Below are 56248 nucleotides of genomic sequence, written 5' to 3'. Positions count from 1 at the left end.
CGAGGCGGGCAAGCTGACCGTGACGCTGTTGTTCGTGATCGCCAATGCGCTGATCCTGAAGCATGTTCTGACCGACGAGCAGGTGCCGCAGCATATCGCCAATGCCATGCTGTCGGCGGGTTTCGGCCCGGTCATGTTCCTGATCGTCGTGAACGTGATCCTGCTGATCGGCGGCCAGTTCATGGAGCCGTCGGGCCTGTTGGTGATCGTGGCGCCGCTGGTGTTCCCGATTGCCATCGAGCTGGGCATCGATCCGATCCACCTGGGCATCATCATGGTGGTGAACATGGAGATCGGCATGATCACTCCGCCGGTCGGTCTGAACCTCTTCGTGACCTCGGGCGTTGCGGGCATGCCGATGATGTCCGTGGTGCGGGCGGCCCTGCCGTTCCTGGCGGTGCTGTTCGTCTTCCTGATCCTGATCACCTACGTGCCCTGGCTGTCGACGGTGCTGCCGAACGCGGTGATGGGGCCGGAGATCATAACCAACTAGGTGCACATGTTCGTGCCAAAAGAAAACGCCCCGGGAAACCGGGGCGTTTTTTCATGCCTGCACAGGTTTGCACTTCTGCGTGTGGGTCAGGCGTTTTCCAGGGTTTCGATGATCGGAGAAAAATCCGCGGCCTTCAGGCTGGCGCCGCCGACCAGCGCGCCGTCGACATTGGCGACGGCAAAGATCTCGCCCGCGTTGCCGGGTTTGACCGAACCGCCGTAGAGCAGGCGGATGCCATCGGCGATCTCGGCACCGAAACGGTGCACCAGCTCGGTGCGCAGGAAGTTGTGGACCTCGCCGATCTGCTCCAGCGTCGGCACCTTGCCGGTGCCGATGGCCCAGACCGGTTCATAGGCAATCACCGTATTGGCGGCAGTGGCGCTGTCCGGCACCGACGCGGCGAGTTGGTCGCCAACGATCTTCAGTGTTTCACCCGCCTCGCGCTGCTCCAGCGTCTCGCCGAGGCAGATCACGGCGATCAGGTCTTCGGCAAAGGCGGCCTCGGCCTTGGCGCGGACCTGGGCATCGCTTTCGCTGTGGTCCGCGCGGCGTTCGGAGTGGCCCAGGATCACGGCGCTGGCGCCCGCATCCTTGAGCATGGCGGCGGACAGGTCGCCGGTATGGGCGCCCGCGGCCTCGGCGTGGCAGTCCTGGGCGCCAATGGCGATGGCACCGCCCTGAACCGCCTCTGCCGCCCGCGACAAGAGCGTGGCCGGGGGGCAGATCAGGATGTCGACCGCCGGATCCGCGTGACGCTCGCCGAGGTCCGCCAGTTCTGCCAGGCTTGCGCCGGTGCCGTTCATCTTCCAGTTGCCTGCTGCCAGTTTGCGCCGCATGGGGAAAGCCTCCGCTGATCTGTTTGGAGGAGACAGGTAACACCGGCGGGCGCGCGGCGCAATTCGCTTGCGCGCCTGCGGCGGCACGCAAAAAGGGCGGGGAAGACCCCGCCCGCCCGTGTCCGGCCCTGGCATGCCGCGTCAGCTGCCGGGCTGTTCCTTGAAGCTGATGGATTCACCGCAGCCGCAGGCCTCGGCCACGTTGGGGTTGTTGAACTTGAAGCCGCTTTCCAGCAGCGTCACCTCGTAGTCGATCTCGGTGCCGAACAGGAACATCTGCGCCATCGGTGCGATCAGGATACGGGCGCCGTCCTGTTCCACCACCTCGTCGTTGGGGGCGGCTTCGTCGACGTATTCCATGGTGTATTCCATACCCGCACAGCCGCCCTTCTTGACGCCGATGCGCAGGCCGGCATGGCCGTCTTTCTCCATCAGCTTGGCAATCTGGGCCGCTGCCTTGGGGGTCATGGTTACCGCCTGTTTGCCGGGGATGCCGAACATGAGAGATCTCCAAATTTCGCGCGTTACGTCTAACTTAGGCGCGGGGTGGTGCTGGCTCAAGAGGGGGGAGGCGGGGCGGGCCCCGCAGCGGACTGCGGAGCTGGCGGCAGCGCGCAAGGCCACGGGCGGAACCGCGGCCCGGGGCGCAGATTACATGAAGCCCAGTTCCAGCCGGGCCTCGTCGGACATCATTTCCATGCCCCAGGGCGGCTCCCAGGTGAGTTGCACATCGACATCCTTGACGCCGGGGATCGGCGAGACGGCATCGACGACCCAGCCCGGCATTTCGCCCGCAACCGGGCAGCCCGGTGCGGTCAGGGTCATGATGATCTTGACCTCGTTCTCTTCGCTGATGTCGATGGTGTAGATCAGGCCCAGCTCGTAGATATTGACCGGAATTTCCGGGTCATAGACAGAGCGGCAGGCATCGGCCACCGCTTCGTAGAGCGGATGGTCGACGGAGGAGGGCGCGATCAGCGGGGTACCTTCGAGAGGTTCGGACGAGTTGGTCATGCGTGTTCCGGTCTGGTTTTCCGACCGTTTATATAGGAAACACCGGCTCCGGCGTCCAGTGGTGGCGGCGGCGCGGCGGGAACTTCCTGTCTGGCGGGTGACGGGAATTTGATTTCAGGGGGTTGCAGCACTAGATTGTGGCCCCCCTGCTGAACCGGCAGGCAATCGGGCCAGGCGGCGCGGGGGATGCGTGCGGGCAAGAGCCAACGGGGTGCCACGGGGCGGCTCCGGCGAGACGATTGCGCCGCCGCACCGGGAGGTGCCATGACCATGCCAGTTGTCCAATCCAGAGCCCGGCGAGCGCAGCGGCCCGCCTTGGCGGCGCTGGTGATCGTGGCTTCGGGACTGGCCGCGGAGCGCGCAGAGGCCGAACGGATCTGGCAGTTTCAGCTGACACCCATGGTGCAGGCCGGGTCGGTGGAGGGGGTCACCGAACTGGGGCTGCTGGGCCGCGACCTGTCGATTGATCCGGGGGATATGCTGGACCCTTTGCGGGCCGGGGGCGTGCTTGAGTTCGAGGCGCGCCATCGCAGCCGCCTCGGCTTTCGGCTGCGCTACACGGTGCAGGATGCCGATGGGCGCGGCGGGGGCGGCGTGGTGGTCGACTATGACCAGAACATCGGCGAGGCGGTGGTGACCTACCGGCTGGGCCGCATCGGCCCGGGGGCGGCCAGCGACCGCGATCGCCTCGAGGTGTTCGGGGGCGTCCGCCATTGGGACGTGGACGTGCAGGAGGCGGCTCCCGGCAGTTTGCGCCGCAGCGCCGACTGGAGCGATGCGATCGTCGGCCTGCGCTGGCAGCGCCGCCTGAGACCGGGATTGAGCCTGCTGCTGGAGGGCGATATCGGCGGGCTTGGCGGTAGCGATCACAGCTGGTCGGCGACCGGCGGGGTCGTTTTCGACCGCTGGCAGCGGGCGTCGGTCTACGTGATGTATCGCGCTCTTGGTGTCGACTACGAGGAGGGCCAGCGCGGTACGGCGGGCTATTTCCGTCACGATACCGTCAGCCACGGGCTGCTGGCCGGGGTGGGGATCCGGTTCTGACGCCCGGGTGTGCGCGGGGTGAGGGCCAGCTGCCGCCCGGGCAGGCTGCCCCCAGCGTGTCGCCGGGCAGGGCAGCCGGAGCGTTTGTCAGTCGTTGATGTCGTGGTCGAAGGTCTTGACCTGCCCCTTGGGCAGGGCGAACAGGCGCCGCAATATCAGCCAGGCCACCAGCGACAGGGCGGCGAAGACCAGCAGCAGCGGCGACAGGCCGATGCCGCCGCCGCCCAGCAGCAAAAGCGCGGTCACGGCCGCGGCGCCGATGGCAAACCCGAGGAACACGAAACCGGGCACCAGGACCTCGAGAATGGCGAGCACGAGCGCCGCGGCGCCCCAGACCCACCACAATGCCCAGAACTGGTCCGCCATCACTTGCCGCCTTTCAGCAGTTTGAAGGCATCGCCGAAGGCTTCCAGCGCGGCCGCGGGCAGCACGATGGTCTGCTTGCCGTCACCGTTGCCGAGCGCGTTCAGCGCTTCCACCTGTTTCAGCGCCACCTGGTACTGCGCGGCTTCGATGCCGTTGTCGGCGATTGCCTTGGCCACCACCCCGGTGGCATAGGCTTCGGCCTCGGCCTGGATGCGACGCGCCTTGGCGGTCTGCTCTGCGGCATAAAGCTCGGCATCGGCGGCCAGCTCGACGGCGCGTTTCTGGCCCTCGGCCTTGGTAACCTCGGCGCGGCGAGCGCGCTCGGCGTTGAGCTGCTGCAGCATCGCATCGCGGGTGGCCTGGTCGAGGTTCACATCGAGGATCTCGGCGCGGGTGACCTCGATGCCCCAGTCATCCACGGCACTTTCGACGCTGCGCTTGATCTCGGCGATCAGCTGGGCGCGGTTGGACTGCACCTCGTCCAGATCCATCTTGCCGATCTCGGCGCGCACGATGCCGGCCACCGTGGTGGAAATCGCGCCATCGACGTCGCGGATCCGGTAGACGGTCTTTTCCGGCTCGAGGATGCGGTAGAACACCGAGGTGTCGATCTCGACCAGCACGTTGTCCTTGGTGATCGCGTCCTGGGTGGCGTTGGGCAGCTGGCGTTCGAGGATCGACACCTTGTGGCGCACCACGTCCAGGAACGGCACGATGAAATTGATGCCGGGGCCGAGCACCGCGTGCAGGCGGCCGAAGCGTTCGATCACGAATTTCTGCGACTGGGGCACGATGCGGATGCCCTTGAGCACCACGATGACGAGCAGCAGCGCGCCCAGCAGGTAGAGGATGTTGTCAGCCAGCAGGGTGAGGAAAATGTCTTCGACTTGAAAATCGTTCATTCAGATGTCCTTTGGTTGCCGGGCGTTCTCTGCCCGGTGGCGGCAGGCGGAGCGGGGGCTGTCAGGCCCGAAAAGGCTGGCATCGGCTGGCCCCGAGGGGGCGTGCCCGGCAGCGGTGTTCTGCCTCTGCCGGGTACAAGTTATGGCGGTGGCGGCGGGGGACTGGCAAGCCCGGAATTGTCCCCCAACCGCAGGATTTGGCGCGATTGTCAGCCCGCAGACCCGGGCTTGCGCCGCCGCAGGGGGGCCGGTCGTACCCGGTCCTCGATCTCGTCGAGGATCAGCCCGGCGATGTTCTTGCCCGAGGTCTTCTCGATGCCTTCGAGACCGGGGGAGGAGTTCACCTCCAGCACCTTGGGGCCGCTTTCGGAGCGCAAGAGGTCGACGCCCGCGACGTTGAGGCCGAAGGCCCGTGCCGCCCGCACCGCGGTGGCGCGTTCCTCCTTGGAGATGCGCACCGCAACCGCGCTGCCGCCCAGATGCAGGTTGGAGCGGAAATCGCCCTCGGCGCCGGAGCGTTTCATCGCCGCGACCACCTTGTGGCCGACCACGAAGCAGCGGATGTCCTCGCCGGCGGCCTCCTTGACGAATTGCTGCACCAGGAAATTGGCGCGCAGCCCGCGGAAGGCGGTAATGACGCTTTCCGCGGCCTTCTTGGTTTCCGCCAGCACCACGCCTTTGCCTTGCGTGCTTTCCAAGAGCTTGACGATCAGCGGCGCGCCGCCGGCGATGCCGATCAGATTGGTGGTGTCCTTGGGCGAGGCGGCGAAGGCGGTGGCAGGCATGCCGATCTTGTGGCGCGCAAGGATCTGATGCGCGTGCAGCTTGTCGCGGCTGGCGGTGATCCCGGCGGAGCCGTTGACGCAGAAGGTGCCCAGCGTTTCGAACTGTCGCAACAGGGCGGTGCCGTATTGGGTGACCGAGGCGCCGATCCGCGGGATCACCGCGTCAAAGCGCGGCAGCCGCTGGCCGTCATAGTGAATTTCGGGGGCCAGCGTGTTGATCGCCATGTAGCAGCGGGTGGTGTCGATGATCTCCACCGTGTGGCCGCGCTTTTCGCCTTCCTCGATCAGGCGGCGGTTGGAGTAGTTGCTCTCGCGGCTGAGGATGGCGACGCGCAGGGCCCGCGGCGGCGCGGCCTTGCGGATGTCGGCGGAGGCATAGACGGAATAGTCCAGCTGCGGCTGGCAGAAGCGGTCGGACGGATCCACCGTCACGTTGTCCAGCGCCTGGCGTCCCAGCAGCATATGCAGGGCCATGCCGCGGCGGTCGGTCAGGGTCAGTTCGACCGGCCAGCTGCGCCCGGCCACCTCGAGGGCGGTCTCGATGACGAAACGCATCTCGCTTTCCCCATTGGAGGAGGTCACCTCGCGGCGGTCCTTGATGACCGCCGAGCAGGGGATCTCCAGGTCGTACTGGCCGGGAATGGGGTGGACGATGAAACGCACCTTTGGTGCGGCAACCGGGCCGAAGGTTTCGATCTCGGTGGCATGCAGGGACGAGGTCCGGGCGCCTGTATCAACCTTGGCCCGCAGCGCGGGCAACCCGAGGTCGGGCAGGCTGATCCATTCTTCCCAGCCCAGTTTGAGTTGCGGCGCCGGGTCTGCTGTGGACATGCGCGGGGCTCCTTGGCATTAGGGGGAATCACCGGTTTGCCGGTGTGATGGTAACGGCAGGAACACGAGATGGCAGAGCTTTTCAACTTTGAACTGAAGGCAACCGACGGCAAGGCGCGTACCGGTGTTATCAACACGCCACGGGGCGAGATCCGCACCCCGGCGTTCATGCCCGTGGGCACCGCCGCCACCGTCAAGGCGATGTTGCCCGAGAGCGTTCGGGCCACCGGTGCCGATATCCTGCTGGGCAACACCTACCATCTGATGCTGCGCCCCACCGCCGAGCGCATCGACCGGTTGGGCGGTCTGCACAAGTTCATGAACTGGGAGCGCCCGATCCTGACCGACTCGGGCGGCTTCCAGGTGATGTCGCTGGCCGGGCTGCGCAAGCTCACCGAGAAGGGCGTGACCTTCAAATCCCATGTCGATGGCTCCAAGCATGAGTTGACGCCGGAACGGTCGATGGAGATCCAGCGCTTGCTGGGCTCCGACATCGTGATGTGTTTCGACGAATGCCCGGCGCTGCCCGCCGACCGCAAGCGCATCGCCGACAGCATGCGCCTGTCGATGCGCTGGGCCGAGCGCAGCCGCGAGGCGTTTGGCGACCGTCCGGGGCATGCGCTTTTTGGCATCATGCAGGGCGGGCTGGAGCAGGATCTGCGCGAGGAAAGCGCCGAGGCGCTGAAGAAGATCGGGTTCGAGGGCTACGCGGTGGGTGGCCTCGCCGTGGGTGAGGGGCAGGAGGCGATGTTCGAGTGCCTCGACTATGCGCCCGGTTTCCTGCCCGAGGACAAGCCGCGCTACCTGATGGGCGTGGGCAAGCCCGACGATATCGTGGGCGCGGTGGCCCGTGGCATTGACATGATGGACTGCGTGCTGCCGTCGCGCTCGGGGCGGACGGGGCAGGCGTTTACCCGCTACGGCGTGGTCAACATCAAGAATGCCCGCCACCAGGACGACCCGCGGCCGCTGGATGAAAACTGTTCCTGCCCTGCCTGCAGCAGCTATTCCCGCGCCTATCTGCACCATGTGTTCCGCAGCAACGAGATGATCTCGGGCATGCTGCTGACCTGGCACAACCTGCATTACTTCCAGGAGATCATGCAGGGAATGCGGGATGCCATCGCGTCGGGCACGTTCGAGGCTTGGCAAAAGGACTTCCACGAGACCCGCGCCCAGGGCGATATTGAGCGGTTGTGATAATTGTTGCAGACTGACCCGAATTGTTGAGGCTCCGGAGCTTTCCCGGAGCCTGATTTCGTCGGGGAATTTGAATGACGCAGGAAATTTTCCGGGCTGAGGTGATCGATTGGTGGTCGGCTGAGCGCGGGCGCATCGCAGCAGAGCTGGAGGAACGCCTGCCGCTGCTGCTGGTCAAGGCGCGCGCAAAGATCGAACAGATGCCGATGTCCGCCTACGTCTGGCGGGAGGAATATTACCGCACGGAAATTGAGCCGGAGGCGGTTCAGTGGATCGAGGCGGAGTACCGCCGCTTTTCTGCCGGGATCGACAGTTCTTTTTCCGCGGTGGTCGAAACCGGGGATGACCGGCACAGCTGGTCGGGCAGCGACTATGCAGCGGTAGGCGCGGCGGCGGCGTTTTCGGTGGCGCCGCTGGCGGCGCTGCCTTTCGTAGGCGGCGTGATCGCCACAGGTGGCTTTCTGTTTCCGGCGGCCTCGATTGCAGCGGTGCCTGCAGCGATTGTGGGCGCGGGCGCGGTGGCGCTGGGCTATGGTCCGAGCATGCGCAGCTGGGCTGCGGGCAAGCTGCAGGAGGGCTTTCTTCAGAACGTCGAAGACGACCTTCGGCTGCGGGTGCTTGGCGATGCAGAGCAGCCGGATCTGCCTTCGCTCAAAGGGACGTTGTTCTCTGAATTGGATGGCTTGCTGGCCAAACGGCTGGAGGAGCTGGGCTGATGCCTGTTGCTATTCCCTTTGCCATACCCGCTGAGCACATGCTGAATTTTGCTACTGGCGGAGTGCAGCGGTATGGCGCGATCCTGAAGGATACGGCCACGGGCAAGATTGTCGGCCATGTGCAGGAGACAGGGCTGCTGGGCGATCTGCTGCAGACCGGGCTGTCGTTTGACCCGACCGGCGCCACCGGACTTATCGGTGTCGTGCAGAACGCGCAGATCAGCAGCAAGCTGACGGCGCTGCAGCAGGCGGTGGGGACACTGCAATCGCTGCAGCTGGTCAATATTGCCTCTTCGGTGGCAGGGATTGGCGTGACCGCTGCCAGCACCGCAATGATCCTGCACCGCCTGGACGGCATCGGCGGCCAGATCAACAGAGTTGAGGCCAAGATGGACGGTTTCCCCGACCGCTTGCGCGAACTGGGGCTGCGCGACGTGCTGACGGGTATTCGCACAACGCTGGAGCGGCTGGACAACGCTGCCAACCGGCTCGACCCGGAGCCGGTGGTGCGCAATGCCGAGGAAAAGCTGCACTACGGTTTTGATAAGCTGCTCGACGGGGTTCAAGCTGTGCTGGCGATGCCTAAGGTCGATACGGGCTTGCTGCGCAGCCTGCTTGCCGGTGTGTCGCTGTGCGGTGCCGCGCAGATCAAGGCTCTGTTTTGGCTGAATGAGTTGGCCGAGGCCGAGCAGCAGGCAAAGCGTCAGTTCCGGAAGATCGAAGCCCTCTCGCTGCGGTTTCCGCAAGATGTGCTGGCGCACAAGCTGATGTCCGCGGATCCTGGGGATGCATTCGCAACCGCGGCGGCGCTGTCTGATGACATGGCAGAGATCCGAGCTCGGGTTGCAGCTCTGCCCGCGCTGTCAAACCGGGTCGCCGGATTGGGCGTGCATGGACGCGATTATCTGGAGCGGCTGTCGCAGGAAGAGGAGCAGCCGCTTTTGATCCTGCCCGCGCATTGACCGGGGGCGGCAGGGAAGGGACTGGCTCCGTTGCTCCTGCATTCACCGGTTGTGAAGGTCTCAGCTGGTAGCATGGCGCCAAAAGCGGGGAGGATTGCGATGTTCCGGTATCAGGCCTTGGTCGTTGCGGCTGTGCTGGGCGGCAGTTCAGCCGGTCTTGCGCAAACCGCAGAGACCGCACAGACCGTGCAGACGGCGCCGGGGTCGCTGGCGGAGGCGTCCAGCTTCTTCAAGGCACCCGCCCTCGATGGGTGCCGCATACCCCTCGAGGATCTGGTCAAAGGCGGTGCGCAGGCGCTGCGGGGGCAGTGGATCCTGCGCAAGGGGCCGGGAGAGATGGCCGTGCCGGCGGCGGGCCGCATCCACATGGAACCCATGCCGCAGCGCAGTGGCGAGCTGGTGAACCTCACATTCCGCAACGGCCGCCTCGTGGTGGATTCCCCGGTGGCCGGGATAATGCCGATCTCGGTCCGGGATCGCGCCCCTCCGGAGCCGGGCAGCGGCTTGCGCGCAGCCAGCGTCGGACGCGGCGATCTGCCGGAAGGGGCGGAGGTGTTTCTCGACGAGGTGGCGATCGGGCGTTTGCCCTGCGGCCCGGATCAGCTGCTGCAATTGCGGTTGCAAGCGGCGCTGGATACGGCCACCCCCGAGCCCCGGCGCGCCGATTATCGCCTGTTCCTGATCGACGCCACGCGCATCAGCGGCACGTACCGTGAAACCGGCCCGGCAGGTCACATCACCCGTGGCCTGGTGACGCTGGAGCGCCCCTGATGCGCAAGTCGCAGGCGACATGCCCGCTTGACGGTCTCGTTATTGCTTTGCTCACCGTTTCCCCATTTGCGCCCTTGTGATCCGGCGTCGGTGCGGGCAAGGTGAGCCCCAACCTGGCAGCAGGGCAGTTGAAAATCTTCGACAGCCCCACCAGATATAGACATCCAATGAGGAGACGGGCCAAAGCTGCCGATGACCGGGGCCGGACCGTCTTGCCAAACCAAAGGACCGAGTATGCAAGAGCCACTCAATTCCTCCTACCCAGTCCTGCCGCTGCGCGACATCGTGGTGTTCCCCCACATGATCGTGCCGCTGTTCGTGGGCCGGGAAAAATCGGTGCGTGCCCTGGAAGAGGTCATGGCGGATGACAAGCAGATCCTGCTGTCCAGCCAGATCGACCCGGCCGAGGACGATCCCGAAACCGATGGCATCTACACCGCTGGCGTGCTGGCCAATGTGCTGCAGCTGCTGAAACTGCCCGACGGCACCGTCAAGGTGCTGGTCGAAGGCCAGACCCGCGTGAAGATCACCGAATTCCTGGAGAACGACAGCTTCTTCGAGGCCAAGGCCGTCGAGCTGACCGAGATTCCGGGCGACGTGACCACCACCGAGGCGCTGGTGCGCACTGTGGGAGACGAGTTCGAGCGTTACGCCAAGGTGCGCAAGAACATCCCCGAGGAAGCGCTGTCCGCCGTTGGCGAGACCACCGAACCGGCCAAGCTGGCCGACCTGGTGGCGGGCCATCTGGGCATCGAGGTCGACCGCAAGCAGGAACTGCTGGAAACCCTCAGCATCAGCGAACGCCTGGAGAAGGTGTACGGGCTGATGCAGGGCGAAATGTCGGTCCTTCAGGTCGAGAAAAAGATCAAGACCCGCGTCAAGTCGCAGATGGAGAAGACCCAGCGCGAGTACTACCTGAATGAGCAGATGAAGGCCATTCAGAAGGAGCTCGGCGATGGCGAGGATGGCTCTGGCGAGATCCAGGAGCTGGAAGAGAAGATCGCCGCCACCAAGCTCTCCAAGGAAGCGCGCGAGAAGGCCGAGGCAGAGCTGAAGAAGCTCAAGAACATGTCGCCGATGTCGGCGGAAGCCACCGTGGTGCGCAACTACCTCGACTGGATGCTGTCGATCCCGTGGGGCACCAAGTCCCGCGTCAAGAAAGACCTGGCCCGCGCCCAGCAGATCCTGGATGCGGATCACTATGGTCTGGAGAAGGTCAAGGAACGCATCGTCGAATACCTGGCGGTGCAGCAGCGCTCGGCCAAGCTGAAGGGGCCGATCCTGTGCCTTGTCGGCCCTCCGGGCGTGGGTAAGACCTCGCTGGGTAAATCTGTCGCCAAGGCAACGGGGCGCGAGTTCATCCGCATCAGCTTGGGTGGCGTGCGCGACGAGTCCGAGATCCGCGGCCACCGCCGCACCTACATCGGCTCGATGCCCGGCAAGATCATCCAGGCGCTGAAGAAGGCCAAGACCACCAACCCGCTGATCTTGCTCGATGAAATCGACAAGATGGGGCAGGATTTCCGCGGCGACCCGGCCTCGGCGATGCTGGAGGTTCTGGACCCTGAACAGAACAGCACCTTCATGGACCACTATCTGGAGGTCGAATACGACCTCTCGAACGTGATGTTCCTGACCACCTCGAACAGCTACAACATGCCCGGGCCGCTCCTGGACCGGATGGAGATCATCCCGCTGTCCGGCTACACCGAGGACGAAAAGCGCGAGATCGCCAAGCAGCACCTGATCTCCAAGCAGGTGAAGAACCACGGCTTGAAGGCCAAGGAGTTCGAGCTGACCGAGGAGGCGCTGACCGAGATGATCCGCACCTACACCCGCGAGGCGGGCGTGCGGAACCTGGAGCGCGAGATCGCCAAGGTGGCGCGGAAGTCGCTGACCAAGATCGTCAAGAAAGAGGCCGAAAGCGTGACCGTCACGCCCGACAACTTGGACGAATTCCTGGGCGTGAAAAAGTACCGCTATGGCCTCGCCGAAAAGGAAGATCAGGTCGGTGTCGTCACCGGGCTGGCCTATACCTCCGTGGGCGGCGAGCTGCTGTCGATCGAGGCGCTGCGCCTGCCGGGCAAGGGTCGGATGAAGACCACCGGCAAGCTGGGCGACGTGATGAAGGAGTCGATCGAGGCGGCGTCGAGCTACGTGCGTTCGATCAGCCCGCAGATCGGCGTCAAGCCGCCGCGCTTTGACAAGCTGGACATCCACGTCCACGTCCCCGATGGCGCCACTCCCAAGGATGGCCCCAGCGCCGGTCTGGCGATGGTGACCGCCATCGTTTCCGTGCTGACCGGCATTCCGGTGCGCAAAGACATCGCCATGACCGGCGAGGTCACCCTGCGCGGCAATGCCAGCGCCATCGGCGGTCTGAAGGAAAAGCTGCTGGCAGCGTTGCGCGGCGGTATCAAGACGGTGCTGATCCCGCAGGAGAACGAGAAAGACCTGCCGGATATCCCGGACAACGTGAAAGAGGGGCTGGAAATCATCCCTGTCTCCCATGTGTCCGAGGTACTGGAACATGCGCTGGTTTCCAAGCCCGAGCCCATTGAGTGGGACGAAGAGGCCGAGGAAGCCGCTGCTGCCAAGGCGGCGCTGAAGGAACAGGGCGACGGCGCCTCTGCCACCGCCCACTGAGACTGGGTCGCCCGGTGCTCGTCCTGTTGGCGGGCCGGGCGGGGCAGGCTGCGGCCTGCCACCAGATCCTATCCATACAAAAAGAGGGCGGCCCCGTCGTGGGCCGCCCTTTTCAGGTGTTCTCTTCCGTTCTGGCCCTTCTGTGACGGGGCGTCGTTATCCGCGTGTCTGGCGGCGGAGGTGCCGGACCGGTTGCCCGGCCCGGCACGCTGGCGACCCCGACAGGGCAACCAGCCGCGCCTGAAGCCGGGACGAGGGAGGCGCCGCCGGGCCGCAGGCTGTTTGACAGGGTGGGGCGCGGCTGCGTTCAGGCCGCCTCGCGCGCCATGCGGGCCTGCACGGTGGCGATGGCGACTGCGTCCGGGCTGGTATTCTCGACCCGCGCCTGGTTGAGGATGGTGGCCAGGGTGGCGTCCAGCGCGGCCAGTTTCTCGGCCACGAATCCGGCCCGGTCCGAGATTTTCAGGATTTCCGTCGCGACATTGATGATTCCGCCACCGTTGGCGACGAAATCGGGCGCATAGAGGATGCCACGGTCATGCAGCGCGGCACCGTCAGCCGGTGTGGCGAGCTGGTTGTTGGCGCCGCCTGCGACGATGCTCACCTTCAGTTGCGGGATCGTCTGGGCGTTCAGAATGCCGCCGATGGCGCAGGGCGCAAAGATGTCGGCCTGCACGCCGTAGATTTCCTCGAGCCCGACGGGGCGCGCATCGAACTCCGCCACGGCCTTTTCCACCCGGGCGGCGTCGATGTCGGTCACCACCAGTTTGGCGCCTGCCTCTGAGAGGAACTGGCACAGGTACCAGCCGACATGCCCCAGCCCCTGAACCGATACGGTGAGCCCGGTGAGGTCGCGGCTGCCGTGCTTGTGCGCCTGTGTGGTGCAGATGGCGTTGAAGATCCCGCGCGCGGTCACCGGCGAGGGATCGCCGCTGGCAAACTCACCATCCGGCAGACCGGCGACGCAGCTGGTTTCCTCGGCCAGCAGGGCCATGTCGGCCGGGGTCATGCCCATGTCCTCGGCGGTGATGTAGCGGCCGTCCAGCGTGTTGATGGCGCGGGCAAAGGCGCGAAGCAGCTCCGGCGATTTCTGCGCCGTCGGGTCGCCGATGATGACCGCCTTGCCGCCGCCCAGCGGCAGACCGGCTGCGGCGTTCTTGTAGGTCATGCCCTCGCTGAGGCGCTTGACGTCGGTGAGGGCCTCGTCCTCGGAGGCATAGGGGCGCATGCGCAGCCCGCCAGCTGCGGGGCCGAGCAGGGTGGAATGGATGGCGATATATCCCACCAGTCCGATAGAGGCGTCCTCGACGCGGACAATTTCTTCATGGGTGGTGGATGCAACGGCGGTCACGGACATCTGGATAGTTCCTCCTCAGGGTGCCGGAATACTAGTCTGGTCGCAGAGCCGGTTTTCACCAAAAATGGCTGCTCGAACGCGCCGTTTTGGTGGTAGAGTGTCATCTGAAAGAGAATTTTGGAGGAAACCGGCGTGGATTCGATTGATCGTAAGATCGTGGCAGCCTTGCAGCGCAATGGGCGGCTGCGGATCTCGGAGCTGTCGTCCATGGTCGGCCTGTCGCCGACGCCCTGTGCGCGGCGGGTGGCCAACCTGGAGGAAAGCGGTGTCATCAGCGGCTATTCGGCCCGGGTGGACCAGGCCAAGCTGGGGCTGCCGGTGACGATCTTCGTGGCGGTGGAGCTGGAGCGGCAATCGCGGGACGCATTGATGGCCTTTGAAAACGCGGTGCGCCGGTTCGACCAGGTGATGGAATGCTACCTGATGACCGGCACCCGGGATATCCTGCTGCGGGTGGTGGCGGAAGATCTTGCCGACTTTGACCGTTTCCTCGAGGACCGGCTGATGCGGGTGCCGGGGATTCGCAACACGCGATCGAGCTTCACCCTGCGCACGATGATTCAGCGGGACGCGCTGCCCGGTTGCTGAGAGCTGTTGGCGAGAGCCGATAAAATTGGGCGTCGGGTAAAATTTCTTCGCCGGACCCTCTTGCAGAGGCCGCGACCTGCGGGTAATACCCTGCCTCACGGGTGATTAGCTCAGTGGTAGAGCGCTTCGTTCACATCGAAGATGTCAGGAGTTCAAATCTCTTATCACCCACCATCTTTCTGAAAGGCGCTCCCTGAAAAAGGTTGAGCGCCTTTTGCTTTTGCGCCTGTTGTTTCCGGCTTCCTGTTGCCGTCTGCTGCCGTTACCACTGTGAGGGCAAACAAGGAGGCCGCCATGCTCTTTCCCAAGATCTGGCTGTTGCGTCATGGACAGACCCACTGGAATGCCGAGCACCGCATCCAGGGACAGCTGGAATCACCGTTGACCCAGCTGGGAATCGAGCAGGCGCGTCGTCAGGCGCAATTGATGCAGCCCTATCTGACGCCGGATCTGCGCTGCTTCGTCTCTCCGCTGGGGCGCGCGCAGCAGACTGCGGACATTGCGTTGGGCGGTGCCCCGTTTGAAACCGATCCGAGGTTGGCCGAGGCCTATGCGGGCGAGTTGCAGGGTATGACCCTGTCGGAAGTCGAGCGCACCTACCCGGAGATCTATGCCAGCAACCCGCAGAATCTGGACCTGTTCTGTAATGCGCCGGGCGGCGAGGGGTATGAGCGCTTTCACGGTCGCATCCTCGCCTTCATGCAGTCGCTTGAAGGTCCCTCGGTCGTGGTGGCCCATGGGCTTCTGGGGCAGGTCATGCGGGGAATTGCCTGCGGGTTGACGCGGGACCAGATGGCGGCGCTGCCGAACGGGCAGGGGTGCGTGTATGTTCTGGAGAACGGCCGGGAAACGGTCCTGGCCTAGGCCGTCGGTCGCTGCCTTCGCGGGGCAAAAAAATCTTCTTTTCCCTCTTGCGTCCGCCAGCGCCATTGTCTAAATCCCCGGCCAACGGGTCGTTAGCTCAGTTGGTAGAGCGCTTCGTTTACACCGAAGATGTCGGGAGTTCGAGCCTCTCACGACCCACCATTCTCCCTATTTTCGACGACTGAACGCATACGCCTTCACGGGTTTCGTGGAGGCGTTTTTTGTTTTGTTTCAGGGGCTTAGGGGTGGGTTCGGATTTTTTTCCAGGAAAGTTCCGAAAAAGGCAAAACACGGCTTGACGGTGCGCAGGGTGGCGCATATTACAGCCCAACATTCAGCAGCGATGCTGAAGACGCAGCGGGCGGTTGTAGCTCAGTTGGTTAGAGTACCGGCCTGTCACGCCGGGGGTCGCGGGTTCGAGCCCCGTCAACCGCGCCACTGCTGCGCCCCTGTTCCGGGGCTGAAACGGAACCCGCCCCGGAGGGGAACTGGACTGGAAACGGTCCGCCGCAAGGCGAAAATGCGGTTGTAGCTCAGTTGGTTAGAGTACCGGCCTGTCACGCCGGGGGTCGCGGGTTCGAGCCCCGTCAACCGCGCCACTTTCGCCCGTCGCCCTGACGTTTCAGGGTCCGTCCCGGAGGGGAAACCGGCCAGAGATGGCCAGCCGAAAGGCCCATGCGCGGTTGTAGCTCAGTTGGTTAGAGTACCGGCCTGTCACGCCGGGGGTCGCGGGTTCGAGCCCCGTCAACCGCGCCACTTTCTCCACTTCTCCCGGAATTTGCATGTTTTTATGGCACCGTGGCACTTCGCTTTCGGGTGTTTTGCCGCTTGGCTCTTTCGTCTGCTGTGCGCGGCTGCAATGCTGGGGATAGCCCCGTTTGCGCCAGGAGACAGTAGATGAGCCAGCAGATGCAGCCGCCCGAAACCCAGCCCACGCTGCGCGTGATCGCGATGCCCACCGATACCAACCCGGCGGGCGACATCTTTGGTGGCTGGCTGATGAGCCAGATGGACCTTGCGGCGGGAACCATCGCCGCGCGGGTCTCCAAGGGCAGGGCGTCGACGGTCTCGGTCGAGGAGATCCAGTTTCACCGCCCGGTGCTGGTAGGGGACGAGGTGTCGCTGTTTGCGGAAATGCTGAAGATCGGGCGCACCTCGATGCGGATCCGGGTGCGGGCCTGGCGCCGGGCCCGCCATCAGGAGGAGACCCAGCAGGTGACCGAGGCGATTTTCACCTTCGTGGCGCTGGATGAGAACGCCCGCCCGCGCCCGGTGATCCGCGACGCAGGCTGAACACCGGTACGCGGGTGTAAAAAGCCCCGGCCGCAGCCGGGGCTTTGTGGCTATCAAGACGGCACCTGGGGTGCCTCAATCCGGCGCCGTCTACTTGCGCGACAGCGCGTCGAGGACCCGCGCCCAGGAGCGGATGCCCTTGTGGAGTGAGGCCCGTCCAGGAAACGCTCCGGGGGAGCGTTTCAGGGTCGAACGGGCGGAGCCCTTCAGAGCTTCCACCTGCGGCGGCTTACTTGCGCGACAGCGCGTCAAGGACCCGCGCCCAGGAGCGAATGCCCTTGTGGAAGCTCTCCAGGTCGTATTTCTCGTTCGGCGAGTGGATCGCGTCATCTTCGTTGGCAAAGCCGATCAGCATCGCGTCCATGCCGAGGATCGACTTGAAATAGCCTGCCACCGGGATCGAGCCGCCCATGCCCGAGAACACCGCCTCGCGGTTCCATTCGTCGCTCAGCGCGCCGCGGGCGGCTTCGAATTCGGGCCGGGTGGTGTCGATCACATAGGCGGGGGAGCCTTCGAGATCCACGTCCCAGGTGACGGTGCAATCGGCGGGCAGCCGGTCCTCGACGTGTTTGCGGATCTTCTGGCGCAGCGCGTCGGGGTCCATGTCGCCGACCAGGCGGCAGGTGATCTTGCAATGCGCCTGCGCCGGGATCACGGTCTTGGAGCCTGCGCCCTGGTAGCCGCCCCACAGCCCGTTGATCTCCAGCGTCGGGCGCGCCCACTGCTGTTCCAGCACCGAGTATTTCTTTTCCCCGTGCGCTTGGGTGTAGCCTGCGTTGGACAGGTAGTCCTGCTCGTCAAAGCCGCAGCCCTGCCACTGGCGCAGGATGTCCTCGGGCACCTCGTGCACGCCCTCGTAGAAGCCGTCGACCGCCACGGCGCCGGTCTCGGGGTCGTGGAATGAGGCGATGATATGCGAGATCTCGCGCAGCGGGTTCAGGCCCGGGCCGCCGTAATGGCCCGAATGCAGGTCGATGCGCGGGCCGGTCAGGGTGAATTCATCCTTCAGCATGCCGCGCAGCTGCGAGGCAATCGACGGCACCCCGCGCGACACCATCGAGGTGTCGCAGATCAGCGCGATGTCGGCCGACAGTTCTTCCTTGGCGGCCTCGAGGAAGGGGATCAGCGAGGGCGAGCCGCTCTCTTCTTCGCCCTCGAAGAAAAAGGTGATGCGGCAGGGCAGGGAACCGTTCACCGCCTTCCAGGCGCGGCAGGCCTCGACGAAGGTCATCAGCTGGCCCTTGTCGTCCGAGGCCCCGCGGCCGCGGATCACGGTGCCGTTCGGGGTTTCCTCCAGCTGGGGTTCGAACGGCGGTGTGTTCCACAGGTTCAGCGGATCCACCGGCTGCACGTCATAATGACCGTAGAACAACAGATGCGGCGCGTCGCTTTTCTCCTCGCCGACATGGCCCACGACCATCGGATGGCCTGGGGTTTCGCGTTTTTCCGCCTTGATGCCGATGCTGTTGAGGTCGGCCACCAGCCAGTCCGCCGCCTTGTCGCATTCGGCCTTGTAGGCCGGATCGGTGGAAATCGACTGGATGCGCAGCAGGTCCAGCAGCCGGTCGGTTGCTGCGCTCAGATCTGCGTCGATGCGGTCCAATACGTCGTTCAATGCCATTCTCGTGGTCTCCTTCCTGGCCGGACGCACCGGCGCTGGTGTCGTTTTGCCGCGGAGCCTAACAGCGTGCCCCGGCAGGGGCCAGAGGTTGCAAACAACCGCGGGCGCTGCCTTTCCTGGGCTGCTCGCCCGTGCGGCAGGCGGTGCGGGCGTGCGACGCACCGTCACAATCGGGCGCGCAGGCGGCAGGAGTTCTTGCCGACACATGCAATAAGTTCTATTTGACCTGCATCAATGTCGCGCAGCCGGGCCTGGGCGTATGGAGTTGATCGGAAGGGGCAGCTGCGGTAACCACGTCGCCAACGTGAATGTGGCCGCATCGCCAGAAGGCAGTGCCCTGAACACAGCCCCGCGTGTTCCTCTGGAACACCTTTAGCTATGGAGATGCCGGTGGACTATACCGCGAAACTGGACGCAGCGATTGCCAGCCTTCATGACGAGGGCCGCTACCGGACCTTCATCGACATCGAGCGCAAGAAGGGCCATTTCCCACATGCGGTCTGGTCGCGTCCCGACGGCAGCCAGCAGGATATTACCGTCTGGTGCGGCAATGACTACCTGGGCATGGGCCAGCACCCGGTTGTGCTGCAGGCCATGCATGAAGCGATCGATGCGACCGGGGCAGGCTCGGGCGGCACCCGCAACATCTCCGGCACCACCGTCTATCACAAGCAGCTGGAGGCGGAACTGGCGGATCTGCACGGCAAGGAAGCGGCGCTGCTGTTCACCTCTGCCTATATCGCCAATGACGCGACGCTTTCGACCCTGCCCAAGCTTTTCCCGGGCCTCATCATCTATTCCGATGCGCTGAACCATGCCTCGATGATCGAGGGCGTGCGCCGCAATGGTGGCGCCAAGCGCATCTTCCGCCACAACGATGTTGCCCATCTGCGCGAGCTGCTGGAGGCGGACGACCCCAAGGCGCCCAAGCTGATCGCCTTTGAGTCGGTCTACTCGATGGACGGCGATTTCGGCCCGATCGCCGAGATCTGCGACCTTGCGGATGAGTTCGGCGCGCTGACCTATATCGATGAGGTCCATGCGGTCGGCATGTACGGCCCCCGCGGTGGCGGCGTGACAGAGCGGGACCGCCTGGCGCATCGCATCGACATCATCAACGGCACCCTCGCCAAGGCCTATGGCGTCATGGGCGGCTATATCGCGGCCTCCGCCAAGATGTGCGACGCGATCCGCTCCTACGCTCCGGGCTTCATCTTCACCACCTCGCTGGCACCTGCGGTGGCGGCGGGGGCGGCGGCCTCGGTTGCGCATCTGAAGCAGGCGCAGGAGCTGCGCGACAAGCATCAGGAACAGGCCAAGGTGCTGAAATTGCGCCTGAAAGGGCTGGGCCTGCCGATCATCGACCACGGCAGCCACATCGTCCCGGTGATCGTCGGCAACCCGGTGCATACCAAGGTGCTGTCCGATCATCTGCTCGAGGATTACGGCATCTACGTGCAGCCGATCAACTTCCCGACCGTGCCGCGCGGCACCGAGCGGCTGCGCTTCACGCCGTCGCCGGTGCATGGACCGCGCGAAATTGATGCGCTGGTCAACGCGATGGACGCATTGTGGTCGCATTGTGCGCTGAATCGTGCCGAACTTGCCGGTTAACATACTGATCAGTGTAATTTTACGCTGCGTGTGTTACGCTGTTGTCAATCAATACGTGGATTTGAGTCGCAACTGTGATTCTTTCACCACTCGGGGACGATTGCGGCAGGCATTTATGGGACGGCAGGCATGATCGGGCGCTTTACTCAGCGCAAGCATGAAGAGCATGACAAACCGGCGGAACCCAAGGGTTTTGACGATTTCGAGCTGCGATTGGGCGACATGATGCGCGGGGAGCGCGCCACCATGGGCAAATCGCTGCTGGATGTGCAGCGAGAATTGCGCATCAAAGCCTCCTACATTGCCGCCATTGAAAATTCCGATCCTTCCGCCTTTGACACCCCCGGCTTCATCGCCGGTTACGTACGGTCCTACGCGCGATATCTGAACATGGATCCGGAAGAGGCGTTCAACGCCTTCTGCCGGGAAAGCGGCTTCAGCGTTGCCCATGGCATGTCGGCCGAGGCCTCGGGGCGGAGCAAGACCGGCGCTGCGCCGCGGGTGCGCTCCACCGGGCTGGGCGGTGATGCCTTCACCGGCTCTGCAACCCCGTACGTGCCTGCGCCCAGCAGCCTGCTGAGCCAGATCGAGCCGCGCGCCATCGGATCGCTGATGGTGCTGGTCGCCCTGATCGGCGGCATCGGCTACGGCGGCTGGTCGGTGCTGAAAGAGGTGCAGCAGGTGCAGTTCGCCCCGGTCGATCAGACACCGGCGGTTCTGGCGGATCTCGACCCGCTGAACAGCGCCGTTCTGCTTGGCGAGGAGGGCGCGCAGGATCCGGCGGCCGAAGCGCTGGATCGCCTCTATCGACCGCAGGCGCTGGACGTGCCGGTCCTTGTTGCGCGCGATGCGCCGATCGCGACCCTGGACCCTTCCAGCCTTGGAAATTTCGCGGCACCCGAACCGCCCAGCCTTGCACTTGCCGAGGCGAGCCTGCCGCATGATGCGACAGTCGCCGGGCCGCATCAGCCAGTGCCGCAGGTGGTTGCAGAGGTCAAACCGGGCGTCGAAATGGTGGCCGTGCGGCCGTCCTGGGTGCAGGTTACCGCCGCGGATGGCAGCGTGATCTTCGAAACCATCATGGATGCAGGACAGCGCTTCCAGGTGCCTCTGACCGAGGATGCGCCCAAGCTGCGCACCGGCGAGAGCAGCGCCATCTACTTTGCCGTCAACGGGGAGCATTTCGGCCCTGTCGGCAAGCGCGGCCAGGTCTCCAAGAACATCGAACTGTCGATGGATGCGATCACCAGCCGCTTCGAACTGGCTGATCTGGCGGATGACCGGAACCAGGCGCTTGCGACCTTGGTGGCGCAGTTGCAGGCGCAGCCCGAAACCCAGCCGGGCGAGTAACGATTTCATGAAACCTGCGGGCTTTTGGCGGCTGCCATTGCAGCTCCGCCCGCCTGCGCGTATCTAGACGCCAACAGGATCCAGCCGGGACACGCCACTCATGTCGATGAACCATATCCGCCCCTGGCGCCACATCGAGCGCCGCAAAAGCCGCCAGATCCACGTCGGCAACGTCGCCATCGGCGGCGACGCCCCGATTGCGGTGCAGACGATGACCAACACGCTGACCACCGATGTGGCGGCGACGGTGGGGCAGGTGCAGGCGGCGGCTGAGGCCGGCGCCGACCTGGTGCGCGTCTCGGTGCCGGACGAGGCGTCGTCGCGGGCGCTGAAGGAGATCGTGCGCGAAAGCCCGGTGCCGATCGTCGCCGACATCCATTTCCACTACAAGCGCGGCATCGAGGCCGCCGAGGCGGGGGCTGCCTGCCTGCGCATCAACCCCGGTAACATCGGCGATGAAAAGCGCGTGGCCGAGGTGATCAAGGCCGCCCGCGACCACAACTGCTCGATCCGCATCGGCGTGAACGCGGGCAGCCTCGAAAAGCACCTGCTGGAAAAATACGGCGAGCCCTGCCCGGAAGCGATGGTTGAATCCGGCCTGGATCACATCCGCATCCTGCAGGACCACGACTTCCACGAGTTCAAGATCTCGGTGAAGGCGTCGGATGTTTTCATGTCCGCTGCCGCCTACCAGCAGCTGGCGGAGGCCACAGATGCGCCGATCCACCTCGGTATCACCGAGGCAGGGGGCTTTGTCTCCGGCACCATCAAATCCGCCATCGGCCTTGGCCAATTGCTGTGGATGGGCATCGGCGACACCCTGCGCGTCAGCCTGTCGGCGGATCCGGTCGAAGAGGTCAAGGTCGGCTTCGAGATCCTCAAATCCCTCGGCCTGCGCCATCGCGGCGTCAACATCATCTCCTGTCCCAGCTGTGCGCGGCAGGGGTTTGACGTGATCAAGACGGTGGAAAAGCTGGAGCGGCGGCTGGAGCATGTGAAGACCCCGATGAGCCTCAGCATCATCGGCTGCGTGGTCAATGGCCCCGGCGAGGCGCTGATGACCGATGTCGGCTTCACCGGCGGCGGTGCAGGCTCCGGCATGGTCTATCTGGCGGGCAAGGCCAGCCACAAGATGTCCAACGACCAGATGGTCGATCACATCGTTGAAGAGGTCGAGAAAAAGGCCGCCGAGATCGAGGCGGCCCAGGCCAAAACAACGCAGGACGCGGCAGAATAACGGCGTCTGCGGGCGCGCCGGTCGTTTTCATCTTTCTGCAAATACTCTGGGGTCCGGGGCAAAGCCCCGGTCCCGTGCTGTCGGATCAGCTCTGCTGTTCGCGGATTTCGGCCACCATGATCTCCATCTGCTCCGCGGGCAGAAAGCCGCGCAACATTTCGGTGCCGAGCACAAAGGTCGGCGTGCCGGAGATCGCCAAGTTCTGCGCCAGGGCGCGGGTCTGGCGCAACTGGGCGGTCACCTCGTCGCTGTCCATCCGCGCCAGGATCGCATCTGCGTCCAGCGATAGCCCTTCGGCGAGACGGCGCAGTGCCACCTCGTTCGGCTCGCCGGTGAAGGCGATCAGCGCGTCATGAACCTGCTTGTAGGCGTCGTCGCCGGCCTCCAGCTTGGTCGCCACAGCGAAGCGTGACGCCATCACCGAGGCCTCGCCGAGAATCGGGAACTCCTTGATGATCAGGCGGATGTTGCCATCGTTTTCCAGCAGCTCGGCGACCTCGGGTGCGGCCCGGCGGCAGTAGCCGCAACGGTAGTCCATGAACTCGACCAGCGTGATGTCGCCATCGGGGTTGCCGCCGACCCAGGAGTAGCCGTCGTTGATCAGCTCTTCCATATTCTCGGCCACGAGGGCGTCATCGCGTGCGGCTTCGGCTTCCTGCTGGCGCTGTTCCAGCAGGTCCACCGCCTCGAGGATCAGCTCGGGGTTCTCCAGCAGGTAGGCGCGCACTTCGGCGCCAAAGGCTTCGCGTTCGGCATCGCTCATCGCCGTCAGGTCAAAGGCCTGCGCGGGGGCGCCCAGCAGGCTCAGGGCGGTGGCAGCCATGGCGGCGGCACGGGTCAGGGGTTTCATTTCCGTTTCTTCCTTTTTTGATCTTGTTCGTAGGCCACCAGCACATCCTGCGCCCGCCGGGCCGCGGGCGAGCCTGCGGGCAGCTGCGCCATCGCGCGTTTGGCGTGGATACCGGCGTCCTCCAGCCGCCCTTGCAGGGCATAGCGTTCGGCGGTGACGAGGGCTGCCATGCCGCGCTGGCCGGTCTTGGCATAGGCGAGAGACATGTCGCGCAGCATTACCTGGTTGCGAAAATCCTGGTGGCGGGCTTTTTCCAGCACTGCCAGCGCCGCCTTGGGCTGGCCCGCAGCGAGCAGCGCGCGCCCCTGTCCGGCCAGGATCAGCGGCTCTCGCGGCGCGGCCATAGGCCGACAGGGCGGCGGACCACTGGCGGTTTTCCATCAGGATCTGGCCCTTCAGCTCGTGATAGAAGGCATCACCGGGGCGCTGTGCAAGTGCTCCGTTGATCGCCTTCAGCGCTTTGGACATGTCATTGCGCCGGTGGTGGGCGGCGGCCTCGCGCATCAGGCGCACGTCCTTGTAGGGTTCGCTGCGCGCGCGGCGCAAAGTCCATTTCGGGGAGCGGGTGAAGGCGGAGAGCTTGCCCTGCAGACGGGCAAACCAGTATTGCGCCTCGGCGTTGGTCTGCCCCTTGTCGCCATGCGCGGCGACATAGGCCCGTGCCGCCCGCAACCGGTCGCGGCTGAGCGGGTGCGACCGCATGTAAGGATCCTGGTTGGCCGCGCTCAACACTTCTTGTCCGGCAAAGACCTGATGCAGATCCACCAGACCCTGGGGGCTGATACCGGCGCGGTTCAGATAGTCGGCGGCGGCGCGGTCGGCGGAGCTTTCCTCGGCCCGGGTGTGGGCCAGGAAGCCGCGCAGTGCCGTGCTCTGGCTGCCGACGGCGATGCCGCCGGCCGCCTCTCCGGCACCGGCGGCCGCGGCCAGCACTGCCAGCGCCATGCCCAGCCCGGCGGCGTTGTTGGCCGAGCGCAGGTTCTGCATCCGGCGGGCGATGTGGCCATTGGTGATATGGGCGGCTTCATGCGCGATTACGGCCTGCAGCATTTCCGGCGTGGTCGCTTTCAGGACCAGGCCGTAGTGAATGAAGATGGTGCGCGAATCCACCACGAAGGCATTGAAGGACGAATCGTTCACCAGCAGGATCCGAACCCGTTTGGCGTTCAGCCCGGCGGCGTTCAGCACCGGTGCCGCCAGCCGGGTCAGACCGTGTTCGATGTCCGGATCGCGCAGCAGGGAAATCGACGCCGCTTGCACCGCCGTGGCGAAATGCACCAGCGCACACAGCACCATGGCCGGGATTGACGCCAGCCGGAAGAAACGGTCAAAACTCATGCGCGCACCATGGGAGATCAGAATGCGAAACTCAAGCCGCTCCGACGTCGATCCTTTTATTGTGATGGATGTAATGGAGGCCGCCCGCAAGGCCGAGGAGGCCGGCCGCCACATCATTCACATGGAGGTCGGTCAACCCGCCACCGGCGCGCCCTCGGGTGCGCTGAAGGCGCTGGGTGCTGCGCTGGAAACCAACGCCCTCGGCTACACCGTGGCACTGGGACTGCCGGAGCTGCGCCGCCGCATCGCGCGGCTTTACGGCGAGTGGTACAACGTTGATCTGAACCCGGAGCGGGTGATCATCACGCCGGGCTCTTCCGGCGCATTTCTGCTGGCCTTTACGGCGCTGTTCGACAGCGGCGACCGGGTCGGCATCGGCGCGCCGGGCTATCCCTCTTACCGGCAGATCCTGAAGGCCCTGGGGCTGACGCCGGTGGACATCCAGACCGCGCCGGAAAACCGGCTGCAGCCGGTGGCAGCGGATCTCAAGGGGCAGGATCTGGCCGGGCTGATGGTGGCTTCGCCCGCCAACCCGACCGGCACCATGCTGGACCACGCCGCGATGCGCGAACTGATCGAAGCCACCCAGGACGCAGGCGCCAGCTTCATCTCGGACGAGATCTATCATGGGCTGGAATACGAGGCCAAAGCCGTCACCGCGCTGGAGATCACCGACGAGACCTATGTGATCAATTCTTTTTCCAAGTTCTTTTCCATGACCGGCTGGCGGGTCGGCTGGATGGTCGTGCCGGAGGATCACGTTCGGGTGGTCGAACGCATCGCCCAGAACATGTTCATCTGCGCACCGCATGCCAGCCAGGTGGCGGCTCTGGCGGCGATGGACTGCGAGGAGGAGCTGCGCGGGAACCTTGCCGTTTACGCAAGGAACCGCGAGTTGATGCTGGAGGGGCTGCCCAAGGCCGGTTTCACCAATATCGCGCCGCCGGACGGGGCGTTCTATGTCTATGCGGATGTCTCGGACCTGACGTCGGACAGCCGCAGCTTTGCCGCGGAAATCCTTGAAAAGGCTGGCGTTGCCGTCACTCCGGGACTGGATTTCGACCCGGTGCGCGGAGCCACGACGCTGCGGTTCTCCTATGCGCGGTCAACCGCGGATATCGAGGAGGGGCTGGCGCGGCTTAGGGCCTTCATGGCGCAGCGCGGCTAAAGGCGAAAAGGCGGATTTCAAATTCCGGTCGAATTGCCTACCTTGCGCGCAAAACCAAGAAACGGGGGCCGGGGCATGGGCAGGCTGTTTTCCATCATCACGCTGATCTGGCTGCTGACAGGGGCCGCTTGGGCCCAGTCGGCGGGCGGTCAGGGCTTCAGCGGCCTTGCACGTATCGATGCCGAAACCAGCCGGGTGCGCGATGCCGGGCAGGGGGTCGAGGTGTCGCTGGGGCTCAGCCAGGGGGTGCCTTACCGGCTGTTCACTCTGGACGGGCCGCCGCGGCTGGTTCTGGATTTTCAGGAAGTCGACTGGACCGGGCTGACGGTCGCGCGATTGCTGGAGGGCGAGCAGGTCAAGGCGGCCCAGTTCGGCACCTATGTGCCGGGCTGGTCACGGCTGGTTCTGGAGCTGGCGGTCCCGATGCAGGTTGCCGTCGCCGCGATGGAGATTGATCCGGTCACCGCCGCGGCCCGGCTTGAGCTGACATTGGAGCCGACCAGCGCGGAGGCGTTTGCGGCCCGTGCGGGCGCGCCCGACGATCCGCGTTGGGACCTGCCGCAGCCTCAGGTCATGCAGGGGCGTGCGCCACGGGATGAACATGCGCCGATGCTGGTGATGCTGGACCCCGGCCATGGTGGCATCGATCCGGGCGCCGAGGCGGAAGGCGGCATCAGCGAAAAACAGCTGATGCTGCAGTTCGCCCGCGAGCTGGGCGAGGCGCTGCTGCGCTCTGGCCAGTTCACCGTGGCCCTGACACGGGACGACGATTATTTCGTCTCGCTCGAGCGGCGCATCGCCATGGCGCATCAGGCGGGGGCCGACGTCTTCATCTCGTTGCACGCGGATTCGATTTCCGAGGGTCGCGCCCATGGCTCTACCGTCTATACCCTGTCGCGGGAGGCTTCGGATGCGGCTTCGGCCAAGCTGGCGGAACGGCATCTGCGTGGCGATCTGCTCTCCGGCACCGACCTCAGCGAAGCGGATGACGAGGTGACCGGGGTGATGCTGGACCTCGCGCGGCTGGAGACGCAACCGCGCAGTGACGCGCTGGCGGCGGCGCTGATCGACGGGCTGCGGGCGCAGGGACGCCCGATCAACAACCGGCCGCTGCGCAAGGCCGGGTTCTCGGTGCTGAAATCTGCGGATATTCCCTCGGTGCTGGTGGAGATCGGTTTTCTGTCCAGCAAACGGGATCTGAAGAACCTGATCGACCCGGATTGGCGCGCCAAGGCGGTGCGCGGTATCCTGAACGGGCTGATCACGTGGCGGGCCGAAGATGACGCGCGCCGGGCCCTGGTGCGGCAGTAAGACTTGCGCCGATCGGCGTAATCGTGCCGGAATTGACCAGCGGCAAGGCGCGGGGCGGCTTCCGCGGTGAAAACCAGTGGTTTTTTCCCGCCGTTTTACGTGGCGATCCGCGCTTTGAGCTTTTGACCCCGCGCGGCAGCGTGCCTATATAGGCGTCATCTCGCGAGAAAGGCCCAACTCCGTGCTCAGGTTCATACTCTCCTTCTTTGGTTCCATTTTCAGCACCATCACCCTTGGGGTGGCGATGGTGGCGCTGACCATCGGAGCGGTGTTCTGGACCTATGGCCGTGATCTGCCCAGCCATGAATCGCTGGCCCAGTACCAGCCGCCGACGATCAGCCGGATCTATTCCGGCGAGGGCCACCTGATCGACGAATTCGCCAAGGAACGTCGCCTGTATACGCCGTCGTCGGAAATCCCGGACCTGGTGAAGCAGGCATTCATCTCTGCGGAAGACAAGAATTTCTACAGCCACGCCGGCTATGACGCCCGTGGTATTGCGGCCGCGGCAATCGAGGCGATCCAGTCGCGCGGCAAGAACGTGCGCGGCGCCTCGACGATCACCCAGCAGGTGATGAAGAACTTCCTCTTGTCGGGTGATCGCCGGGCCGAGCGCAAGATCAAGGAAATCATCCTCGCCACGCGGCTGGAAGAGACCCTGGACAAGGAACGCATCCTCGAGCTGTACCTGAACGAGATTTTCCTTGGCCAGAACTCCTACGGGGTGACGGCTGCGGCGCAGACCTATTTCAACAAGACCCTTGGCGAGCTGGCTCCGCATGAGGCCGCGACCCTGGCGGCGATGCCCAAGGCGCCGTCGGACTACCATCCGGTGCGTGAAAAGGAGCGGCTGCTGGCGCGGCGCAATTACGTGCTGCGGGAAATGCGCGAGAACGGCTATATCTCGGATGATGTCTACAAGGTGGAAGTGGCGCAGCCCCTGCGCTCGGTGCAGAACGGCGATTTCGAAAGCTTCCGCACCACCTTGCCGCCGCGCGACTATTTCACCGACGAGATTCGCCGCCAGCTGACACAGGATTTCGGCGAGGGTGAATTCTTCACCGGCGGCTTTACCGTGCGCGCCACCATCGACCATGAAATGCAGGCGGAAGCTGCCCTAGCGCTGCGCACCGGATTGCAGAAGTACGACCGCTCGCGCGGCATCTGGCGCGGCACAGGGGTCGAGCTGGAGGAATCCCAGCTGGTGGACGAGGCCTCCTGGCGCGCTGCCCTGGCCGAGGCCGATGTGCCGCGCGACATTGACCTGGGGGGCAAATGGTACCCGGCCGTGGCGCTCGAGGTTGGCGACCAGGCTCTGACCGTTGGTGTCGAGGGGCACGAGGGCACCGGATCCGTGCCGCGTGCGGACATCAAGTGGATGAAGGGCAGCTTCAAGGATAACATCAGCCGCGGTGACGTGGTGCTGGTGCGGGCGGAAAAGAAAGACGGCGAATTCAGCCACTGGTCGCTGCGGCAGGTGCCGGAAGTGCAGGGCGGCTTCGTGGCGATGGACGTCGATTCGGGCCGCGTTCTGGCGATGCAGGGTGGCTTCTCCTACCAGCATTCGGTGTTCAACCGCGCCACTCAGGCGATGCGCCAGCCGGGCTCCAGCTTCAAACCCTTCGTTTATGCCGCGGCGCTGGACAGTGGCTACAGCCCGGCCACCATCGTCGTTGACGCCCCGATCGAGATCAACACGCCGCAGGGTCTGTGGCGGCCCAAGAACTCCTCGAACAAGTTCTACGGGCCCACGCCCTTGCGTACCGGCATCGAGATGAGCCGGAACCTGATGACGATCCGTCTGGCGCAGGAGGTGGGCATGCCGGTTGTGGCGGGCTACGCCGAGCGCTTTGGGGTCTATGACAACATGGGCGCTTTCCTCGCGAACTCGCTCGGTGCCGAGGAAACCACGCTGTACAAGATGGTGGCGGCCTACGCGATGTTCGCGAATGGCGGCGAGCGGGTGCAGCCGACGCTGGTGGACCGGGTGCAGGACCGTTTCGGCCGGACCATCTACCGCCACGACGACCGTGACTGCGTTGATTGCGCCGATCCGGAATTGCCTGCTGGCCAGAAGCCTCGCATCATCGCGGATCGTGAGCAGGTGATGGATCCGATCACCGCCTATCAGCTCACCTCGATGATGAAGGGCGTGGTCGACCGCGGCACCGCATCAAGCGTCATCAACCTGCCGGTGCCCACCGCTGGCAAGACCGGTACCACCAATGACTCCCGCGACGTCTGGTTTGTTGGCTTCACCTCCAACATCGTTGCGGGCTGCTACATGGGCTTTGACCAGCCGCGCCCGATGGGCCGCGGCGCTTATGGCGGCACCATGTGCGGGCCGGTGTTCCAGCAGTTCATGGAAAAGGCCGTCGAGAAATACGGCGGCGGCCCGTTCGAGGTGCCCGAAGGTGGCCATTTCATCAAGATCGACCGCTACACCGGTGCGCGGCTGCCCAATGACGCGTCCGGCCCCTACGTGGTGGCAGAATACTTCCGTGACGGCGAAGAGCCGATCTTTGGCCTGACTTATGACGGCGGCTTTGCCATGGGCTCCAACCTGCCACTGGTGGAGGAGGTTCAGCAGTCCGGTCGCAAGGTGACCACCTCCAGTGGCGGGACGGCTGTGCTTGGGCCCAAGGCAACCTTTGGTACCATCAGCTCCGGCGGCCTGTACTGACCGCTATCGCTGGCTTGCGCCGCTGCTGGCTTGCCCGCGGCGCAAGTGTGGTCTATCACGCAGGCCTGACCTGACATTGCCCAAGATTGCAAGGACACCCCATGCGCGCGGAAACCCAGAACATCGTGGCGGACATCGAGAAATCGCTGGAGCTGCTGGCCCAGCGGCTGAACTGGGAAACCGCCGAATACCGGCTGGAGGAGTTCAACGCGCGGGTCGAGGACCCCAACCTGTGGGACGACCCGGAAGCGGCGCAGAAACTGATGCGCGAGCGCCAGGCGCTGGTTGACGCGATCAACACCTACAAGGGCATCAAGCAGGATCTCTCCGACAACATCGAGCTGATCGAACTGGGCGAGATGGAAGAGGACGAGGACGTGATCAAGGATGCGGAGGCCGCCCTGGCCGCGCTGAAGGTCACGGCCGCCGAGAAGGAACTGGAAGCGCTGCTGGACGGCGAAGCCGACGCCAATGACACCTTCCTTGAAATCAACGCAGGCGCGGGCGGTACCGAAAGCTGCGACTGGGCCTCCATGCTCGCCCGCATGTACGTCCGCTGGGCCGAGAAGAAGGGCTACAAGGTCGAGCTGCAGTCCGAAAGCCCGGGGGAAGAGGCAGGCATCAAATCCGCCGCCTATAAAATCTCGGGCCACAACGCCTATGGCTGGCTGAAGTCCGAGAGCGGCGTGCATCGCCTCGTGCGGATCTCGCCCTATGACTCGGCGGCCAAGCGCCACACCTCGTTCAGCTCGGTCTGGGTCTACCCGGTGGTTGACGACAACATCGAGATCGAGGTGAACCCGGCCGACATTCGCATCGACACATACCGCTCCTCGGGGGCGGGCGGCCAGCACGTGAACACAACCGACTCGGCAGTGCGGATCACCCACATCCCGACCGGCATCGTGGTGACCTCCTCCGAAAAGTCGCAGCACCAGAACCGCGATATCGCCATGAAGGCCCTGAAATCGCGCCTCTATCAGCTCGAACTCGACCGCCGCAACGCCGACATCAATGCCGCGCATGAGGCCAAGGGCGATGCAGGCTGGGGCAACCAGATCCGCTCCTACGTGTTGCAACCCTACCAGATGGTCAAGGATCTGCGCACCAACTACGAAACCTCCGATACCAAGGGGGTGCTGGACGGCGACCTCGACGGTTTCATGGCAGCGACGCTGGCCTTGAATGTCTCTGGCAAGAGCCGCGCCGACGCCCAGTCGGAAGACTGACGACCAGCTTGCATTTTGACGGCCATGGCAGGCCCCGGAGGACACTCCGGGGCTTTTCCACATCTGTCTTCGGCTGTCTTAACATACATCTGCAAAACATTTTTTCCCGCCCAAAGCTGCGCTAGGCTGCCCCTGAGGCCGCGCCGCCTTGGCCATGGGCCGGGCAGAGGCAGGCAAACGGGACAGGGCAGGGGGGCAGGGATGGAGACGCAAAAGCCGTTTGGCGTACCGCAGTTGCGTGCGGCCAGTGTGGGAATGTTGCTGGAGGCGCTGCGCTGTGGCTGGGCAGACTTCAAGGCCCGTCCCGTCTATGGCCTGACCTTTGCAGGTTTCTACGTGCTCGCAGGCTGGGCGATGGCCTGGGTGACGCAGGCGACCGGCACGACTTTCTGGCTGGTGCTGGCCGCCATCGGCTTTCCACTCATCGGTCCTTTCGCGGCGGTTGGCCTTTACGAGGTGTCGCACCGCCTGTCCACGGGCCAGCCGGTGCGACCGTCCGAGATCTTTGGCGTAGTGCTGCAGCAGAGTCGCCGCCAACTCCCCTCAATCTGCGCGATTATCGTGGTGGTCTTTCTATTTTGGTTCTTTATCGGCCACATGATCTTTGCCCTGTTCCTGGGGCATTCCACGATGACCAACATCATGTCCTCGGCCGAGGTTTTCCTGACGCTGAACGGCGTGGTGATGCTGGCCGTGGGCAGCACCGTGGGTGCGCTGTTTGCGCTGCTGCTGTTCATGATCACGGTAATTTCGCTGCCGTTGTTGCTGGACCGGGAAGTGGATTTCGTCACTGCGATGATCACCAGCTTCCAGTATGTGCAAGGCAACCTGATGGTGATGCTGCTGTGGGCGGCCCTGATCGCGGGCCTGACCTTCGTGGCCCTGATGCCGTGGTTCCTGGGGTTGTTGCTGGTGCTGCCGCTGCTGGGACACGCCAGCTGGCACATCTACCGGCAGATCTCCGGCGGCTAGGCTCAGCGGAAGGGCTGGCTCGGCGTCAGCAGCCGCAGGTGGAAGGGGAGCAGGTCCTCTTCGGTGACAAGACCGGCGTTGCGCGCTGTTTTCAGGACCTCGGTGCGGTTGCGGCCCAGGTGTTCGTAAACCATGCGCGTGACCCGTTCGCCGCTGCCTTCGCGCACGGTGCGGGCCACGTAGCCGGACCAGAAATTGTTCTCGAGAGAGGCGACCCGGGCCAGGTAGTTGAACGAATAGGTCATTGCCTTGCGCCGCGCGATGACAAAGGCGACGCCGTCCTCATGGGTGCTGACATAGCCGCGAAATTCGCGTGCCGAGGGGCTGGTGGACAGGCCCTGGCTGCGCATGGCTTCCTTGGCTTCGAACCCCTTGATGTAGGTGACGCCGCCGGAGCGGAACACATAGGTCAGGCCGATCACGAACTTGTTTTCATCGATGAAGCTGCGTCGGCTGAAACGGTAGAACCCGGAGGGAAAGAAGGATTCCGTCAGCTGTTGCACCCCCTGGCCGAGGAACTCCCCGAGAAACGGACCGTTCACCACCCTGTCCCCCGTCGAGATGTGGTCAACAGGGGTGAGCAGGATGCGGGCGTCGACCTCGAAGAAGCGGCAGATCCGGTCCAGAACATCGGGACGGGGAAAGCTTTCGCCGGACAGGTAGCGGTTGAACTGGGTTCGGTTGATGCCCAGCTGTCGCGACAACTCCGAGATCGACGGATATTGGTCCGCCAGCTGGCGCAGGTTGGCGCCGAACATGTTTCTCAACTCAGCGGGGGAGCGATCCTGCGGGGTCATCATGCCTGTCCGGTCTCGACGTTTGGGTCAATTTTTTGCCTCTTGCCCGCATGACGTAGCAAATTCAGGCAGCTATAAGGTGGCGCTGTAATGAATCTGCGCCAATAGTGGCGCGAATTCACGTCAGGATGCTAATTTAGCTGACACAAAATGCAATAGGTTAGCTTTGATTTTGTCATGTAGGTGTCAGCGCAATTGATCCAGTATTATTATACGGGAATGTGAGGATTGGTATGATTGGAGTTGTACTGTGGAGCGAGCAGACCCTGAACAAAGCCGTAATCTGGTGTGACGATCAGGGCGATCTCGCCTTTTATTCCGACAAAACCGGTGCCGGTTTTCAAGACCTTAACCCAGGCGACTGGGTTGAGTTTGAGCTAACCTTGGGTGGCAATTTCCGAATTGCCAAGAATCTGCGCGTATTGATGGAAAAGGGCAGCCCGGACCTGGCAGCGCGCTTGACCGAGGCCCAGGATCACGCGGAGCAGGACTGCACGCAACACGCAGACGGGGCGGCCACAGCGGCCCCTTGTGCTGGTGTTAGCCGCAAAAGCAAGGGAAGCGAAAAAGTTGTGCCCTTCCCTCAGTCTTCTCCGCGACGCTCCAAAAGCACTGCCAAGGCCGCAGTGGTAAAGCTGAAGCGTCGCTGACATCGGCCGGTTTGGCGATGGGCGGATGCTTGCATGAATGCACGTACGCCCCGGCAGGGTTCCGGGGCGCTGGTAAAGTCTAAACCGAGAGTTTGACGCGGGCTGGTGTCACTGGGGCATCAGCGGCAGGGCGACGTGTCGCCCCCGAAGCGGGCGCTCCCGAAAACCTGGCGGTGCCCGGACGGCAGTCGCGATCACTTTGACGCGCCGCGACTGTCAGTTGTGAGCGCGGTCTCAGTTGCCGCGCAGCAGGGCAGCAACGCCGGTGCGGGCGATTTCACTCAGGCCCAGGGGGCGCATCAGATCGGCGAATGCGTCGATCTTGTCCGGCGCGCCGGTGATCTCGAACACGAAGCTATTGAGTGTGCTGTCGACCACATTGGCGCGGAAGATATCCGCCAACCGCAGCGCCTCGACCCGCTTGTCGCCTTCGCCCGCGACTTTCAGAATCGCCAGCTCGCGCTCTACGGCATCGCCTTCGACGGTCAGGTCGTGCACGTCACGCACGGACACGATGCGGCCAAGCTGTGCCTTGATCTGCTCGATCACCTGCGGCGTGCCGGTGGTGACGATGGTGATGCGGGACAGGTGCCCGGTGTGGTCCACCTCGGCGACGGTGAGGCTTTCGATGTTATAACCGCGGCCGGAGAACAGGCCGATCACCCGCGCCAGCACGCCGGGTTCATTTTCCACCAGCACCGCGATGGTGTGACGTTCCTGCGTGTCGGAAAACGTCGGGCGTAGGTTGTAGGCGGAGTGGCGGGTCGAGCCTTTTTTGATGTGTAGGGCAGACATTCTGGGTCTTCCTCTCATATGTGGCTGCCGGGACATCCGAGTGCTCCCGGCAAATCTCTTTGAAGAAACTTGCGGCGCCGCCGCGATTATACCAGCACGGCGCCGCCGGCCTGGATGACACCCTGGGTGTCAGCCTCGCCCAGCAGCATCTCGTTATGCGCCTTGCCCGACGGGATCATCGGGAAGCAGTTCTCATGCTTTTCCACCAGGCAGTCAAAGATCACCGGCCCGTCATATTCGATCATCTCCATGATCGCATCGTCCAGATCCTTGGGGTCCGAGACACAGATACCCTTGGCGCCGAAGGCTTCGGCGAGCTTGACGAAATCGGGCAGCGCTTCCGACCAGCTGTGGCTGTAGCGCTCACCATGCAGCAGCTCCTGCCACTGGCGTACCATGCCGAGGCGCTCGTTGTTCAGGATGAACTGTTTCACCGGCAGGCGGAATTGCACCGCGGTGCCCATTTCCTGCATGTTCATCAGCCACGACGCCTCACCGGCGACGTTGATGACCAGTGCATCCGGGTGTGCCATCTGCACACCGATCGACGCCGGGAAGCCATAGCCCATGGTGCCCAGACCACCGGAGGTCATCCAGCGGTTCGGGTCCTCGAAGCCGAGGAACTGCGCCGCCCACATCTGGTGCTGGCCAACCTCGGTGGTGACATAGCGGTCATGCCCCTTGGTCAGCTCCTCCAGCCGCTGCAATGCGTATTGCGGCTTGATGGTGGTTTCCGAGGGCTTGTAGGTCAGGCATTTCACCGCGCGCCATTCGCTGATCTGCTTCTGCCATTTCTCCAGCGCCTCGCGGTTGACCTTGCGACCGCGCGACTTCCAGACCTTCAGGATGTCTTCGAGCACATGGCCGACGTCACCGACGATCGGAATATCGACCCGGATCACCTTGTTGATGGACGACGGGTCGATGTCGATATGGGCCTTGGTCGAGTTGGGGCTGAAGGCGTCGATCTTGCCGGTGATGCGGTCGTCGAACCGCGCGCCGATGTTGATCATCAGATCGCAGTCATGCATCGCCATGTTGGCTTCATACAGCCCGTGCATCCCCAGCATCCCCAGCCAGTTCGGCCCGGAGGCAGGGTAGGCGCCAAGCCCCATCAGCGTCGAAGTGACGGGAATACCGGTCGCGTCTACCAGTTCGCGCAGCAGCTGGCTGGCGGCGGGGCCGGAGTTGATGACGCCACCGCCCGTGTAGAACACCGGACGTTCCGCGGTTTCCAGGGCTGCGACCAGCTCGGTGATGGCCTCCATGTCGCCCTTCAGCTGCGGCTGGTAATGCGAGGCGGCGGGCTTGGGGCCTGCGTATTCGCCGGTGGCGAACTGCACGTCCTTCGGAATGTCGATCAGCACCGGGCCGGGGCGGCCGGATGTGGCGACATGGAAGGCCTCATGCAGGGTCGGGGCCAGGCTGTCGGTGTCCTTGACCAACCAGTTGTGCTTGGTGCAGGGGCGGGTGATGCCGACGGTGTCGGCCTCCTGAAAGGCGTCGGAGCCAATCATGAAGGTCGGCACCTGGCCAGTCAGAACCACGATCGGGATCGAGTCGAGCAGCGCATCGGTCAGGCCGGTGACGGCATTGGTCGCGCCGGGGCCGGACGTCACCAGGACAACACCGGGTTTGCCAGTGGAGCGCGCATAGCCTTCGGCAGCATGAACCGCGCCCTGTTCGTGGCGCACCAGCACGTGACGAATGTCGTTCTGCAGAAAGATCTCGTCATAAATCGGCAGCACGGCGCCGCCAGGATATCCGAAGACTACGTCCACACCCTGGTCTTTCAGGGCTTGGACAACCATCTTTGCGCCGGTCATTTCACGTGTCATCTGCTTTTTGCTCCAATTGGCGGCATCGTGCGTTTCGCATAAAAAAAGCCCCCGATTTTTGGTCAGGGGCGCATGGGTTCGATTATGGTCAACCGTCACCGGCCCATGCGCGTGGTTCCTACAATTACGACTAGGGTGGTCATTTCGGCCACGGGCTCCATTTTGCGTTGCGGGCGACATTATGGCGGGGGGCAGGGGGCGTCAACCTGCAAACCTGTCAAAAATGCCCTGTATGGGGACATTTTCTTGCGGCTTGGAGCGTTCAGGGGAAATTTCTGCGAAACCGAGGTGGCCTTCTGCCCTGTTTTGCTGCGCACGGGCCGCACGTATCGCCATACGACTGCCGATCGGGGGCTGTCAGGTGAGACGATCTGTAGCGCGGATGCCCGGACATGGCGGAGCCAGAGGCAATTCCGATCCTTTGTCAGCGCCACTCGCCGCTTAACCGGCGGTGACCTGCCGTGGCGGGAAACCGGGCCTTGGCGCTGGACCTGCTTTCTGGCAGCCTGTCGGGCAAAAGCCCCGGTCACACAGGCAAGGTGACGCAGAAGGGGATGATGGATCTTGGCAGCAAGCGGGCATTGGACATGAGCATTTCACGGCGGAGTTTCGGTTTTGGAGTGGCGGCGCTGGGGTTGACCGCCTGCGGCGGCACGGTTCCTACGGGGAGGGGCACCAGCGGAAGCAGCGGCAGCAGCAGCCTGCCAGCGGACCTGCGGCCCACGCCCAATGCAGGCTATGACGCCTGGGTGGCCGCGTTTCGCAGCCGGGCCGAGGCCAAAGGCATCAGCCGTGCCACGCTGCGCGCGGCTTTTCGCGGCGCGGGCTACTTGCCGGGGGTGGTCAAGCGGGACCGCAACCAGACCGAGTTCAAGCGCACCCTGGAGGACTACCTCGCCATCGCGGTCTCTGACGAGCGCCTCGCCAAGGGCAGGGCGGCCTATGCCCGGCATCGAACCACTTTGAAGACGCTGGAGCAGACCTATGGCGTGGATGCGGAAATCATCTGCGCGATCTGGGGGCTGGAAAGCTTCTACGGCGAGCGGCGCGGCAATGTGCCGGTGATCTCGGCGACATCGACGCTGGCCTATGACGGGCGTCGGGGCGCGTTCTTCGAAAAACAGCTGATCGCGGCGCTGAAGATCCTGCAAAACGGGGACATATCGGCCGCGCGCATGACCGGCAGCTGGGCCGGCGCGATGGGGCATACCCAGTTCATTCCGACCTCCTACCAGTCATTTGCGGTCGATTTCACCGGCGACGGGCGGCGCGATATCTGGTCGGACGACCCGACGGATGCATTGGCCTCCACCGCCGCCTACTTGCAACGCAATGGCTGGACCCGCGGGTTGAAATGGGGCGGGGAGGCCGGTGCGCCCGGCACGCCCGCCGGTCGCAAGCTGCAACCGCAGGCGGGCGGGCCGGTGTTCTCCGTGACGTCCAATTTCGACGTCATCAAGCGCTACAACAACTCCGATTCCTACGCGATCGGCGTGGGGCATCTTGCCGACCGCATTGCAGGTGGCGGGCCTTTGCGCGCGTCCTTTCCGCCGGACAGATACGGTCTGACCAAGGAAGACCGGATCCTGTTGCAAAAGCGGCTGACGGCACGCGGTTTCGACACCGGCGGTGCCGACGGGGTGCTGGGGCCGAAAAGTCGCGCTGCCATCAGCGCCTACCAGTCCAGTCGGGGGCTGGCGGTTACCGGGGATCCGTCGCCATCGCTGCTGAACAGCCTCGGCTGATGCAGTCTGGCTGAGGCCTTCGGGACGGTCGGGGCGGGGTGGTCAGAACCCCGCGCCGGTGCCTTGCAGGACCCCGTGTTCCAGCGCGTAGCGGGTCAGCCCGGCGGTAGAGGAGATGCCCAGCTTGCGTTTGATATTCTTGCGGTGGGTTTCGACCGTCCTGACAGAAATGTCGAGTGTCTGCGCCACATCCTTGTTGGACTTGCCCTGGGCCAGTTCCAGCAGGATCGTCTGTTCGCGTCCGGTCAGCGCCTCGCGCGTGTCGCCTGCCTTGGGTTTCAGCGAACCGGCGGCCCCGGTGCAGAGGTAGGTCTGCCCCTGCATCACCGCATCGATGGCCTGCTTGATTTCATCCGTCGGCACATCTTTGAGGATGTAGCCCATGGCACCGTGGCTGAGCGCGGAGGAGATGTATTCGGGGCTGTCGTGCATGGTCAGGATCAGAATGCGCGTGCCCGGGTGTTGTTCCAGTATGATCTCGGTGGCGCTGAGCCCGCCCAGTTTGGGCATGTTGAGATCCATCAGCACCACGTCCGGGGCCAGCTGCCGCATCTGCTCGACCGCCTCGCGGCCATCGGTCAGGGAGCCGACCACCTGAATGTCGTCATAGCTTTCGAGGATCGACTGAATGCCTTCGGCCACCATCGGGTGGTCATCCACGATCAGTACTTTTACCGGTGTCGCCATGTCATCCCCAATTCGCATCCATCGCAGCCCGTGGCTGCCTGCTGCCGATGTCGCCCACCCGACCTAGGTTTCGCGCCTCGCCATCGCCGACTTTCGCACGCGGCGCCGCCCCTGTCGGCGCTCATGGTAACTGCGCCGGGCTGCTGTCTTCTCCCGGTGGCAGAAGGTGGCTGAGGGGCAGCCCGACCTCGATCACCGTGCCACTTTCGGTGCCTCGTGATGACAGAATGCGCAAGGTCCCGTCAAGTTGGTCGATACGTTCCTGCATGTTGCGCAGTCCGATCCCCGGGCCGGAGCGGGCGCTGAGGGGCGGCAGGCCGACGCCGTTGTCGGTGATCCGCATGGTGGCGCCCTTGGTGTGGCCGCGCAGATCTATGGTGACCTTGGTGGCACCTGCGTGGCGCTCGATGTTGGTCAGCGCCTCCTGGGCGATGCGGTAGAGCGCGATCTTGGCGTCCTGGTCCAGCCGGTTGCGGAACACCACGGTCGAGAACTCCGTCTCGATGCCGGTGCGGGCGGCGAAATCGTCGGTCAGCGCCTTCAGGGCCGGACCCAGGCCCAGGTCGTCCAGAACGCCGGGTCGCAGGTCACGGCTGATCCTGCGCACTTCGGTGATCGCGGTCAGCAGGTGTTCCGTGCCCTTCTCCAGCGGCGCCGCGGCCCCTTCGCTGTCGCCCCGCGCGAGGCGGCGGCGGGCATTGTCCAGCGCATAGCGCACCCCGACCAGCAGCTGGCTGATGCCGTCGTGCAGTTCGCGCGCAACGCGGCCGCGCTCGTCCTCCTGGGCGTCGAACACCCGTTGGGTCAGCTCCTTCAGCTTGGCATCCGCCAGCCGGCGTTCGCGAATGTTGAGCAACATGCCGGAGGCAAAGACCAGGACCAGCGACACGAGCGTGATGGCCCCGATGTAGAGGAAGGTACGTTGCACGCGGGCTTCGACCTCGGCTCGTGTCGCCGCAACCGAGGACAGCACATCGTCGATGAACACACCTGTGCCGACGGCCCATTGCCAGTCCTGCAGGCCGACCACATAGGCGATCATCTGCGCCTCTTCTCCGGTCGAGGGCTTTTGCCATGTAAAGCTGTGCCAGCCGGCCCCGTTGCGGGCCAGTTCGATGAAACGGTCCACGACCGGCACACCGGCGCTGTCGGTCAGCCCCGCCCAGTTGCGGTTGATGAACTCGGTCTGGCGCGGGCTGACCAGGTTGGTGCCGTCATAGTCGTAGACAAAGAAGAAGCCGTCCTTGCCGTAGATCATCGCGCTGAGGATCTGGGCCACCTGTTCCTTGGCCTCGGCATCGTCGGGCGCGGCGAGACCATAGATATGGGCAAACCCGTTGCGGGCCTGGGTCACGTAGTTGCGCAACTCCGCCTTCTTCGCCTCGATCAGCTGAACCTCGAGCGCCTGGATCTCGCGCTCGGCCAAGGCACGTGACTGATACCCGACCAGAACCGCGATTGCGGTCCCGGCCACGATCAGTGGCAGCGTCATCAGAAGCGACAGTTTCTGGGCGTAGGTGGGGCGAAACAGCGTATCGAAAAGGCGCATGGGCAAGGGGCAAGCCGGGGCAGTGGATTGGTAAGAATCTTGTACCGAATCATCCCGCCAGCGCCCAGAAGAATCACCGGCCCGCGGCAAAATACACGCACAGGCTGTGGCAGGGAGGGCTGGATCCGGTCGGAAAATCAGCGCTCTGGAGGGGCAAATGCTGAAAATTGCGCCGCTCTACGCAGTACTAGGTATTCATAACCGCGACTGCCTCGCTAGTCTGACCGCACTCGAACCGATCCGCTGGGCAGTCAACTGCCGGGCATCCAAGAATTATGGGAGGAATAATACATGGATCGCCGTTCTTTCTTGAAAACATCTGCACTGGGCGGGACCGCAGCCGCGGCCGGCACGCTGGCTGCACCGGCCTACGCTCAGGGCAAACGCACCCTGACCATGGTCACCACCTGGGGGCGCGGCCTGGCGGGCGTGCATGATTCGGCCCAGTATGTTGCTGATGCCATCACCACCATGTCCGACGGCAACCTGACCGTGGACCTGAAAGCCGCGGGCGAACTCGTCGGTGCCTTCGAGGTGTTTGACGCCGTGACCGCCGGTCAGGCCGACATGTACCACGGTGCGGATTACTACTTTACCGGTCAGCATCCGGGCTATGCCTATTTCACCGCCGTGCCCTTCGGCATGACGCCGCAGGAACTGACCAACTGGTACTACCACGGCGAAGGCATGGCGCTGCACGACGAGCTGGGCCAGATCTTCGGTCTGAAATCCTTCCTCGGCGGCAACACCGGCCCGCAGTCCGGTGGCTGGTTCAACAAGGAAATCAAAGGCCCCGAAGATTTCAACGGCCTGAAGTTCCGTATGCCGGGCCTGGGTGGCAAGGCGCTGGGCAAACTGGGCGCATCCGTTCAGAACATCCCGGGCTCCGAAGTGTATCAGGCGCTGTCCTCCGGCGCGATCGACGGCACCGAGTGGATCGGCCCCTGGGCGGACGAAAAAGCCGGTTTCCAGGAAATCACCAAGGTCTACTACACCGCGGGCTTCCACGAGCCGGGTGCGGGCCTGTCGGTTGCCACCAACCGTGACGTCTTCGAGAGCCTGTCGCCGGCCCACCAGAAGATCATCGAAATGGCAGCTGCCGCTGGTCACCAGTGGAACCTGGCCCAGTTCATGAACAACAACGGTGCGGCGCTGCAGCGTCTGCAGTCCGGTGGCGTGAAGACCCTGGAATTCCCGGAAAGCGTCTGGGATGCCTTCGGCACCGCGACCAAGGAAACCCTGGACGAGTTCATGGGTGACGAGCTGTTCGCCAAGATCCGCAACAGCGTCGAAGCTTCGATGAAAGCGTCCTCGGGCTGGATCACCAAATCCGAAGGCGCCTATCGCGTCCAGCGCGACCGCGTTCTCGGCTAATCCGCCTGACAGGCATCAACCGGATCCCCCGCCACTGCGCGGGGGATCCCTTTACAGTTGCGTGACGCGGGGCTTAGGCCGGCCTTGGGGCCGTGCGCCGGACACGCCGCAACAAAGACCCCCGGGGGAAACATGCAGGAAGAGAGTGGTCTCACCTTCTTCGGCGCCATAGCGGGCGGACTGCTCTGGCTGGTCCAGAACATCGCCGGCGCCTTCTACAACTTCGGCTACGCCGTTACCCATCCGCAGCTCTGGCTCGACTGGTCCGACAAGGCCTCGATCATGCGCTTTGTCTATTACGGCGGGTCGGTCGAATTCTTTTTCGTCGTCTTCACGGCCTTTCTGGTCCTGACCGCCATCGGTCTCTACTTCCGTGGCTTCATGTGGGGCATGGTGCGCGGGCTGGAAGGCATGGCGAACATGATCGGCCGGTTCTTCGCGTGGGCCGGCCTTTTGATGGTTCTGCAACAGATCATCATCGTCTTCATGCAGCGCGTCTTTGCGCGCCCCGACATCAGTTTCGGTTTCGGCATCCCGTTCAGCCAGGACATCAGCTGGTTCGCGGAAGAGCTGAAGCTGTACAATGCGTTGGTGGTCTGCATGTGCGTCACCTACACCTTCGTGCAGGGCGGCCATGTGCGGGTGGACCTGATCTATTCCGGCATCAGCTTCCGCGCCAAGCGGGTGGTCGACATGCTGGGATCGCTGCTGTTCATGATGCCGGCCGCGGTGCTGACATGGATGTACGGCTGGTTCTTCCTGTGGCGTCACCTGATCGTGCCAAAGCCGTCGGCCTCGGACACGCTGGACCGCCTGGTGATGAAATCCCGCGCCCTGCGCTGGAACGTGGAAACCATCGGCTTCAGCCCCAACGGCTTCAACGCCTACTTCCTGTTCAAGATCCTCCTGATCGCCTTTGCAGGTCTCGTGTTCCTGCACGCCATCGCCTTCTTCTACCGCTCGTACCTCGAGTTCGTCGAAGGGGAGGGCAGCGAAAACAAATACCTCGACAAGGATAGCCTTGGAGAGGGTGAAGAAGCCTACGAAGGCACGCACTAAAGGGACGTCGGAAACATGCTATTTGGACTTGATGGCGTCGAAATCGGCCTGCTCATCGTATTTTTCTGCCTCTTCGGGGGCATTCTCTCCGGCTTCCCGGTGGCCTTCGCCATTGGCGGTGCCGGGGTCATCTCTTTCGGGATCATCGCGGCGCTGGACAGCGCGGGGATCCTGATCCACCAGGCAATCGACTCTTCGTCGCAGGCTTACCGTGACCTGGTTGCCTCCGGCGTGCGGCCCGACAAGATCTCGGTGTTCCGCTATCCGGACCTGCCGAGACTGGCCGAGCCGGTCTTTGCACAGGGCTGGGAAGTGGCGCTGGACCGCAACATTTCCTTCATCGTGAACCGGATGAACGAACGCGTTCTGGCCGGGGCCTCGATCGAGACCCTGCTGGCGGTGCTGATGTTCGTTCTGATGGGCATCACCCTGGAGCGCTCCAAGATCGCCAATGACCTTCTGACCACCATGGCGCGGGTCTTCGGACCGCTGCCCGGCGGTCTGGCGGTGTCGATCGTGGTGGTGGGTGCCTTCCTGGCGGCCTCCACCGGGATCGTTGGCGCCACCGTGGTGACGATGGGTCTTCTGGCCCTGCCCACCATGCTGCGCAACAACTACTCGCCCGAGCTGGCGACCGGCGTGATCGCCGCTTCCGGCACGCTGGGGCAGATTATCCCGCCGTCGATCGTGATCGTTCTTCTGGGCACGCTGGCGGGCGACCTCTACTCCACCGCGCAGGAAACCCGCGCGATGGAGGCCGGTTGCTCTGACGCGCTGACCTACCTGGGTGAGCCCGCGGTGGTGTCCGTCGGCACCCTGTTCCAGGCGGCGCTGCTGCCGGGGATCATGCTGGCGCTGCTGTATGCCTCCTATGCCTTTGGCTATGCGCTGCTGAACCCGCACAAGGCGCCCGCCGTGAACTTCGAAGGTGGCACCGGTGAGGTCATCACCCGCAACGAAGGCCTACTGTGGTTCCTGGGCGTGCCCGCGGCGCTGATCGGTGGCGCCGTGCTGCTGTCCAGCTTCAACGTGATCGGCAGCCAGAACACCGTGGTGTCGACCTTCTCGGACGCCGGGCAGACCGCCAGCCTGCGCACCAACGTCGGTGCCGAGTGCAAGGCGGCGATGATCGAGCTGCACGGGCAGGAAGCCTGGGACGCGGCCTTGGCCGAACAGGAAAGCATCGATGCAGCCGGTGGTGTCACTCTGGCCGAGAAGCTGAGCGAAGAGGAAATCGCCGCGGCTGTTGAGGCCAAGATTGCCAATGCCGCGCCGATCGGCACCGGTATTGCCGCGATCATGGTGATCCTCGGGCTGGTGCTCGCCTTTGGTCGCGGGGTCGCGCCGTCGCGTGACGCCAAGCCCCTGATCCTCGGCGCCATCGGCATCCTGCTGATCGCGTTGGTGGATCTGGTCGCCATCGCGCCGACCACCTCGCCCGGCAAGACGGTGCTGCTGATCGCGCTGCCGCTCTTGCTGGCGCTGTACGGCTGCCGTGAAGCCGCCGCGCGCTGTGCCAAGAATGATCTGATCCGCGTGGTGTTCCCGCCGCTGGTGCTGATCGTCGCGGTGCTGGGCTCGATCCTGGGCGGTATCACCAACCCGACGCCGGCTGCGGCGCTGGGGGCAGGCGGTGCCATCATGCTGGCGGCCTACCGCAAGCTGCAGGACGAGGGCAAATCGGGCAAGATCATCATCTGGTCCACCTTTGCGGTGATGATCTGCATCCTGATCGGCATGAACTTTGACCTCCGGGTCAACCAGGGCGGCGTGACCGTCGAGAACTGGATCGCATTCTTCGCGGCTTATGCGGCCTATCTGTACGCCTTGTTCGGCCTGCTGTTCGGCTGCTGGGTTCTGTTCCGCTCCGGCGTGCTGACCCCGGTGGTGCGGGAAACCGCGAAGGTGACCTCGATGGTGTTCACCATCCTGATCGGCTCGCAGCTCCTGAACCTGGTGGTGATCTCCTTTGGCGGCGAACACTACATCCAGCAGTTCCTGAAGAGCTTCGACAACGAGATGACGGTCTTCCTGATCGTGATGCTGGTGTTGTTCTTCCTGGGCTTCGTGCTGGACTTCCTGGAGATCATCTACATCGTGATCCCGATCGTGGGGCCGGTGATCTATGGCGGGTCGTTCGATCCGAAATGGGTGACCATCATGGTGGCGGTGAACCTGCAGACCTCCTTCCTGACGCCGCCCTTCGGCTTTGCGCTGTTCTACCTGCGCGGGGTGGCACCGAAAGAAGTGACCACCGGGCACATCTACCGCGGGATCATTCCCTTCGTGCTGATCCAGGTGGTGGGTATCGCGATCCTCTGGGCCTTCCCGTCGATCGTGACCATCGTGCCGGCGCTGATCCCGAACTGATCCGGGCGCAGGATAGGCAATCCAACAAAAGGGGCCCCGAGCGGGCCCCTTTGCTTTTGTTCCGGGGCAGGGGCGCTGCCCCTCTTGGCCAAGGGCCAATTCACCCCGGAGTATTTGTAGAAAGATGAAAGGCGGCGGCGCGGGAGTCAGTTGAGCTGGATCAGGTCCCAGCGGTTGCCGAATGGGTCGCGCCAGACCGCAACGGTGCCGTAAGGTTCATGCCGCGGTTCTTCCTCGAAGGTCACGCCCTGGGCCAGCATCGCGTCGTGGTCGCGGGCAAAGTCGTCCGTGGCCAGAAACAGGCCGACGCGGCCGCCGAACTGGTTGCCGATGGCCGCCCGCTGCTGCGCCCCCTCGGCGCGGGCGAGGATCAGGCTGGCGGCACCAGACCGGCCATCGGCTCCGGGTGGGAGGATCCGCACCCAACGCTTGCTGCCCTGGTCGATGTCTTCGGCCAGGTGCCAGCCGAGTTGACCGCAATAGAAGGCGATGGCGGCGTCATAGTCCGGCACCAGCAGTGAGACAGCCTGCAGGGATTGCATCAGCGATTGCGGTGAATGGGCTGCTCCGGCAGCTGGATGTTGGCGACCTGCTCGGCGATCGGGTCCGTCGACAACGGATGCCCCTCATCTGCGTATTCGGCAGGGTCGGTCATCTTTTTCCACTGGTTGGCGTGATAGATCTCCAGACCGGAGAATTTTGCCTTGTATCCCATCTTCTGGCTGCCGGGCACCCAATAGCCCAAATAGACATAGGGCAGGCCGGCCTCGCGCGCGATGTTGATGTGGTCGAGGATCATGAAGGTGCCCAGCGAATTCTGCGGTAGGTCCGGGGCGTAGAAGGAATAGACCATGCTTAGGCCATCCTCGAGGACATCCGTCAGCGAGACCGCGGTCAACGTGCTGGAGCCGGGTTCGGCATATTCCACCACCCGACTGCGGACCGGGGTTTCCTCGATCATGGCGGCGTATTCGAACACATCCATGTCAGCCATGCCGCCATCGGCGTGCCGACTGTCGAGATAGCGGCGGAACAGGTCGTATTGATCCTCGGTTGCCCAAGGGGAGGTGGCGCGGCGTTCCAGATGTGCGTTGCGCTTCAGCGTGCGCTTTTGGCTGCGGCTTGGTTTGAAGGCGGCAACGTCGATCCGAGCCGACAGGCAGGCGGAACATTCCGAGCAGGAAGGGCGATACAACACGTTTTGCGAGCGTCGAAACCCTTGCTGGCTCAGGCTGTTGTTCAGCTGCTCGACGCCGTCACCCTGCAGAGCGGTAAAGAGTTTGCGCTCCATCCGGCCCTCAAGATAGGGGCAGGGCTGCGGGGCCGTCACATAAAACTGCGGTGCAATCGGTAAGGTATGGCGCATCGGGTCTCATTCGCGGTTTCGCGTGGCAATCTAAACTGGCGGCCGCTTCGGGTGGCAGGTGCTCCGGATGATGATAGCAACGCCATGGGTATGCGCCAAGCCTGCATCTGAGGCTTGACTTAACAGGTTCTTGATGCGTGGGACTGGCCACGCCCGGTCAGGCGCGGCGGTTCAGCATGACGGTGCCGAGCAGATGGTCGGTCAGGCCCTGACCGCGCGCGGAGGTCAGCATCAGCACGATGGAGATCACCTGAAGCACCGGAATGGCCAGCGACAGCGTGTAGCCTGCGGTGTGCAGCAGCGCCTGCGCGCCGTCCAATCGCTGGCCGCTGGTGTCACGCAACTCGATCCCTGCAAAGCGCATGCCCCAGGTGGCCGAGCCGTTGGCGATGGTGACCACCCTGTAGGCAAAGCCGACCACAAGATACAGCAGCGGCCAGACGAACAGCCCCACGAAGGCGGTTGCCACCACCGCGGCGGCGCTCAGCATCACGATCAGGAGGCTGTCCACGACCCAGGCCACGAGGCGTTTGGCGGGAACGGAGGCGTAGAATTCAGCCTGGTAGTCAGGGTCGGGCAGGGCAGTCATCTTGGTGTCCTTTGGCTCTGCGTGCGTGGAAAACCTATGCAACGGTGCCCCGCCCGACAAGGACGGGACCCGCGCGGGGCGATGGCCCCCGGAAGGCAGGCCCGAAGGCCTGCCCGGTCAGTGCTGCTTGCGGCCGGAGCTGGCGTCGCGGTGGGCCGCATCATCCGCGTCGTCCAGCGGATCGCTCTCGGCCTCTTCGCCGACCGCATTGCGGGCGCGTTCCTCCATGAACTCGTCGAATTCGGCCTTGTCCTTGGCTTCGCGCAGGCGCTGAAGGAAGGCCTCGAAGTCATGTTGCTCCTGTTCCAGCCGTCTCAGGGTATCGGCCTTGTAGGCGTCAAAGGCGCTGTTGCCCGACGGGCGCATGGCGGAAAACCCCTGGCGCGCCCAGGATTTTTCGCCCCAGCTCTTGTTGGCGTAGCGGCAGGATTTGCTGAACATGCGTTTGCTCCAGATCATGTAGAAGAGAAGGGCGAGGCCGACGGGCCAGAAGAACACGAAGCCCAGGACCATGGCGGCGATCCAGGCCCCCTTGCCCTTGCGGTCGAGCCAGGCTTCGCTGCGGGAAAACCAGCCCTGCTCGGGTGCCGGGGTGGCTGTGGCGGTGTAAGTTGTCATCGGTGTCCTCCGGGATGATGTGAATGTAAATTCCTTTCACATCATGTCATATTGGGTGGGGGCCGGGGGCTTTCAAGGCTGTATGTGAATGTTTTTTACATTTTGCCTGGGGCTGACCGTTTCGTGGCTGAAAAAGCTATTTTTGACAGTGAGTTGCCGAAAGACGTTGACGCGAGTGAAGGAAACCTTTCCGGGCGTCCGCGCTGATCCGGCAATTCCCCATTGACGCGTCGGCGTGCTGCGAACACTGTCTGCACATGAGCACCGCCCTGAAAATATCCCGCGTTCCCCGTGCCTTCGACCCTGAACTGGGGGCGGAAACCCGTGCCCTGCTGCCCGCCTTGAATGGCGAGCAGGCCGAGCTGGTGGCGGGGGCCTGTGGCTCCAGCCCCTATCTCAAGGAGCTGACGGTGCGCGAGGCCGACTGGCTGCCGGGCGCGCTGCAGGATCCGCAGGCTGCAGTGGCGCAGGTGTTCGACACCTGCCGCGGGCTGGAGGGGGGCGCGCTGAAGCCGGGCTTGCGCGAAGGCAAGCGGCGGCTGGCGCTGCTCACGGCGTTATGTGACCTCTCCGGTGGGTGGAGCCTGGAGCAAGTCACCGGTGCGCTCACCGATTTCGGCGCCCTGGCCGTGGATGTGGCGATCAAGGCGGAAATCGCCACGCTGATCCGCCGCAAGAAACTGCCGGGACTGTCGGAGGATGACGTTGCGACGGCCGGGGGCCTGACCATTCTGGCGATGGGCAAGATGGGGGCGCATGAGCTGAACTACAGTTCAGACATCGACCTGATCTGCTTGTTCGACGAGACGCGCTATGATCCTGATGATTTCTACGAAGCCCGACAGGCCATGGTGCGCGCGACCAAAAACATGTGCGCCGCGCTGAGCGATCGCACCGGCGATGGCTACGTGTTCCGTACCGATCTGCGACTGCGGCCCGATCCCTCGGTCACCCCTGTCTGCATGGCGATGGAAGCCGCCGAGCGGTATTACGAGAGCCTGGGCCGCACCTGGGAACGCGCGGCCTATATCAAGGCGCGCGCGTGTGCTGGCGATATCGAGGCTGGCGAGCGCTTTCTGAATGCGTTGCGCCCCTTTGTCTGGCGGCGTCACCTCGACTTTGCCGCCATCCAGGACGCCCACGACATCCGCCTGCGCATCCGCGAGAGCAAGGGGACCGGCGGTGCGCTTTCGGTGCCCGGCCATGATATGAAGCTGGGGCGGGGCGGCATCCGCGAGATCGAGTTCTTCACCCAGACCCGCCAATTGATCGCCGGCGGGCGGGACGAAACCTTGCGCTGTCGCGGCACCGTGGACGGGCTTGCGGCGCTGGCGGCCAAGGAGTGGGTGCCACAGGATGTGGCGGACACGCTCAGCGCGCACTACCGCGCGCATCGCGAGGTCGAGCACCGCATCCAGATGGTGCATGATGCCCAGACCCACAAGATGCCCCAGTCGCCTGACGGGATCGCCCGGATTGCCTGCCTGATGGACCGCGAGCCTGAAGCGCTGACCGAGGAAATCCGGGAGCGCCTGCAACAGGTGCATGAGCTGACCGAGGGCTTTTTCTCGCCGGGATCGGCCCCCGGCAGCGCGCGTCCGACGGCCGCAACGGCTGCGCCGGAAATTGGCGCGGAGCTGGACGGGGCCGTGATCGCCCGGTGGCCGACCTACCCTGCGCTGCGCTCCAGCCGCGGCGCGCGGATCTTTGAACGTCTGAAACCGGAGCTTCTGGCCCGTGTCGCCGCCACGGCCCAGCCGAATGAGACGCTGCTGGCACTGGATGGCTTCCTCTCCGGGCTGCCTGCCGGGGTGCAGCTGTTTTCGCTGTTCGATGCCAATCCGCAGCTGCTGGACCTGCTGGTCGACATCGCCGGCACCTCGCGGGAACTGGCCAGTTTCCTGTCGCGCAACTCCTCCGTGTTCGATGCGGTGATCGGCGGCTCCTTCTTTGATGCCTGGCCGGGCGCGGATGTGCTGCAGCGCCAGCTGGAGGACCGGCTGGCGCGGGAGGAGGACTACGAAACCCGGCTGGACATGGCGCGCCGCTGGGCCAAGGAATGGCATTTCCGCATCGGCGTGCATCATCTTCGGGGATTGATTGGCGGTCAGCAGGCCGGGGCGCAATATGCCGAACTGGCCAGCGTGGTGATCGCGGCCCTCACGCCGACGGTGGTCGAGCAGTTCGCCGCCAAGCATGGGCCGCCGCCGGGCCGCGGCGCGGCGGTGCTGGCAATGGGCTCGCTTGGGGCGGGCCAGATCCACGCGCAGTCCGACCTTGATGTGATCGTGATCTACGATCCCTGCGGTGCGGAGATGTCCGAGGGCAAGCGGCCTCTGGCGACCCGGCCGTATTTCGCAAGGCTCACCCAGGCTTTCGTGACGGCGCTCTCCGCGCCGATGGCGCAGGGGCGGCTTTACGAAGTTGACATGCGGCTTCGCCCGTCCGGGACGCAGGGGCCGGTTGCGGTCAGCCTGACGGGGTTCACCAGCTATCAGGAGAACGAGGCCTGGATCTGGGAACACCTCGCCTTGACACGTGCCCGCGTGGTGGCGGGCGACGCCAGCCTCGCCACCGAGATCGAGAGCTTTCGCGAGAGGTTCCTGTCGACGCCGCGCCCGGTGTCGAAGGTTCTGCAGGAGGTGGTGCGTATGCGCGGCCGCTTGTCCGAAGCGAAACCTCCAAAGGGTGTCTGGGATGCCAAGAACGGCGCGGGCCGGATGATGGACATCGAGTTGCTCTCCCAGGCCGGCGCCCTGACCGCCGGTTTGGTGGCGCGGGATGTGCACGCGGGACTGGATGGGGCAGTCACGGCCGGGTGGCTGGACCGGACGGATGCGGATTACCTCGGGGCCAGTTACGATCTGTTCTGGCAGGTTCAGAGCGCGGCGCGGCTGCTTTCCGGCAAACCGATTGACGCGTCCACCATCGGCGAAGGCGGCGCACGTTTTCTGTGTCGCACAACCGGGCATGACCAGCTCGAGACGCTGGAGCAGGCCCTGACGGCGCGCTATAGCGGCTGCGCAGAGCGGATCGATGCCGCCTTGAACATGGAGGGATTGGATGCAGGGCAGGACTGAACAGGATCCCCGCGGGCTGATCTACGAAGCCTACCGGATCGACGGGATCACCGATGAGCAATGCCGCAGCATTTTTCTGGACTGGGCGTTGGGAATGGCGGCGGAACGCGACAGTCGGACCGACATCCAGGCCTTGCTGCAGCAATACGGCGAGGAGCATCCCGAGCATCCGATGACGGCCGTGCTGCGCGCGGGACTTGAGGCTGCTGCGCGTCCGCGCCGCCGTGGCGGCTGGCGCTCGCGCCCGCGAGGGCCGCTGTCCTGAGGCCCGCTTGAGGCCGCCGCAGCCTCTTTCCCTGCGTCGCACATGCCGCTAAGAGGAAGCCATGACAGCCTCCCCTGATGCGCCGCAGCGCCCCCGTGTGAAAATGAAACCCAAATCCAATGCCCGCGCCATCCGGCACGGGTTTCCCTGGGTTTACGCCAATGAACTGGTCACTGACCGCCGCACGCGCAAGCTGGCGCCCGGTACGCTGGCCGTGCTGGAGGATGAGGCGAACACCCCGCTGGGGCTGGTCGCCGTCAATCCCGAGAGCAAGATCATCGCCCGGATGCTGGACCGCGACCCCGGGGCGGAGATCGACCAGGCCTGGTTCGTCGCCCGCCTGCAACGTGCGCTGGAGATGCGCGAACGCCTGTACGACGCGCCCTTCTACCGGCTGGTGCATGCGGAATCCGACGGGCTGCCCGGCGTGGTGATCGACCGCTTCGGCGACGCTTGCGTGGTGCAGCCCAACGCCGCCTGGGCCGAGGCACATCTGGACCAGCTGACCGCCGCATTGGCCGAAGTCACCGGCGCGGACGTGATCCTCAAGAACGCCTCTGGCCGTACCCGCAGCCTCGAGGGGCTGGATGATCTGAACCAGACCCTGCGGGGCCAAGCCCCCTCTGCGCCGGTACCGGTGCAGATGAACGGCGCCACCTATATTGCGGATCTGACCGGCGGCCAGAAGACCGGCCTGTTTTACGATCAGCGCGAAAACCACGCCTTTGCCGCGCGGCTGACCGCACCGGGCGCACGGGTGCTGGATGTGTTCTCGCATGTCGGCGGTTTTGGTCTGGCTATGCTGGCCGGCGGCGCGGCACATGCCACCTGCGTCGATGGCTCCGCCGCGGCGCTGGAGCTGGCCGCCCAAGGCGCTGCCGCCAGCGGCCATGGTGACCGTTTCACCGCCCGGCAGGGCGACGCATTCGAGGTGCTGACCGCCCTTGGCGAAGAGGGCGCGCAGTTCGACGTGGTGATCTGCGACCCGCCGGCATTCGCGCCCTCGAAACCGGCGCTGGAGGCGGGCCTGCGCGCCTATGAACGCGTCGCCAAGCTGGCCGCGCCCTTGGTGGCGCCGGGCGGTTACCTGGGCCTTTGCAGCTGCTCGCACGCGGCGGATCTGTCGAAATTCCGCAACGCTTCGGCCCGCGGCATTGGCCGCGGCGGACGACGCGGTGCGCTGATCCACACCGGCTACGCCGGCCCCGACCATCCGCAGCTGCCGCAGCTGGCCGAAAGCGGCTATCTGAAGGCCGTGTTCTTCCGGCTCGACTAGGCCCATGTGCAAGCTGCTGCTTGACACCTGCGTGCTGTACCCGACGGTGATGCGTGAAATGCTGCTGGGCGCGGCCCGGCTTGGCCATTTCACGCCGCTGTGGTCCACCCGCATCCTGGGCGAGTGGGAGCGTGCGGCGCTGAAACTCGGCCCCGAGGGCGCGGCGCATGCCAAGGCGGAGATCGCCCTGACCCGCGCGGCCTTTCCCAAGGCGGAAATCGCCGCCGCACCGGGGGTGGAGGCGCGCCTGTGGCTGCCGGATACGGCGGACATTCACGTCCTCGCCGCAGCCATCGCAGGCCACGCCGAGGCAATCGTCACCGTCAACAACAAGGACTTCCCCCGCCATACCCTGGCCGAGGAAGGGCTGGAGCGCATCGGCCCCGACCAGCTGCTCTATGATCTGTGGCTGGCGGATCCGACGGGGATGGAGCATTTGGGCGCGCAGGTGCTGGCCGAGGCCAACCGCCTGTCGGGCGACAACTGGGAGATCCGCCCGCTGCTCAAGAAAGCCCGCCTGCCACGGCTGGCCAAGGCGCTGGCCAGCCGCTGATCACATCTCGCGCAGGATCTCGGCGGCAATCTCGAACGAGCGCAGCCGTGCAGCGTGGTCGTGGATCTGCCCGGTCAGGATCACCTCATCCGGCTGATACCGGTCGATGATCCGCGCCAGCTGCGCCTGCACGCTTTCGCGGCTGCCGGTGGCGGAAATCTCCAGCGCGGCGTTGACGCCCTCCAGCAGCTGCGGCTGCAGCACCGCCGCGATGTCATCTACCGGCGCGGGCAGTTTGCCGGGCGTGCCCATCCGCAGCCGCGCAAAGGCTTGCTGCATGGTGGTGCGCAGCCGCACGCCCTCGGCGTCGGTGGCGGCGGCAAAAACGTTGATTGCCATCATCGCGTGGGGATGCTCCAGCGTGGCGGAGGGGCGGAAGCTGCGCCGATAGACCTCCAGCGCCTGTTCCAACGCGGGCGGCGCAAAATGCGAGGCAAACGCATAGGGCAGCCCGAGGGCGGCCGCCAGCTGCGCACCGTACAGGGACGAGCCGAGGATCCACACTGGCACCTCGGTGCCTTCGCCGGGAATGGCCCGCAGCGCCGCGCCCTCGCGGCGCGGGCCAAGGTATCCGATCAGCTCCTGCACGTCCTCGGGGAAGCGGTCGCCGGCGCCCGCATCCAGACCACGCCGCATTGCGCGCATCGCCGCCATATCGGTGCCGGGCGCGCGGCCCAGCCCCAGGTCGATCCGGTTTCCGTGAATTTCCGCAAGCGTGCCAAAGGCTTCGGCCACCATGTAGGGCGCATGGTTGGGCAGCATGATGCCGCCCGCGCCAATTCGCATGGTGCTGGTGGCCTGCGCCACATGGCCGATCATCACCGCCGTCGCGGCACTGGCAATGCCCGGCATGTTGTGATGCTCCGCCAGCCAGTAGCGGTGATAGCCCCAGCGTTCCGCATGGGCGGCCAGGTCGGCGCTGTTGCGCAGCGCGGTGGCAGTGGTCTGCCCTTCGGGCACCGGGGCGAGGTCGAGAACGGAATAGCGCATGGAAACCTTCTTTTGGCTGGAAGGTTTACATGTGCATCATGCGGGCGTTTGCAAGAGGGGCCATTCGAAATTGGCAGAGCGGGAAGGGGGCAGTTCAGCCCCGCGACCACTTGTCTTCCAGCGCCTCCAGCGCGGCGATGCGTTCCTCGGTCTTCGGGTGGCTCATCAGCCAGGCGGGGGCCATGCCGGCGCGGGCCTGGGTCAGTTGCTCGAGCTTGCGGAACAGGCTTTTCTGCGGTTCGGTGCCGATGCCTGCCTTGGTCAGCAGCGCAGCGGCGTATTCATCCGCCTCGTACTCGTCGCCGCGCGACAGCCGGGCCGCCAGCAGGCTGGTCAGCACCCCGGCGATCCACGGCCCGATAAAGGGGATATAGCGCCCCAGCAGCAGCATCAGCGCGGTGCGCAGCGCGTTCTGGCCGGAAAAGTCGATCATCCGCTTGCGCGCATGCCCCAGCGCCACATGGCCCAGCTCATGCGCGATCACGCTCGCCATCTCCTCGGCGCTGACCTCGCCGTTCTGGTACTTGCGGTAAAAGCTGCGGGTGATGAAGATCCGGCCGTCCGGCGCGGCCAATCCGTTCACCGGATCGACCTCGTAGATATGCACCGGGATACGGTCGATCTCCAGCGCCGCGGCCAGCCGGTCGGTCAACCGCTTGAGCTTGGGATCCGCCAGCTCGGTCGAGCGCTGGTCCAGCTCGCGGTGGGTGCGCCAGACGGAAATCCGGTACATCACAAGACCATAGAGAACGGCCAGCAGGATCGGGGTGAGGCGCAGCATGGCTCAGATATGGGGGCTTTGCCGGACAGGCTCAAGCGCAAAACGCGGTAACCGCCGCCGCTGTCGCAAAGGTACCTTCGGCGCTACAGCGCCAGCGCGGGCGATGTGCCGGAGTCTTCCAGCTCCCAGGCCGCAGACCAGCTGCCGCCCTGGCGCTCCAGCGTCAGGTAATTGCGCTCGGCCACGTAGCGCCCCGCCTGGCCGGGGATCTTGCGGATCCGGATCGGATGGCCCTTCAGCGGCGCGTCGCCCAGCCAGGCCAGCAGCCCCAGCACCCGCGCCCAGGCCTTGGGCGGGGCGCGGTGGGCAATGCCCGAGGCCACCAGCTGATGCAGCAGCTTGCCGCCGCCCAGCGGCATCTCGCCCCGCGTGGCCAGGTGGATTTCGCCCGACAGCGCGGTGACCTGCTGGCCCTCCCGCGCCGCCATGTCGCGCACCATCCGCAGCATCCGCCGCCACGAGGCCCGGTGCGCGCGGCTCTGCCACTGGTCGCGCAGGTCGTCCTCGTATTTCTGCATGCGGGGCGTCAGCACCATCAACAGCTCCAGCAGCGATAGCCGCGGCCCCAGCAGGGGCACGCTGGACAGCAGAAGGGTGCGCCCCGGCGCCGGGGTTTCCACCGCCGCCTTCATCATCCGCCAGCCGCCGCGCGCCATCACCCGCCGCCGGCTGCGCTCGCTGCGCAGGTCCGGCGCCAACAGCCGCAGCCCCGGCGCTTCGACGCACCAGCCCAGGTGGCTGCCCTCCGGGTCGGCAAAGCGCGGCGGCAGATCGCCGTCGGTGCAGCCGTGCTGAAACAGCAGCGCCGCCTCGCGCGCGGCGGCAAACAGCGTCTGGCCCACCGGCGAATAGGTGCGCGAGCGCGGCAGCGAGCCCCAGCCGTCGCAGATGTCATGGTCGTCCCACTGCGCCAGCGCGGGCACCCGGGCTGCGATCCAGGCAAACTCCGGCGCGCTGCAGACCGCCAGGTAGCGGCGCAGGAAGCCCTCGCGCAGATGCGTGTGCAGCGCCTTCAGATCCTCGCGGCTGGGTTCGCGCGGCGGGCGGCCGGGCCAGTTCTCGCTCAGAGGGTGGCCATGGGTCACCTCGTCTGCATAGACCTGATCGCCACCGTGCAGCAGCAGCGAGAACGGCCGCGCGGCATGATCGCGCCCCATCCGCGCCCACATCGCGTTGCGCTCCTCGCCGCTGCGCTCCAGGTCGCCGTGCTCCTCGCCGTTGCAGGAGGCATAGGCGATGCGCAGATCCGCCGTCTCCTCGCCCAGCCCGCCGGCAACCTCGAAGGTTGCACCGTCCCACTCATAGCTGGAGGGGCGGTCGGCTGGCAGGCTGAAGCGGGCGCGCAGCACCGCGTGGCTGCTATATTCGGCAATCACCTCCGGTGTGGTCTCCGCGCCCTCGTGGCGCAGCGGCGGCAGCTGCGTGTCCCGGGGGGCTATGAACAGCGCGGCAAGCTGCATCCGCCCCTGCTGGAGGCTGTCGAGGATCAGGATCGGGCCGGTAACGGGGTCTGTGCTGCTCATGACAGGCTCAGACCTAGGCGGGGGCGGCCGGGCATTCAACCGCAGCCGGGGCCGGTCGCGGAATTTTGCAACATTTGCTGTGTCTTGAGCCGGGGGCCGCGCCACTCCCGGCTGGTGTTTGTTGCCGCGTCAGAAGCGCTCCCGCCCGTGCGGGGCAGCATGGGACATGCCGCCCTTGCGGTTGGGCCCGGCGCCGGAGCGAGGCTCCGGCGCGGAGGGGGGGTGGGAGAGGGGAGGCAAAAAAAAGGGACCACAAAAAAAAAAAAGGAGGGGGATGTTTTTTTTTCCCCCCCCCCCCCCAC

General features: G+C 64.7%; 48 protein-coding genes, 5 tRNA genes and 1 pseudogene (1 of these 54 cut by a window edge). 32 read left to right on the top strand and 22 right to left on the bottom strand.

Features of this window, described 5'->3' with window-relative positions:
* A protein-coding gene (locus AB9K35_RS03130; protein WP_222453512.1) for a TRAP transporter large permease crosses the window boundary here: on the top strand, positions 1-493 show its end. The gene continues 884 nt to the left of window position 1, outside the view; 493 of the gene's 1377 nt are visible here — the last part of the coding sequence; its start codon lies beyond the left edge, outside the window; its stop codon occupies positions 491-493.
* Between the two features lie 86 nt (positions 494-579).
* On the opposite strand, the gene tpiA is transcribed toward AB9K35_RS03130, so the two are convergent.
* The 3 genes from tpiA to AB9K35_RS03115 all read right to left on the bottom strand — a co-directional run bounded on the left by tpiA (position 580) and on the right by AB9K35_RS03115 (position 2343).
* Positions 580-1329: a triose-phosphate isomerase gene (gene tpiA, locus AB9K35_RS03125; RefSeq protein ID WP_369924441.1), complete on the bottom strand. Its 750-nt coding sequence runs from the start codon at positions 1327-1329 to the stop codon at positions 580-582.
* A gap of 141 nt (positions 1330-1470) precedes the next feature.
* Positions 1471-1830: an iron-sulfur cluster assembly accessory protein gene (locus tag AB9K35_RS03120; protein WP_222453510.1), complete on the bottom strand. Its 360-nt coding sequence runs from the start codon at positions 1828-1830 to the stop codon at positions 1471-1473.
* A 150-nt stretch (positions 1831-1980) separates the two neighbouring features.
* The gene (locus tag AB9K35_RS03115) at positions 1981-2343 is read right to left on the bottom strand and encodes an SUF system Fe-S cluster assembly protein (RefSeq protein WP_222453509.1); all 363 of its coding nucleotides are present in this window, start codon (positions 2341-2343) and stop codon (positions 1981-1983) included.
* A gap of 264 nt (positions 2344-2607) precedes the next feature.
* Between AB9K35_RS03115 and AB9K35_RS03110 the strand changes: the two genes are divergently transcribed.
* Positions 2608-3387, top strand: coding sequence for a hypothetical protein (locus AB9K35_RS03110; RefSeq protein ID WP_369924440.1), 780 nt, complete (start codon positions 2608-2610; stop codon positions 3385-3387).
* Positions 3388-3474: 87 nt separating this feature from the next.
* Here the strand turns inward: AB9K35_RS03110 and AB9K35_RS03105 are convergent, their stop codons facing one another.
* From AB9K35_RS03105 to rimK, 3 genes are all read right to left on the bottom strand, one after another.
* Positions 3475-3753 (bottom strand): NfeD family protein, encoded by a 279-nt coding sequence (locus AB9K35_RS03105; RefSeq protein ID WP_369924439.1) that lies wholly within the window; start codon positions 3751-3753, stop codon positions 3475-3477.
* Positions 3753-4655 (bottom strand): SPFH domain-containing protein, encoded by a 903-nt coding sequence (locus AB9K35_RS03100; protein WP_369924438.1) that lies wholly within the window; start codon positions 4653-4655, stop codon positions 3753-3755. The genes AB9K35_RS03105 and AB9K35_RS03100 overlap by 1 nt, the downstream gene beginning before the upstream one ends.
* A 209-nt stretch (positions 4656-4864) precedes the next feature.
* Positions 4865-6271 carry a 30S ribosomal protein S6--L-glutamate ligase gene (gene rimK / locus AB9K35_RS03095; protein WP_222453505.1) on the bottom strand — a complete coding sequence of 469 codons (1407 nt, stop codon included), beginning with the start codon at positions 6269-6271 and terminating at the stop codon, positions 4865-4867.
* A 69-nt stretch (positions 6272-6340) separates the two neighbouring features.
* Here rimK and tgt point away from each other — a divergent pair, with 69 nt between their 5' ends.
* From tgt to lon, 5 genes are all read left to right on the top strand, one after another.
* Positions 6341-7471, top strand: coding sequence for a tRNA guanosine(34) transglycosylase Tgt (gene tgt / locus AB9K35_RS03090; RefSeq protein ID WP_369924437.1), 1131 nt, complete (start codon positions 6341-6343; stop codon positions 7469-7471).
* A 74-nt stretch (positions 7472-7545) separates the two neighbouring features.
* Complete coding sequence (locus tag AB9K35_RS03085; protein WP_369924436.1) at positions 7546-8187, top strand: hypothetical protein; 642 nt, start codon at positions 7546-7548, stop codon at positions 8185-8187.
* On the top strand, positions 8187-9149 hold the full coding sequence (locus tag AB9K35_RS03080; protein WP_369924435.1) for a hypothetical protein: 963 nt from the start codon (positions 8187-8189) through the stop codon (positions 9147-9149). The genes AB9K35_RS03085 and AB9K35_RS03080 overlap by 1 nt, the downstream gene beginning before the upstream one ends.
* A 99-nt stretch (positions 9150-9248) precedes the next feature.
* Positions 9249-9920, top strand: coding sequence for a hypothetical protein (locus AB9K35_RS03075; protein ID WP_369924433.1), 672 nt, complete (start codon positions 9249-9251; stop codon positions 9918-9920).
* Between the two features lie 234 nt (positions 9921-10154).
* Positions 10155-12566, top strand: a complete 2412-nt coding sequence (gene lon, locus AB9K35_RS03070) for an endopeptidase La (protein WP_222453500.1) — start codon at positions 10155-10157, stop codon at positions 12564-12566.
* Positions 12567-12873: 307 nt separating this feature from the next.
* Here lon and AB9K35_RS03065 read toward each other — a convergent pair whose 3' ends face one another.
* Positions 12874-13923 (bottom strand): Glu/Leu/Phe/Val dehydrogenase, encoded by a 1050-nt coding sequence (locus AB9K35_RS03065; RefSeq protein WP_369924432.1) that lies wholly within the window; start codon positions 13921-13923, stop codon positions 12874-12876.
* Positions 13924-14055: 132 nt separating this feature from the next.
* On the opposite strand from AB9K35_RS03065, the gene AB9K35_RS03060 reads away from it, so the two are divergent.
* The 8 genes from AB9K35_RS03060 (at position 14056) to AB9K35_RS03025 (ending at position 16668) form a co-directional block, all read left to right on the top strand.
* The gene (locus AB9K35_RS03060) at positions 14056-14511 is read left to right on the top strand and encodes an Lrp/AsnC family transcriptional regulator (protein ID WP_369924430.1); all 456 of its coding nucleotides are present in this window, start codon (positions 14056-14058) and stop codon (positions 14509-14511) included.
* Positions 14512-14610: 99 nt separating this feature from the next.
* Positions 14611-14685: transfer RNA gene (locus AB9K35_RS03055), tRNA-Val, on the top strand.
* A gap of 120 nt (positions 14686-14805) precedes the next feature.
* Complete coding sequence (locus AB9K35_RS03050; protein WP_369924428.1) at positions 14806-15375, top strand: histidine phosphatase family protein; 570 nt, start codon at positions 14806-14808, stop codon at positions 15373-15375.
* A gap of 86 nt (positions 15376-15461) precedes the next feature.
* Positions 15462-15537, top strand: a tRNA-Val gene (locus AB9K35_RS03045).
* A gap of 199 nt (positions 15538-15736) precedes the next feature.
* Positions 15737-15813, top strand: a tRNA-Asp gene (locus AB9K35_RS03040).
* Between the two features lie 84 nt (positions 15814-15897).
* Positions 15898-15974: transfer RNA gene (locus AB9K35_RS03035), tRNA-Asp, on the top strand.
* An 80-nt stretch (positions 15975-16054) separates the two neighbouring features.
* Positions 16055-16131 (top strand) — tRNA-Asp (locus tag AB9K35_RS03030).
* A gap of 141 nt (positions 16132-16272) precedes the next feature.
* Positions 16273-16668: an acyl-CoA thioesterase gene (locus AB9K35_RS03025; RefSeq protein ID WP_222453496.1), complete on the top strand. Its 396-nt coding sequence runs from the start codon at positions 16273-16275 to the stop codon at positions 16666-16668.
* A 229-nt stretch (positions 16669-16897) separates the two neighbouring features.
* On the opposite strand, the gene AB9K35_RS03020 is transcribed toward AB9K35_RS03025, so the two are convergent.
* Positions 16898-18289 (bottom strand): M20/M25/M40 family metallo-hydrolase, encoded by a 1392-nt coding sequence (locus AB9K35_RS03020; RefSeq protein ID WP_369924427.1) that lies wholly within the window; start codon positions 18287-18289, stop codon positions 16898-16900.
* A gap of 390 nt (positions 18290-18679) precedes the next feature.
* On the opposite strand from AB9K35_RS03020, the gene hemA reads away from it, so the two are divergent.
* From hemA to ispG, 3 genes are all read left to right on the top strand, one after another.
* Positions 18680-19903 (top strand): 5-aminolevulinate synthase, encoded by a 1224-nt coding sequence (hemA, locus tag AB9K35_RS03015; protein WP_369924426.1) that lies wholly within the window; start codon positions 18680-18682, stop codon positions 19901-19903.
* A 129-nt stretch (positions 19904-20032) separates the two neighbouring features.
* The gene (locus AB9K35_RS03010; protein ID WP_369924424.1) at positions 20033-21253 is read left to right on the top strand and encodes a helix-turn-helix domain-containing protein; all 1221 of its coding nucleotides are present in this window, start codon (positions 20033-20035) and stop codon (positions 21251-21253) included.
* Between the two features lie 100 nt (positions 21254-21353).
* Positions 21354-22490: a flavodoxin-dependent (E)-4-hydroxy-3-methylbut-2-enyl-diphosphate synthase gene (gene ispG / locus AB9K35_RS03005; RefSeq protein WP_369924423.1), complete on the top strand. Its 1137-nt coding sequence runs from the start codon at positions 21354-21356 to the stop codon at positions 22488-22490.
* A gap of 85 nt (positions 22491-22575) precedes the next feature.
* Here the strand turns inward: ispG and AB9K35_RS03000 are convergent, their stop codons facing one another.
* Positions 22576-23340 (bottom strand): DsbA family protein, encoded by a 765-nt coding sequence (locus tag AB9K35_RS03000; protein WP_222453492.1) that lies wholly within the window; start codon positions 23338-23340, stop codon positions 22576-22578.
* A pseudogene (locus tag AB9K35_RS02995) lies at positions 23337-24678 on the bottom strand (M48 family metalloprotease). Before AB9K35_RS02995 ends, AB9K35_RS03000 begins: the two are co-directional and overlap by 4 nt.
* 22 nt (positions 24679-24700) lie before the next feature.
* On the opposite strand from AB9K35_RS02995, the gene AB9K35_RS02990 reads away from it, so the two are divergent.
* From AB9K35_RS02990 to AB9K35_RS02970, 5 genes are all read left to right on the top strand, one after another.
* Positions 24701-25846, top strand: coding sequence for a pyridoxal phosphate-dependent aminotransferase (locus tag AB9K35_RS02990; RefSeq protein ID WP_369924421.1), 1146 nt, complete (start codon positions 24701-24703; stop codon positions 25844-25846).
* A 75-nt stretch (positions 25847-25921) separates the two neighbouring features.
* Positions 25922-27157, top strand: coding sequence for an N-acetylmuramoyl-L-alanine amidase (locus AB9K35_RS02985; RefSeq protein ID WP_369924419.1), 1236 nt, complete (start codon positions 25922-25924; stop codon positions 27155-27157).
* A gap of 181 nt (positions 27158-27338) precedes the next feature.
* Entirely contained in the window at positions 27339-29840 is a 2502-nt protein-coding gene (locus AB9K35_RS02980; RefSeq protein ID WP_222453488.1) for a penicillin-binding protein 1A, read from the top strand.
* Positions 29841-29941: 101 nt separating this feature from the next.
* Positions 29942-31069, top strand: coding sequence for a peptide chain release factor 2 (gene prfB / locus AB9K35_RS02975; RefSeq protein ID WP_369924417.1), 1128 nt, complete (start codon positions 29942-29944; stop codon positions 31067-31069).
* 201 nt (positions 31070-31270) lie between these two features.
* The gene (locus tag AB9K35_RS02970; RefSeq protein WP_369924416.1) at positions 31271-32041 is read left to right on the top strand and encodes a DUF2189 domain-containing protein; all 771 of its coding nucleotides are present in this window, start codon (positions 31271-31273) and stop codon (positions 32039-32041) included.
* A 2-nt stretch (positions 32042-32043) separates the two neighbouring features.
* Here the strand turns inward: AB9K35_RS02970 and AB9K35_RS02965 are convergent, their stop codons facing one another.
* Positions 32044-32838, bottom strand: coding sequence for a helix-turn-helix domain-containing protein (locus AB9K35_RS02965; RefSeq protein WP_369924415.1), 795 nt, complete (start codon positions 32836-32838; stop codon positions 32044-32046).
* Between the two features lie 233 nt (positions 32839-33071).
* On the opposite strand from AB9K35_RS02965, the gene AB9K35_RS02960 reads away from it, so the two are divergent.
* On the top strand, positions 33072-33488 hold the full coding sequence (locus AB9K35_RS02960; protein WP_369924414.1) for a hypothetical protein: 417 nt from the start codon (positions 33072-33074) through the stop codon (positions 33486-33488).
* Positions 33489-33722: 234 nt separating this feature from the next.
* On the opposite strand, the gene ilvN is transcribed toward AB9K35_RS02960, so the two are convergent.
* Positions 33723-34283, bottom strand: coding sequence for an acetolactate synthase small subunit (ilvN, locus tag AB9K35_RS02955; RefSeq protein WP_369924413.1), 561 nt, complete (start codon positions 34281-34283; stop codon positions 33723-33725).
* Between the two features lie 86 nt (positions 34284-34369).
* Positions 34370-36121, bottom strand: a complete 1752-nt coding sequence (locus AB9K35_RS02950; protein WP_369924412.1) for an acetolactate synthase 3 large subunit — start codon at positions 36119-36121, stop codon at positions 34370-34372.
* A gap of 587 nt (positions 36122-36708) precedes the next feature.
* Here AB9K35_RS02950 and AB9K35_RS02945 point away from each other — a divergent pair.
* Positions 36709-37866: a lytic murein transglycosylase gene (locus AB9K35_RS02945; RefSeq protein ID WP_369924465.1), complete on the top strand. Its 1158-nt coding sequence runs from the start codon at positions 36709-36711 to the stop codon at positions 37864-37866.
* 42 nt (positions 37867-37908) lie between these two features.
* Here the strand turns inward: AB9K35_RS02945 and AB9K35_RS02940 are convergent, their stop codons facing one another.
* Positions 37909-38553, bottom strand: coding sequence for a response regulator transcription factor (locus AB9K35_RS02940; RefSeq protein WP_222453480.1), 645 nt, complete (start codon positions 38551-38553; stop codon positions 37909-37911).
* Between the two features lie 121 nt (positions 38554-38674).
* Complete coding sequence (locus AB9K35_RS02935) at positions 38675-40102, bottom strand: cache domain-containing protein (RefSeq protein ID WP_222453479.1); 1428 nt, start codon at positions 40100-40102, stop codon at positions 38675-38677.
* 291 nt (positions 40103-40393) lie between these two features.
* Between AB9K35_RS02935 and AB9K35_RS02930 the strand changes: the two genes are divergently transcribed.
* From AB9K35_RS02930 to AB9K35_RS02920, 3 genes are all read left to right on the top strand, one after another.
* Complete coding sequence (locus AB9K35_RS02930) at positions 40394-41476, top strand: TRAP transporter substrate-binding protein (RefSeq protein ID WP_222453627.1); 1083 nt, start codon at positions 40394-40396, stop codon at positions 41474-41476.
* Between the two features lie 132 nt (positions 41477-41608).
* On the top strand, positions 41609-42535 hold the full coding sequence (locus tag AB9K35_RS02925) for a TRAP transporter small permease subunit (RefSeq protein ID WP_369924411.1): 927 nt from the start codon (positions 41609-41611) through the stop codon (positions 42533-42535).
* 15 nt (positions 42536-42550) lie between these two features.
* Positions 42551-44905 (top strand): TRAP transporter large permease subunit, encoded by a 2355-nt coding sequence (locus tag AB9K35_RS02920; protein ID WP_369924410.1) that lies wholly within the window; start codon positions 42551-42553, stop codon positions 44903-44905.
* 146 nt (positions 44906-45051) lie between these two features.
* On the opposite strand, the gene AB9K35_RS02915 is transcribed toward AB9K35_RS02920, so the two are convergent.
* From AB9K35_RS02915 to AB9K35_RS02900, 4 genes are all read right to left on the bottom strand, one after another.
* Positions 45052-45447: a VOC family protein gene (locus AB9K35_RS02915; protein ID WP_369924408.1), complete on the bottom strand. Its 396-nt coding sequence runs from the start codon at positions 45445-45447 to the stop codon at positions 45052-45054.
* Positions 45447-46271, bottom strand: coding sequence for an arginyltransferase (locus AB9K35_RS02910; RefSeq protein WP_222453475.1), 825 nt, complete (start codon positions 46269-46271; stop codon positions 45447-45449). Before AB9K35_RS02910 ends, AB9K35_RS02915 begins: the two co-directional genes overlap by 1 nt.
* A gap of 157 nt (positions 46272-46428) precedes the next feature.
* Complete coding sequence (locus AB9K35_RS02905; protein WP_222453474.1) at positions 46429-46860, bottom strand: RDD family protein; 432 nt, start codon at positions 46858-46860, stop codon at positions 46429-46431.
* A 117-nt stretch (positions 46861-46977) separates the two neighbouring features.
* On the bottom strand, positions 46978-47478 hold the full coding sequence (locus AB9K35_RS02900) for a DUF2852 domain-containing protein (RefSeq protein WP_369924406.1): 501 nt from the start codon (positions 47476-47478) through the stop codon (positions 46978-46980).
* Positions 47479-47735: 257 nt separating this feature from the next.
* On the opposite strand from AB9K35_RS02900, the gene AB9K35_RS02895 reads away from it, so the two are divergent.
* The 4 genes from AB9K35_RS02895 to AB9K35_RS02880 all read left to right on the top strand — a co-directional run bounded on the left by AB9K35_RS02895 (position 47736) and on the right by AB9K35_RS02880 (position 52652).
* Positions 47736-50558 (top strand): bifunctional [glutamine synthetase] adenylyltransferase/[glutamine synthetase]-adenylyl-L-tyrosine phosphorylase, encoded by a 2823-nt coding sequence (locus AB9K35_RS02895; protein WP_369924405.1) that lies wholly within the window; start codon positions 47736-47738, stop codon positions 50556-50558.
* Positions 50542-50823: a hypothetical protein gene (locus AB9K35_RS02890; RefSeq protein ID WP_369924403.1), complete on the top strand. Its 282-nt coding sequence runs from the start codon at positions 50542-50544 to the stop codon at positions 50821-50823. The genes AB9K35_RS02895 and AB9K35_RS02890 overlap by 17 nt, the downstream gene beginning before the upstream one ends.
* Positions 50824-50884: 61 nt before the next feature.
* Entirely contained in the window at positions 50885-52099 is a 1215-nt protein-coding gene (locus tag AB9K35_RS02885; protein ID WP_369924402.1) for an RSP_2647 family RNA methyltransferase, read from the top strand.
* A gap of 4 nt (positions 52100-52103) precedes the next feature.
* A complete protein-coding gene (locus tag AB9K35_RS02880; RefSeq protein WP_369924400.1) occupies positions 52104-52652 on the top strand; it encodes an RSP_2648 family PIN domain-containing protein in 549 nt (182 codons plus the stop codon).
* Here the strand turns inward: AB9K35_RS02880 and AB9K35_RS02875 are convergent, their stop codons facing one another.
* The 3 genes from AB9K35_RS02875 to AB9K35_RS02865 form a co-directional block, all read right to left on the bottom strand.
* On the bottom strand, positions 52653-53642 hold the full coding sequence (locus AB9K35_RS02875) for an LLM class flavin-dependent oxidoreductase (protein ID WP_369924399.1): 990 nt from the start codon (positions 53640-53642) through the stop codon (positions 52653-52655). It lies immediately after the preceding gene.
* A 94-nt stretch (positions 53643-53736) separates the two neighbouring features.
* On the bottom strand, positions 53737-54423 hold the full coding sequence (locus tag AB9K35_RS02870; protein ID WP_369924398.1) for a M48 family metallopeptidase: 687 nt from the start codon (positions 54421-54423) through the stop codon (positions 53737-53739).
* A gap of 83 nt (positions 54424-54506) precedes the next feature.
* A complete protein-coding gene (locus AB9K35_RS02865) occupies positions 54507-55946 on the bottom strand; it encodes an alkaline phosphatase D family protein (RefSeq protein ID WP_369924397.1) in 1440 nt (479 codons plus the stop codon).
* Positions 55947-56248 lie beyond the last annotated feature (302 nt).

This window comes from Leisingera sp. XS_AS12 (assembly GCF_041224635.1).
Classification (GTDB): domain Bacteria; phylum Pseudomonadota; class Alphaproteobacteria; order Rhodobacterales; family Rhodobacteraceae; genus Leisingera.
The sequence above is the reverse complement of the archived record's forward strand: the minus strand, read 5'-3'. Positions and strand labels throughout refer to the sequence as shown.

Coding starts and splice junctions, on each gene's coding strand:
- AB9K35_RS02945 (WP_369924465.1), top strand. CDS start 36,709: ATGAGCATTTCACGGCGGAGTTTCGGTTTTGGAGTGGCGGCGCTGGGG.
- AB9K35_RS02915 (WP_369924408.1), bottom strand. CDS start 45,447: ATGCAATCCCTGCAGGCTGTCTCACTGCTGGTGCCGGACTATGACGCC.
- AB9K35_RS02935 (WP_222453479.1), bottom strand. CDS start 40,102: ATGCGCCTTTTCGATACGCTGTTTCGCCCCACCTACGCCCAGAAACTG.
- AB9K35_RS02910 (WP_222453475.1), bottom strand. CDS start 46,271: ATGCGCCATACCTTACCGATTGCACCGCAGTTTTATGTGACGGCCCCG.
- AB9K35_RS03020 (WP_369924427.1), bottom strand. CDS start 18,289: ATGGCATTGAACGACGTATTGGACCGCATCGACGCAGATCTGAGCGCA.
- prfB (WP_369924417.1), top strand. CDS start 29,942: ATGCGCGCGGAAACCCAGAACATCGTGGCGGACATCGAGAAATCGCTG.
- rimK (WP_222453505.1), bottom strand. CDS start 6,271: ATGTCCACAGCAGACCCGGCGCCGCAACTCAAACTGGGCTGGGAAGAA.
- AB9K35_RS03115 (WP_222453509.1), bottom strand. CDS start 2,343: ATGACCAACTCGTCCGAACCTCTCGAAGGTACCCCGCTGATCGCGCCC.
- AB9K35_RS02925 (WP_369924411.1), top strand. CDS start 41,609: ATGCAGGAAGAGAGTGGTCTCACCTTCTTCGGCGCCATAGCGGGCGGA.
- AB9K35_RS02920 (WP_369924410.1), top strand. CDS start 42,551: ATGCTATTTGGACTTGATGGCGTCGAAATCGGCCTGCTCATCGTATTT.
- AB9K35_RS02985 (WP_369924419.1), top strand. CDS start 25,922: ATGGGCAGGCTGTTTTCCATCATCACGCTGATCTGGCTGCTGACAGGG.
- AB9K35_RS02940 (WP_222453480.1), bottom strand. CDS start 38,553: ATGGCGACACCGGTAAAAGTACTGATCGTGGATGACCACCCGATGGTG.
- AB9K35_RS03110 (WP_369924440.1), top strand. CDS start 2,608: ATGACCATGCCAGTTGTCCAATCCAGAGCCCGGCGAGCGCAGCGGCCC.
- AB9K35_RS03010 (WP_369924424.1), top strand. CDS start 20,033: ATGATCGGGCGCTTTACTCAGCGCAAGCATGAAGAGCATGACAAACCG.
- ispG (WP_369924423.1), top strand. CDS start 21,354: ATGTCGATGAACCATATCCGCCCCTGGCGCCACATCGAGCGCCGCAAA.
- AB9K35_RS02875 (WP_369924399.1), bottom strand. CDS start 53,642: ATGCGCTATTCCGTTCTCGACCTCGCCCCGGTGCCCGAAGGGCAGACC.
- AB9K35_RS03065 (WP_369924432.1), bottom strand. CDS start 13,923: ATGTCCGTGACCGCCGTTGCATCCACCACCCATGAAGAAATTGTCCGC.
- AB9K35_RS03080 (WP_369924435.1), top strand. CDS start 8,187: ATGCCTGTTGCTATTCCCTTTGCCATACCCGCTGAGCACATGCTGAAT.
- AB9K35_RS02970 (WP_369924416.1), top strand. CDS start 31,271: ATGGAGACGCAAAAGCCGTTTGGCGTACCGCAGTTGCGTGCGGCCAGT.
- AB9K35_RS02885 (WP_369924402.1), top strand. CDS start 50,885: ATGACAGCCTCCCCTGATGCGCCGCAGCGCCCCCGTGTGAAAATGAAA.
- AB9K35_RS03000 (WP_222453492.1), bottom strand. CDS start 23,340: ATGAAACCCCTGACCCGTGCCGCCGCCATGGCTGCCACCGCCCTGAGC.
- AB9K35_RS02895 (WP_369924405.1), top strand. CDS start 47,736: ATGAGCACCGCCCTGAAAATATCCCGCGTTCCCCGTGCCTTCGACCCT.
- AB9K35_RS03050 (WP_369924428.1), top strand. CDS start 14,806: ATGCTCTTTCCCAAGATCTGGCTGTTGCGTCATGGACAGACCCACTGG.
- AB9K35_RS02880 (WP_369924400.1), top strand. CDS start 52,104: ATGTGCAAGCTGCTGCTTGACACCTGCGTGCTGTACCCGACGGTGATG.
- AB9K35_RS02900 (WP_369924406.1), bottom strand. CDS start 47,478: ATGACAACTTACACCGCCACAGCCACCCCGGCACCCGAGCAGGGCTGG.
- AB9K35_RS03025 (WP_222453496.1), top strand. CDS start 16,273: ATGAGCCAGCAGATGCAGCCGCCCGAAACCCAGCCCACGCTGCGCGTG.
- ilvN (WP_369924413.1), bottom strand. CDS start 34,283: ATGTCTGCCCTACACATCAAAAAAGGCTCGACCCGCCACTCCGCCTAC.
- AB9K35_RS02890 (WP_369924403.1), top strand. CDS start 50,542: ATGCAGGGCAGGACTGAACAGGATCCCCGCGGGCTGATCTACGAAGCC.
- AB9K35_RS03100 (WP_369924438.1), bottom strand. CDS start 4,655: ATGAACGATTTTCAAGTCGAAGACATTTTCCTCACCCTGCTGGCTGAC.
- tgt (WP_369924437.1), top strand. CDS start 6,341: ATGGCAGAGCTTTTCAACTTTGAACTGAAGGCAACCGACGGCAAGGCG.
- AB9K35_RS02950 (WP_369924412.1), bottom strand. CDS start 36,121: ATGACACGTGAAATGACCGGCGCAAAGATGGTTGTCCAAGCCCTGAAA.
- AB9K35_RS03120 (WP_222453510.1), bottom strand. CDS start 1,830: ATGTTCGGCATCCCCGGCAAACAGGCGGTAACCATGACCCCCAAGGCA.
- AB9K35_RS02905 (WP_222453474.1), bottom strand. CDS start 46,860: ATGACTGCCCTGCCCGACCCTGACTACCAGGCTGAATTCTACGCCTCC.
- lon (WP_222453500.1), top strand. CDS start 10,155: ATGCAAGAGCCACTCAATTCCTCCTACCCAGTCCTGCCGCTGCGCGAC.
- AB9K35_RS02930 (WP_222453627.1), top strand. CDS start 40,394: ATGGATCGCCGTTCTTTCTTGAAAACATCTGCACTGGGCGGGACCGCA.
- AB9K35_RS02870 (WP_369924398.1), bottom strand. CDS start 54,423: ATGCTGCGCCTCACCCCGATCCTGCTGGCCGTTCTCTATGGTCTTGTG.
- AB9K35_RS02865 (WP_369924397.1), bottom strand. CDS start 55,946: ATGAGCAGCACAGACCCCGTTACCGGCCCGATCCTGATCCTCGACAGC.
- AB9K35_RS03075 (WP_369924433.1), top strand. CDS start 9,249: ATGTTCCGGTATCAGGCCTTGGTCGTTGCGGCTGTGCTGGGCGGCAGT.
- AB9K35_RS03105 (WP_369924439.1), bottom strand. CDS start 3,753: ATGGCGGACCAGTTCTGGGCATTGTGGTGGGTCTGGGGCGCCGCGGCG.
- AB9K35_RS02960 (WP_369924414.1), top strand. CDS start 33,072: ATGATTGGAGTTGTACTGTGGAGCGAGCAGACCCTGAACAAAGCCGTA.
- tpiA (WP_369924441.1), bottom strand. CDS start 1,329: ATGCGGCGCAAACTGGCAGCAGGCAACTGGAAGATGAACGGCACCGGC.
- AB9K35_RS03085 (WP_369924436.1), top strand. CDS start 7,546: ATGACGCAGGAAATTTTCCGGGCTGAGGTGATCGATTGGTGGTCGGCT.
- AB9K35_RS02990 (WP_369924421.1), top strand. CDS start 24,701: ATGCGAAACTCAAGCCGCTCCGACGTCGATCCTTTTATTGTGATGGAT.
- AB9K35_RS02965 (WP_369924415.1), bottom strand. CDS start 32,838: ATGACCCCGCAGGATCGCTCCCCCGCTGAGTTGAGAAACATGTTCGGC.